This window comes from Georgenia sp. Z1344, assembly GCF_049856295.1.
Classification (GTDB): domain Bacteria; phylum Actinomycetota; class Actinomycetes; order Actinomycetales; family Actinomycetaceae; genus JB111.
This window is the reverse complement of record NZ_JBNDMZ010000002.1, coordinates 32,636-86,806: the sequence shown is the minus strand read 5'-3', so window position 1 is coordinate 86,806 and position 54,171 is coordinate 32,636. Positions and strand designations below refer to the sequence as shown.

Genomic DNA, 54,171 nt, shown 5'->3' with positions numbered 1-54,171 from the left:
GACGCGGAGCCACGGCGGCGGGCCCGGCGCACCGGTCCTCACGGGCGCGGCGACATCGGCGGCGTACGGACTCGCGGCCGCTCAGGACCACCGGCAGCCGGCCCCGCTCCCGAGCACACCCCGGTTCACGCCCTCATCCCACGGAGCCGTGGGCGCGCAGTACGGGCCGTCGGCCGGCTCGGCGGGATCGAGCACCTCGGCCGCCGGGTCGCCACCCACCGCGGCCTCCTCTCCCCCGGCACCGGCACCCCCGCCGGAGCCCGTGCCGTCGTCCCCCTGGTACACGCGCGCCGGCCCCGCCGCGGTGGCGGCCTCGACCTGCGTCGCGCTCGTCGCGGTGGCGATCTGGGCGTTCGTGCTCCGTGAGCCCGCGGCCCGCGAGGAGGAGGCACCGGGAAAGTTCGACGTCGAGCCGCCGTCCGTCCCCGGCGGGGACCCCGAGGGCGGTGGCCAGGCGGGCGCGGAGCAGGAGAACGAGACGCCCGACCCGTCCGACGTCCCCGACGAGACCGGGACGGACGCACCCGAGGACGACGACGGCCTGGCCGGGCTGATTCCCGCCGACACGTTCCCGCCCGGCCAGGACGAGGCCGCCCACACCGGGCCCGACGGCATCCCGACGAACACCGAGCCGATCGCGATGCTCGACGACCTCGCGCTGGCGAACGTCGACCCGTTCGGCCGGATCTCGGTCCTGTCGTGGACGATCGACCTCACCCAGGAGCAGATCACCGCGCAGCTCGTGGGCCCCACGGACTGGGACGCCACCGAGGACGTGCTCGCGCACGACGCCGGGAACCCGCCGCCACCTGAGGGGCACGTCTACGTCACCCAGCGCGTACGCGTGACGGCGGAGACCAGCAGTGCTTTCACGCCGTTCGCCTCGCTGCTCGTGTACTGGGTTCGCCGGACCGGCGAGGTCTACGGGGCCACGTCGGCGGTCGCGCCGGACGACCTCTTCTACGCCGAGCCCATCGCCGACGGCGGGGAGGTCGAAGGAAACCTCGTCCTGTGCCTGCCCGAGCACCTCGTCGAGGAGGGCAACTGGGTGATCGCGGTCAACCACTCGTCCAACGGGTACGTGCTCGAGCCCTGAGGGGCGGAGGAGTCGGCCTGTACGCCGGGTTCTGTCCCGGCGGGCGAACCCGCCGGTGGCGACCATCCATCTACGACGCGCGTTGCCGCGCGCCTCCAGCGACCTACCCGCAGGCATCGGACGGGCCGCCCTCGAACGCCTGCTGTCTGGTCTTGCTCCGGGTGGGGTTTGCCGAGCCGCCACGGTCGCCCGTGGCGCTGGTGGGCTCTTACCCCACCGTTTCACCCTTACCCCTTGCGGGGCGGTCTGCTTTCTGTGGCACTGTCCCGCGGGTCACCCCGGGTGGGCGTTACCCACCACCCTGCCCTTCGGAGCCCGGACGTTCCTCGGTGCCCTGGGGCAACGCGGCCGCCCGGCCGACTCCTCCGCAACGCGGGAGTCTACCCGTCGGACCGCGCGGTGACGCGGCGATGTGCCCGAGTACGCTCCCGTGGTGCTCGTGCTCCTTCCGCCCTCCGAGGGCAAGACCGCCCCCGACGACGGACCTCCGCTCGATCTCGCCGCCCTCTCGCTCCCGGGACTCACCGGTGCGCGCACGGAGGTGCTCACCACCCTCGCGCAGGTCAGCGGCCGCCCCGACGCCCTCGAGGTGCTGCGCGCGCCCGCAGGCGCCCGGGACGAGGTCGCGGCCCAGCAGCGGCTGTCGGAGCTCCCGACTGCGCGCGCCGACCGGGTCTTCACCGGCGTCCTGTTCGACCGCGCGGGCATCGCGGACCTGACTGGCGAGGCCCGCGCGCGGGCGGACCGCGACGTGCTGGTGATGTCCGGCGCGTTCGGTGCGCTCTCCCCCGCCGACCCGATCCCCGCCTACCGCCTCGGGATGACCGCGACGCTGCCCGGCCTCGACGGCCTCGGGGCGTTCTGGCGCGGGCCGATGGCGGCGGAGCTCGACGCCCGCGCCGAGGGCGAGCTCGTCGTCGACTGCCGCTCCGGCGGCTACCGGGCGATGTGGAAGGTGCCGCCCGCCGCCGACGACGTCGAGGTCGGCGCCGTCACCGTGCGCGACGGCCGGCGCTCCGTGGTCTCCCACGACGCCAAGTGGTTCCGGGGCCTGCTGGTCGGGCACCTCCTGCGGCGGGAGGCCCCCGAGCCGGCGAGCGCGGAGGAGCTGGCCGGCGCCGCCCGCGAGCTCGTCGGGACCGTCCGCGAGGCGGCGGCCGCGCCGCGCAAGGGAGTCGAACGCACCACCTGGACGCTCACCGACGTCGAGCTCGAGCCGCCCGCCCGCAATGGGGGCGCCGCCGAGCTCACGCTCGTGCTCACCCAGCGGCCGTGAGGCTCAGGCGACGGACTCCGAGGGCGCGCCTACGTAGGTGACCTGACCGGTCAGGCGGCCGTTCGCGTCGAGGCCGTCGACCTCGAGGAGCGTGACCGAGCCCGGCCGGACGCGGACGCGGCCCCAGCCGTCGTTCGCGATGCTCGCGACGAGAGCGACCGACGCGCGCGTGACGACCGAGTGGGTGACGACGACGACGGCCCGCGAGCCGGTGCCCGCGACCTCCGACAGGACGCGGGCCGCCCGAGCGCCGACCTGGCGGTGGGACTCCCCGCCCGGCGGGGTCGCGTCGGCGTCGGAGCGCCAGCGGGCGAGCTCGCCGGGCCACCGTTCGTCGATCTCCGACTCCGTCAGGCCGTGCCATTCACCGAAGGCCACCTCGCGCAGGCGGTCGTCGACCGTCGGCTCCGGGAGCCCGGCGGCGCGGACGACCTCCTCTGCGGTCTGCCGGGTCCGCACGATCGGCGAGACCCGCACCTCGGCGGTGGACAGGTCGACGCCGTCGTTCGCGGCGAGCCGCGCGAGCAGGGCGCCGGCGTTGCGGGCCTGCTCGCGGCCGAGGTCCGTGAGGTCCGGGCCGGGCGTGTCGGAGCCGCTCTGCCGCCCCGCCACGGTCCATTCGGTGACGCCGTGCCGGATGAGGTACACGCGCGTCGCCCCGCCGGTCGGCGCCGACGCCGGGGCGACTGCTGCGGCCGAGGCGGTTGCCCGGCTCGCGCCGTCGGCCCCGGGGTCCGTGAGCCCGACGTCGAACAGTGCCTGTGGTTCGTCGTCGGGCATGTGGCCGTCGTCGGTTGTCGACTCGTCCGCGTCGGGCGTTCCCGGCCAGGCGTCGTCGGACTCGGAGCCGAGCTCCGCCGTCGGGGCGAGGCTCGTCAGCCACTCGTCGGTCGAGGCGTCGGCGCGGTCGTCCATCGCCTTGTTCGCCAGGGCGTCGGCCGCGGAGTTCTGCGCCCGCGGGATCCACGTGTAGCGCACGCGGTGGGCGGGGAACGCGTCGCGGGCCTCGAGGGCGAGCCGGCGCATGTCCTCGTGCTTGATCTTCCACCGGCCGGACATCTGCTCGACCACGAGCTTGGAGTCGGCGCGCACCTCGACCTCGGCGTCGGCGTCGATCCGGGCCGCGGCCCGCAGCCCCTCGACGAGCGCGGTGTACTCGGCCACGTTGTTCGTCGTCTCGCCGAGCCAGCCGCTGCGCGTGGCGAGGAGCTCACCGGACTCCGCGTCCGTCACGACCGAGCCGTAGCCGGCGGGACCGGGGTTGCCGCGCGCGCCGCCGTCGGTGTGGATGAGGAGCCTGCGGGTCATCGCCGGTCCCCCACGCGCACGAGGAGGAACCCGTGGTCCTCGCTGATCAGGATCTCGTCCTCGGCGGCGGCGTCGATGAGCGACTGCTCGGCGAGGGTGAAGTCGACGTTGACGCCTTCGGCCCGGTGCCCGCGGACGGCGACCGCACCGAGCCCACCGGTCTGGCGGCGCGCGGCCTCGTACTCGTCCATCAGCACCGTCGGCAGGGAGGCGGCGACGGCGTCGCGCTCGGCCTGGCGGGCGGTGACGTCGGCGTCGATCCGGGCGAAGGCGGCGTCCCGCTCGGCGCCGAGGGACTCGAGGTCGGTGGCCACGGAGGCAGACTGCTCCTGGAGAGCCGCGACCCGGGCGTCGGCCGCCTCGGAGGTCTCCATCGCCTCGAGCTCGGCCTCCTCCAGGACGGCCTGGCGCCCGGCGAGGTGCGCGATCTCCTCCTGGAGGGCGACGAGCTCGCGGGACAGGCCCTCGCCGGAGTCGAGGCGGGTCTGGTTGCGCGCGGCCCTGCTGCGGACCTGCTCGACGTCGGCCTCGGCCTTGGTCAGCGCCCGGCGCGCGTCGCCGGCGGCGGAGGTGGCGAGGACGAGCTCGTCGTGCAGGTCGCCGGCGCGGCCGGTGAGCTGGGTGATGTGCTCGAGCACGGGCAGCGAGCGGCGCTCGTGGCCGAGCTTGGCGATCGCGGTGTCGATGTCCTGGAGGTCGAGCAGCTTGAGCTGGTCGACGAGCGGTGCGGTGGGCACGTCAGTTCCCTTCGGGGCTGGGGGCGGGGTGGCGCGCGGTCCACGGGTCGGTGACGAGGTCGGAGACGGTGACCTCGAGGCCCTCCGCGCGCAGGAGTCCGGCGGCCACGTCGAGCCAGGGGCGTTCCGTGGCCCAGTGCGTGGCGGAGACGAGGTAGGGCCGGCCGCCCGCGAGGTGCTCGGAGGACGGGTGGTGGCGCAGGTCGGCGGTGAGGTAGACGTCGGCTCCCGCGCGGCGTGCGTCCGCGAGGAACGCGTCCCCGGACCCGCCGGAGACGGCGACCGTGCGGACCTCGGCGTCGAGGTCGCCGCCCACGGTGAGCCCCGCGGGCGTGGCCGGCAGGCGGTCGGCGGCGAGCGCGGCGAACGCGTCGAGGCTCGTCGGCGCGGGAAGCTCACCGACGCGGCCGTGGCCGGTCGTCGCCCCGACCGGACCGCCCGCGTGTCGCAGGAGGGCGAAGGAGGGCTCCTCGTAGGGGTGGGCGGCGCGCAGCGCGGCGAGGACAGCTCCCTCGGCACCGGCGGGGACGAGGATCTCGAGCCGGTCCTCCTCGACCACCTCGGTCTCGCCGACGGCGCCGATCGCGGGCGTCGCGCCGTCGAGCGGGCGGAACGTGCCGGTGCCGGGCGAGGTGAAGGCCGCGCGCTCGTAGTTGCCCTGCCGGCCCGCCCCGGCGCCGGCGAGCGCGTCGAGCAGCTCGCTCGTGTGCGTACGCGGGACGTGGACCACGAGGGTCGCGGGCGCCCCGCCGGACGGGACGAGCGGGCGCTGGCCGGTGAGGCCGAGCAGGTCGGCGAGCGCGTGGGACACGCCGTCGACCGCGACGTCCGCGTTCGTGTGCGAGGTGAGCAGCGCGCACCCGCCCGAGACGAGCCGGTGGACGAGGCGACCCTTGTCGCTCGAGGTGGCGACCGTCGTCGTGCCCTTGAGGAAGAGCGGGTGGTGCACCCACAGGAGGTCCGCGCGGAGCCCGAGCGCCTCCTCGACGACCTCCTCGGTGGGGTCGACGGCGAGGTGGACGCGCGTCACCGGGGCGGCCGTGTCGCCGACGACGAGCCCGACGGCGTCCCACTCCTCCGCGGTACCCGGCGGGTAGTGCCGGTGGACGGCGTCGACGACGTCGGCGAGCGGGGTGGGCATGGGCCGAGGGTACTCGGGACGGCCGGTCGGACCGGGCCGCGGTCTCAGGGCTCGTGGTGGCGCCGGCAGCGCGCCGCGTAGGTCTCGGTCCCGCCGACGTGCGCCGCGGTGCCGTCGAGCGGGTCCCCGCCCGAGCCGGCCCGGATCCGCTGGTGGAACACCGCGTCGGCGCCGCATACCCCGCACACCGCGGTCAGCCGGGTGACGTCCTCGGCGATCGCCATGAGGGTGGGCAGCGGCTCGAACGGGCGACCGTCGAACGTCACGGACAGCCCGGCGACGACGACGGTGGTCCCGCGCCGCAGCACCGCCTCGAGGGCGGGGACGACGTCGGGGCCGAAGAACTGGGCCTCGTCGACGGCGAGCAGGTCGGGGGCGCGGTCCCCGACGGCCGCGAGCAGGCCGGGCACGTCGGTGGCCGACGTCGATCCGAGCGAGAGCCCCGTGTGCGAGCTGACCTCGCCCGTGCCGTACCGCTCGTCCCACGCGTGGTTGACGAGGACGACCTCCAGGCCGGCGAGCCGCGCGCGCCGGACCCGGCGGAGCAGCTCCTCGGACTTGCCGGAGAACATCGGGCCGGCGACGACCTGGAGGCGGCCGTACCCGTTCGTGCGCATGTCCGTGAGCCTAGGACCGCTCGGTCACCGGAGCGGTCGGGGCGGCACCCGGCGCCGACGGGCCGAGGTGCCGCACGAAGTCCGTCCGACGTGTGCGCACGGTGAAGCCACGTCGCTCGAGCGTGGCTCGGACGGGGGTGTTGCCGACAGCGACGCTCGCGGTCGCCAGCGGGACCTCGGCGCGTGCCGTCTGGGAGAGCATCGCCGCGGTCAGCGCGGCCCCGACGCCGCGGCGGCGGGCGGGCGGGACGACGCCGAGGTACCCGAGGCACCAGTCGGTGTCGAAGCCCTCGAGCGCGGCCACGCCCTTCAGGTCGGACCCGGCGACGTGGCCGAGCCACGGCGCCGTGCCGTTGCCGGACGAGACGAGCATGTCGCGGTAGGCGCGGGCCGCCGCGGCCGGGCCGAGCTCGGCGACCTGGTCGCGGTCGTAGTCGTCGAGGCTGTCCGCCATCGCGGCGGCGAGCACGTCGAGCACGGCATTGTCCGTCGGGTCGACCTCGACCACGCCGGGCGGCAGGTCGCCCGGTGCCGGCAGGGCGGAGAGCTCGAGCCGGTCGCCGTCGGGCAGCCAGCCGGCGGCCGCCAGCGCCGCCCGCCGCGCTGCCGGTGCGGGCTCGTCGTCGGTGACGACGGCGTGCACACGGTCGGCGCCGCCCGCTGCGGCCCGCGCGGCGACCGCGTCGAGGAGGAGTCGGACGACCTCGATGGATTCGGGGTGGGTGTCGACGAGGCGGAACGCCTGCGCGACACGCGTGCCGTCCTCGAGCGTCATGAGGAACGCCCGGCCCACGTCGCCGGAGTCGTCCGCGACCACGACCAGGTCGTCCGGAGCGACCCGTCCCGCCGCGATCACCCGCCGGACGCGCGCAAGATCCTCGTCGGGGTCCCGGTCGAGGCGGGCGAACCGTTCGGGCGACGCCGTCGTCGCGTGCAGTGGCATGCGGGAACCGTATGGCCGGGCCGTCGCCGCCTCCACGAGATTTCCCGTCCGACCCGGCACGGGCGACCATGTCCCCGTGTCGCACTCCCACTCCACCGACCCGCCGGAGCTGCCCGCGGGTCGCGTCCGGCGGGTCCGGACGCTGCTCTCCGCCCTCGTCCTGCCCCTGCTCGTGGCGACGGTCGTCGGGCTCGTCGCCCTGTGGCCGAGCGGCGACTCGCCGATGGGCTCGATCCCGCTGACCGGGGACGGCACCGAGGTCGTCACGGGCACCGTGCTCGCGCCGCCCGCGAGCCCGGAGGCCGCCGAGTTCCGCGTCGAGGTCACGGGCGGCGGCCACGACGGCTACGAGGCGACCGTCGCCTCCCCGCACCCGTCGGTCGCCGAGGAGATCGACGCCGGGGACGACGTCCTGCTGCTGTACATGCCACAGAACATCGGGACCGGGACCCTGTACTCGTTCTGGGACTTCGACCGCGAGGCGCCGGTCGGCTGGCTCGCCGTCCTCTACCTCGCGGCCGTACTCGCCGTGGCCCGCTGGCGGGGCCTCGCCGCGGTGCTCGGGCTGCTCGCCTCGCTCGGCGTCGTCGCGGTGTTCATGCTGCCGGCGCTCATGGCCGGCTCCTCGCCGATCCTCGTGGCGCTCGTGGGCTCCTCGGCGATGATGTTCATCGCCGTCTACCTCGCCCACGGGATATCGATCCGCACGACGACGGCGCTGCTCGGCACCTACGTGGGCCTCGCCATCACTGTGGTCCTCGCCGTGTGGGCGACGGGGGCCGCGAACCTCACCGGATCGAGCGAGGACGCGATCATGCTCCACCAGCAGTTCGCGGGCCTCACGCTCAGCGATCTCCTGCTGTGCGGCATCGTCGTGGCCGGCCTCGGCGCGCTCAACGACGTGACGATCACCCAGGCCTCCGCGGTGTGGGAGCTGGCCGCGGCGAGCCCCGGTGCGCCGAGGCGGCGACTCTTCGTCCAGGGCATGCGCATCGGCCGTGACCACATCGCCTCGACCGTCTACACGCTCGCGTTCGCCTACGTCGGAACCGCGCTTCCGCTCATCATGCTCGCGTCACTGGTCGAGCGCCCCGTGGTCGACACCCTCATGGCCGGGGAGATCGCCGAGGAGGTCGTCCGCACGCTCGTCTCCTCGATCGGGCTCGTCCTCGCGATCCCGGTGACGACGGGGATCGCGGCGCTCCTCGCGCGCTCCGGCGGGGATCCGTCGGCCGCACCTCGGCACGACACCTAGGCGGCGGTCGAGCTCCAGCCGGACGCGTGCAGGCGCTCGATCCCGTCGACCAGGAGGTCGAGGGCGAGCTCGAACTCGGCCTGGTCGTCGCAACCGATCGCGGTGACGGAGTCGTGGGACGCGGCCGCCGAGATCGTCATGATGTGCGGGTACCGCTCGCCCGCCGCGGCAAGGAACGCGTCGCGCTCGCCGGGGTCGTCGGGTACCCGAGGGGTCGGGAACACCTCCTGCGTGAAGCCCCACATGCGGCTGCCGAGCACGTGCATCGCGTGGTGGGTGAGGTCGGCGGTGAGCCCGCCCCCGAGCAGGTCGCCCATGAGCGCGTTCATGTGGTCGAGCACCACCGGCGAGGCGGTCGTGCGCGACTCGATGACCTGCGGAGCCCAGGGGTGGTCGAGCAGCGCGGCTCGGGCGGCGAGCACGCGGGCGCGCACGCGGGCGCGCCAGTCGTCGTCGGCCGGTCCCGGGTGCGGCGCGGCCGCGAAGGTGGCGACGACGTCGTCGATCATCGCGTCCAGGAGGTCGTCCTTGTTCGCGACGTGCTTGTAGAGGGCCATCGGGGTGACGCCGAGCTCGGCGGCGAGCGTGCGCATGCTCAGTGCGTCGACGCCCTCCGCGTCGGCCCGCTCGACGGCTCGCGCGAGCACCCTCTCCCTGGTCAGTGCTGTCCGCACGGCCACCTCCTGCTTGACGGGTCTACACCGTACACCCTAGATTTCGCATGAGCGGTGTACGCCGTACACCACCGTCCGCCCCCGGAGGCCCCCATGCCCACGCACCGTCGCACCGCGATCGTCGCCGGCGCGCTCTACCTGCTCACCTTCGTCACCTCGATCCCGGCCGTCGCACTCAAGGCGCCGGCCCTCGACGCGGCATTCGTCCTCGGCGACGCGTCGAGCCCCCTGCCGGTGTGGGGCGCGCTGAGCGAGATCCTGCTCGCCGCCGCCTGCATCGGCACCGCCGTCGCGCTCTACCCGGTGGTCCGGCGGCGCAACGAAGGCCTCGCGCTCGGGTTCGTCGCTGCCCGCACGATGGAGGCCGCCCTCATCGCGGTGGGCGTCCTCACGATCCTCTCGATCATCACGCTGCGTGACGTCTCCGGGCTCGACGACGACGCGCTGACCTCCGTCCACGCCGCGCTCGTGGCCGTGCACGACTGGACCTTCCTCGTGGGCCCCGGGATCATCCCCGCGATCAGCGGACTCTGCCTGGGGTCGATCCTCTACGCCACCGGGCTCGTGCCGCGGATCATCCCGGCGATGGGCCTCATCGGCGCACCGCTGCTGCTCGCGTCGGCGACCGCCACGATCTTCGGGCTCTCCGACCAGATCTCCTGGCTCGCCGCGGCAGCCGCGCTGCCGATCGCGGCGTGGGAGGGCTCGCTCGGGGTGTGGCTCGTGGTCAAGGGATTCCGCCCGGACGCACTCGCGCGGCTCGGGCTGGCGGGCGAGCTGCCGGTCGAGGCGCCGGAGCCGGTCGCCGCCTGAGACGGCCGGTCGGCCGGGGTCGACCCGTTCGTCGGGTCGACCCGGCTGCCCCGGGTCAGCTCAGTCGTCGGAGACGGCCGTGGGCGCGTTCGTCAGCTCGTCGGCCAGCGCCTCGAGGACGAGGGCGACGCCGTGCTCGGCGTTCGTGGCGGTCACGTCGATCGCCACCTCCTTGACCTCGGCGCGCGCGTTGCCCATGGCGATCGGAACACCGATGCGGCCCAGCCACTCGACGTCGTTCCCGCCGTCGCCCATTCCGAGGCAGTGCTCGGCTCCCATCTCGTGCCGGGCGAGCATCTCCGTCAGCGCGTTCCACTTGGTCGCGGCCGAGTCGACGAACTCGAAGAACGTGTCCATCGACCGCGTGGTGTCGGGGAACCGGGAGCGGACGGCCCCGTCCACGGCGTCGAGCTGCTCGCGGGTCCCGAAGAACATCACCTTGGTGACCGCGTCGGGGAGGTCGGCCGTGTCGCCGACCTGCACGAGATCGCCGTTGAGCTGCCGGAGCAGGTCCGCGGCGGCCCCCTCGCGCTCGACGTAGATCGCCGCGGTCGTCCACCACGTGATGTCGAGGGCCAGCTCCGCGGCGAGCTCGACGAGCGCGCGCACGTGGGCGGGATCCATCGGCCGCACCGCGACGTCCTCGCCGGTCACCGGGTCGAGGAGGACCGCGCCGTTGTCGCTCGTGACGATGTTGGTCAGGCCGAGGTCGCGGGCGAGGCCGAGCGTGTTCGCTCGTGCCCGATCGGTGAGCAGGAAGACCGGCACGCCGAGCTCGACGATCCGTCCGACGGCCTCGATCGTGCGGGGGGCGACCTGGTGGTCGTCGCCGGAGATGGTGCCGTCGACGTCGAGGCTGACCGCTCGGACGGTGCGCAGGAGATCGGGCGCGACCATGACAACTCCTCGGGGTGGGCGAGCCGCCAGTGTAGGAGGCCAGGTCCCGACGCCCGCCCGGCCGTTCACGGCGAAACCCCCACATTCGCACCGCCCACCATGGGGAGCACATCCCGCCCCCACGCGCCCCCGCCGGCCCCTGGGTGCGGCACCCTGGGCGCTCCGTCCTCCCGACCGTCCTGGAGCCCGCATGTCGCGCACGCCCCGCCGATCCCTCGCCACCGCCTGCGCGGGGATCCTCCTCGCGGCCACGGCGGCCGCGTGCGGCTCGGACGACTCCGACGACGGCGCGACTGCCGATGGCGCGGCGGAGGGAGAGGCGCCGTGCCGAGTCGCGACGGGCGAGAGCTCCTCCGGGTCGGCGTCGGAGAGCGGGTCGGAGAGCGGGTCCGACGAAGGCGCCCGCCCGGCGGTCGTCGCGGCCGAGGCGCTGTGCGACATCCCGGGCATCGCCGCGGTGGCGCCGGACTCCTCCGCGGGCCCGGACTCGACGCAGATGATCGTCGCGATGTCGGGCTTCGGCGTCGACCCGGTCCTTGCCTCGCTCGAGACCTGGCACGCGCACGACGACGTCGGCGAGGGGTCCATCCTCGTGCTCACCAGCGATGACCCGGCCGCCCAGGTGTACGTCAGCGGGTTTCCCGAGCCGCTCGGGCGCGCGACCGTGGAGCGGCTCGTCGAGCTCGCCGGCGCCGCCGACGGGGTCGTCGCCGACATCGTCGAGGATCGCGGTTCGGTGGCCACGCAGCTGCGCGTCGAACCCGGCGCCGACTGGCACGGCGATCTCCTCGAGGTCCTTCCGCCGACGGCCGCGCTCGACGCCGAGGTCGACCCCGAAGGGGAGGACGCGGGCGGCAACGTCCTCGTCCGCTACCCCGACGAGATCGCCGTCCTTGTGCCGACGACGCTCGACGGGGCGATGGACGACCCGGCCTGGGCCGAGGTCGTCGACCAGACCCACGCGGTCGAGGCGGCCCTCGTCGACGCCGGGGCGGAGGTGGGCTCGGGGTGCCGGTTCGACGCATCACCGGCGGGCACGCCGGCGGTGACGTGCCGGTGGTTCGACGAGCCCGAGGGACAGCTGCGCACCGAGCTCGACACGCTCGCGGACCTGGTGGAGTCGGCCGGCGGAAGCTACGTCGAGGACCCGATCTAGGTCTTGACAGATTTTCCTGTCAAGGCGACCCTGGGTCCATGCACGACGTCGAGATCATCGATGACCCGGCAGCAGCCGCGGTCTCGCTCGACCCTGTCCGCACCCGGCTCCTCGCCGCGCTCGCGGAGCCGGGCTCGGCGACGACCCTGGCCACCCGGCTCGGTCTCCCGCGACAGAAGGTCAACTACCACCTCAAGGTGCTCGAGCAGCACGGGCTCGTCGAGCTCGTCGAGGAGCGCCGGCGGGGCAACTTCACCGAGCGGGTGCTGCGCGCGCGGTCCGCGTCCTTCGTCATCTCGCCGGCCGCCCTCGCCGCCGTCGAGCCCGACCCGACCCGCTCCCCCGACCGCGTCTCGGCCGCCTGGCTGATCGCCCTCGCCGCCCGTCTCGTGCGCGACGTCGGGGCGCTCGTCACCGGTGCCCGCCGGACCGGGACGCAGGTGGCGACCTGGGCCGTCGACGGCGAGGTCCGGTTCGCGTCCGCAGCCGACCGGGCGGCGTTCGCCCGCGAGCTCGAGGGTGCCGTCACCGACCTGGTGCGGCGCTACCACTCCCCCGACGCCGACGGGGCGCGCACCCACCGCCTCGTCGTCGCCGTCCATCCCCACGTCCCCACCACCTGAGGAGCACGCCATGTCCGACCGTTTCGAGATCCGCAAGGAGGTCGTGCTGCCGGCGACCCCGGAGCAGGTGTGGCACGCCGTGGCCACCCGCGAGGGCCAGCGGGCATGGTCGCCCGACCCCGATGCCGTGGAGGCACCGGGGACCCAGGTCGAGCGGCAGGAGGGCGAGCGCCTGTACGTCCGGACCCCGGAGGGTCCCGACGGCGCCTTCCACGCCTTCGAGTACCTGGTCGAGGGTCGCGACGACTCGACGACGGTGCTGACGTTCGTCCACAGCGGCTTCCTCGGCGAGGACTGGGGCGGCGAGTACGACTTCGAGACGATGACCGGCTACGGCTGGGACCTCTACATGGTCAACCTCACCCAGTACCTCACGCACTTCGCCGACCGGCAGGGCGTGTTCGTCACGGGGCAGGGCCCACAGTCGGAGACGTCGGCCGAGTCCTGGGCGCCCGTCGCCGCCGCGCTCGGCGTGACGGGTCCGCTCGCCGTCGGGGACCGCGTGACGCTGACCCCCGCGGGCTTCGACCCGATCGAGGGCGTCGTGGACTGGGTGGTCCCGACCGACGACTTCGTCGGGGTGCGGGCGAATGACGGGCTCTACCGCTTCCACAACAACACGGTGATGGGCATGCCGGTCGCATTCGGCCACTACCTGTTCGCCGACGTCGACGCCGCGGCAGAGTCGGCGCGGTGGGAGAGCTGGCTCGCCGGCGTGTACCGGTGAGCGGCCCCCATTCCGCGCACCTGCTCGCGGCACTTCTCGCCGCAGCGGGCACCACGCACCTGGTCGCGCCCGGCCCGTTCGACCAGATCGTGCCGAGGCAGCTACCGGGCTCTGCCCGGGCGTACACCTACACCTCCGGCGTCGCCGAGCTCGCGGTCGCCGCCCTTCTTGCCGCGCCGCGCACGCGGCAGCTCGGTGGCACCGCCGCCGCGGCACTGTTCGTCGCGGTGTTCCCCGCGAACCTGCAGATGGCATGGGACTGGCGGCACCGGTCGGCCCCCGCGCGCGCGATCGCCTACGGACGGCTCCCCCTGCAGGCCGTGCTCATCCGGCAGGCGCTGCGCGTGGCGACCGGGCCGGCCGGCGGCCCGTCACTCACCCGCCACGCAGGAGGCGGTGCCCGAGGGGAGTGACGACGTGGCCGGACGCGCCGAGGGCGCCGGCTCGGACCGTGACGAGCCCTGCGTCGCGCAGCACACGCAGATGGGTGCTGGCCGTGGCCGGCGCGAGGTCGAGCGCCCGTGCGAGGGCGCGCACACCCCGGATCGGGCCGTTGGCCACCTCGGCGAGGACGACCGCTCGGGTCTCCCCGAGCAGCCGGGCCAGGGCGTCCGACGAGCCACCCGACGCCGGCAGTCCGGGCGACTCCGGGAGCGGGACGAACAGCACGGTCCGCGCCCCGGTGCTGCTGACGGTCACGCTTGCCGAGGAGGCGAGCGTGGGCATGACGAGGATCCCGCCTCCCGTGGAGTCGGCGTCGACCTCCGAGCCGGAGACGAGGTCGACCTCGAGCACCCCGTCCCGGAGCCTCACCCACGGCCCGAGGCGCTCGACGGCGGACGCCGGGCCCTCCTCGTCGATCACCGCCCCCAGCCCCGCGGCCCACCGAGGTGCGCGCGACGCCGCGGCCGCGGCGAGGTGCTCGTCGAACGTCCGAAGGACCCGCGTGAGGAAGTGCCCCAGTCGACGACGCATGCGCGTGCCCGCGGGGCCACGCCCGCCCAGCTCCGCGAGCCACGGCGGCGGCGGGAAGCCCGCCGCGACGTTGTCGGCGAGGTCGCGGGCGACCTGCTCGCGCGGGACGGAGCAGATCTCGTCGACCGCCTCCGCGGGGTCCGTGGCGGTCGGCTGGAGGAATGCTGGTGTGCACGGATCGGCGAGAAGCGCGGTCAGCAGCGCGGCGTCCTCCGGTCGTACGGGACCAGCGTCGCGACCCGGGTCGCGACGCCGCGGCGCACGGACCGCGTCGGCGAGCTCGGGCAGGACAGCCGGAGCGGCACCGACCTCCATCTGAGCGAGCTCCCCGGGGCGCAGCCGGAGTCGCAGCATCGCGCTCGCCCCCTTGCCGCGCTCGACCGTCCCGTTACCGACGTGTTCGCTCCTGCCCGAACACTCCTGGTCATCCAAGCAGACATGCACCAGGCTCGTGCCTCCGGGGCGACGACGCCGCCCGCGACGATCGGAGGACACGTGCGCAGGTTCATCGTCACGCAGAACGTCACGCTGGACGGCTCGATCGAGATGCTCGGGCCCTGGTTCTCGCCGGAGGCCGAGCAGGACGAGAACGACCTCATCGAGGAGATGGCCCGGCAGGACGCCACGAGCGACGCCGTGGTGTTCGGTCGGCAGACCTTCGAGGACATGCGCGGCTACTGGCCGCAGCAGACCGACGACCGCACCGGGGTGACCGAGACGCTCGACCGGGTGACGAAGTACGTCGTCAGCTCGACGATGACCGACCCCGGCTGGGACCGGTCGGTCGTGCTGGCCGGGGACCCCGTCGAGGAGGTGCGCGCGCTCAAGGAGACCGAGGGGCAGGACATCGTCTGCACCGGCAGCATCAGCCTCGTGCACGCGCTCGTCCCCGCGGGCCTGGTCGACGAGTACCGGCTGTTCACCTACCCCGCGGTGCAGGGCGGCGGGCGGCGCCTGTTCCCCGAGGGCTACGTCGTCCCCCGGCTCGAGCTGCTGGAGACCCGGTCCTTCCGCTCCGGTGTCGTCCTCACCCGCTACCGGCCGGCGTCGTGACAGGCACCCTCAGGGTCGTCAACTTCGTCAGCATCGACGGCGTCATCCAGTCGCCGCTCTCGGCCGACGAGGACCCCTCGGGCGGGTTCGTGCACGGCGGTTGGGTGCCACCGTCCAGCGACGACACCGTCGACGCGTTCATGAGCGCCGCGACGACCGAGGCGGGCGGACTGTTGCTGGGCAGGCGAACATACGAGATCCTGCACGCCGCCTGGTCCGGCGCCGACGAGAGCGTTCCCGCAGTGGCGGCGATGAACGCCATGCCGAAGCACGTCGTCTCGCGCACCGCCGCCCGTACGGAGCTCCGATGGGCCGGCACCGAGCTGATCGACGGCGAGCTCGGGGCTGCCGTCGAGGCGGCGAAAGCGCGGACGGAGGGCCACCTCCTGGTGCTCGGGTCCGGGCAGCTCGTCCGGGCGCTCGCGGAGCTCGACCTGGTCGACGAGTATCACCTCCTCGTCTTCCCGGTCCTTCTCGGGGCCGGCCGACGCATGTTCGGCGACCGCAGCACGCTCGCTCACTTCCGCCTCGCAGCGACGACGACCACGGCGAGCGGCGTCGTCATCGCGTCCTACACCCGCGACCACTCACCGCCGCACCGCCCGACCCCGACGGAGTCCGCATGAACGCCGCACGCACCACTCCGGTCATCGGCATGATGTCGATGCTGTCGCCCGACCCACGCCGGCTCGGCACCTTCTGGTCCGAGCTCATGGGGCTCCCCATCGCTGACGGCGCCACGGACGACCTCGTCATGCTCGACCTCGACCACGAGGTCAGCCCGATCACGTGGATCATCGAACGGTCCGACGACGTCGCCACCGGCCCCGCGCCAGTAGCGCTCGACATCGGGAATGAGGACGACGCCGCCTGGCACGAGGTGGCCGACCGCGCCGAGGAGCTCGGTGCCGAGCGGGTCGCCGAGCGCGAGGAGGACGGCGTCCGCTGGATCGAGATGCGCGACCCGGACGGCAACCGGTTCCGCGTCTTCGCGGCTCGGCCCGTCTGACGAGGGACGGACGCGACATGGGGACCCGGGAGCAGGTCGCCGACATCATGGCCGCCCTCGCCCGAGGCGATCGCCGCCCGTTGATCGACGCGATGCGCGACGACGTCACCTGGCGATGGATGGGCGTCGAGCGGTGGTCGCACGAGTTCGTCGGGAAGGACGCCGTCGTCGGTGAGCTCTTCGGCGCGGTCGACGAGACCCTTGACGTCGACTCCGCCACGACCGTGCACCGGATCATGGCGGACGGCGACCATGTCGTCGTCGAGCACACCGGAACGAGCCGGACGCCCGACGGTCGCGCGTACGACAACAACTACTGCTGGGTCCTCGACCTGGACGGCGCAGGCGCGATCCGCACGGTCCGCGAGTACATGGACACCGACCTCGTCACGAGGACGTTCGGCGCCGACGACCACGTGTGACGAGAGGGCGCCCGGTCACGTCGGAAGGAGGTCGATCCTCGCGTGGTGGCCCGGGGCGCGCGCGAGTCGGGCGTCGGACGTCAGAAGCGCAACGTCGAGCAGCTCAGCCAGGGCGACGTACGTCGCGTCGTACGCAGTGAGATTGGAACGAAGCTCCCACACCCGGCGCGCACACAGCAGGTGATCGTGATAGGTCACGTCCAGCATCTCGAGGAAATCGACGGCGTCGGCGACTTCCTCGTGCGTCGACGTACCGGCCGCCTCACGTCGCCGCAGGACCTGCAGCACCTCCACGACGAGGAGGTGCGGCGCGTGCAGCTGGACGCCCGGATCGTCGAGTCGGCGCCGCACCTCGGCCCCGAGCGGAAGGTTGAGCAGCAGCTCCACCGCCGCGGAGGCATCGAGCACGATCACCGTGCGTCCCGCTCCGCACGCACGGACTCTGCGGCACTCTCCCCCCGGTAGTCACTGGGAGCGGCAGTTTCCAGTCGCTCGATGAGCTCCCGTCGCGTCGGACGCTCCACCGAACGGGCCAGCTCGGCGAGAGCGAGGTCGGACAAGGTGACCCCCTCCCGCGCCGCACGTTCCTTGAGACGGCGGTGCAGCTCCTCGGGAACATTGCGCACCTGGATAAGTGACATGCACATACGATGAACGCATCACATGTGCATGTCAATGACGTGCGGCGGCATCCGAATCAACGACGTTGAACGTCCATCGAAGACGGCCGCCCCAGACCGCACCCACCACAAGTCGGAACCTCTCGCGCGTCGCACCCGCGAGCGCTCACGCCGGGATGTCGATCGTCCCGTCCTCGGCGACGGGGAAGAACGGGTTGTGCGCGACCTCCCACAGGTGGCCGTCCGGGTCCGCGAAGTAGCCCGAGTAGCCGCCCCACTCCATCACCTCGGGCTCCTTGACGAGGCGGGCACCGACCCCGACGGCGTGGGCGAGCGCGGAATCGACCTCCTCGCGCGAGTTCACGTTGAGCGCCAGCGTGACGCCCCGGAACACCGGCGGCGGGTCCGGCACCAGGCCGACGTCAGCGGCGAGGTCCGCATGGCCGAACAGTCCGACCCACGTCCCGGACGTGCGGAACCACGTGATCCCCGCGTCGGCATCTCCGCGCTGCTCCCACCCGAGCGCGCGGTAGAAGTCGATGCTCCGCGCGAGGTCGCCGACTCCGAGCGTGACGATGACAAGATTGGCAGGCGTACTCATACCCCCAGTCTTCACGCATGCGGTCCCGGACGGAACGCCGGATGACCATCCGGCGAACAGCAAGAGAACTTGCACAGATTCGCTTCTCAGCAATGTTTCTTGCGGATACGGTGGATCCGTGAGCTTCCAGGACCACGTCGACGCGCATCGGGACGACCTCACCCCGTCGGACCGCATCCTCGTCGACGAGCTGCTCTCGTACCCGGTCGAGGCACCCCTGTGGAGCGGCGAGGAGCTGGCCCGCCGGGCCGGCGTCCACCCCGCCGCCGCCACCCGCCTCGCCCAGCGCCTCGGGTACGACGGCTACCTCCGGCTGCGGGACGACCTCCGGCAGTCGCACGCGTCCGCGAACGCCGGGGCGGGAGACCGCTTCCGGATCGAGCTGCAGGAGACCGGCGAGCAGTCGGTCCTCGAGCAGCTGCTCACCACGGAGCTGGAGACGTTGGCCCAGCTGTGCCGGCACGTGCGGCAGCCCCAGCTGGACGCGCTCGCCGACCGGATCGTCGGCTCGCGCACCACCTACCTCTTCGCCCGCGGCAACGCCTCCGTCCTCGCCGAGCTCATGGAACGGCGCCTGCGCCGGTTCGGCATCCGCACCGTCGTCGTCGAGGGCACCGGCCGCGACGTCGCCGAGCGGGTCCTCACCATGGGCGCCGACGACACCGTCCTGACCTTCGCCTTCCGTCGCCCGCCCCGGCACCTGGTCGAGCTCCTCGCCCACGCCGAGCGGGTCGGTGCCACCACCGCGCTGGTCACCGACACCCTGCACACCCTGACACCGGCCCCATCGACCGTCCTGTCCGCGCCCCGCGGCCACCAGGAGGGCTTCGCCTCCCTCAGCGTGCCGATGGCCATCGCCAACGCGCTCGTCCTCACGATCGCCCGACGCCACGACGCCGCCCTGCTCCCGACCCTCGACGCCCTCGACGGGCTCATGTCCGACTTCGACTGAGCCTCACCCCGCCGTCGTCCCGTCCCCGGCGACGCCCGCGCCGACGCCCTCGACGCCGGCAAAGCCCGGCTCCACGCACCTCCCACCGCACCCGTCCCTGCCCCGCCCTGCCCGAAAACTCCCCGAAGGACTCCTCATGCGCACGAAGAAGCTGGTCCCGATCGCCCTGTCCCTGCCCGTCCTGCTCACCCTGGCCGCCTGCGGCGGGGGCACCACCGAGGCCGCCGAGGACTCCGGCGAGGCCGACACCTCCGCCGCCGACGAGCTCGACTCGCTCAGCCACGACGAGCTCGTCGAGCAGGCGATCGAGGAGGGTGAGGTCACCGTCTACTCGTTCACGTCCCGCATCGCCCAGGTCGAGGAGGCGTTCGAGGCCGAGTACCCCGAGATCGACTTCGTCGGTCACGACATCTCCTCGACCGAGCAGATCACCCGCCTCCAGGCCGAGGCTCAGGCGGGCTCCCCCTCGGCCGACGTCGCCTACATCTCCGACGCGCCCGTCGTCCTCACGGAGCTCCTCGAGGACGGCATCCTCACGAACTACGTCCCCGAGCGCGTGGCGGACTCGGTCCCCGAGGAGTACGCCGCCCCGCTGCTCGCCAACCGGCTGTCCACGAAGGTGCTCATGTACAACGAGGAGGCCTTCCCGGACGGCAGCCCGATCACCAACCTGTGGCAGCTGACCGAGCCGGAGTGGAACGGGCGCGTCGTCATGGTCGACCCGGCCGTGCGCGGCGACTACCTCGACCTCATGACGGAGATCGTCGCGCAGTCCGACGCGATGGCCGAGGCCTACGAGGCCCACACCGGCGAGGCCCTCACCCTCGACGACGGGATCGAGAACGCCGGCCAGCAGTTCATCTCCGACCTCTACGGCAACGGTCTCGTCCTCGTCGACGACACGGACAACGTCAACGCCGCCGTCGGGGCGACCGGCCAGGAGGACCCGCCCGTCGGTTTCACCTCCTACTCGGACCGCCGCGACAACGAGGAGGAGGGCTGGGCGCTCCAGGTCTCCACCGGCACCGAGCCCGCCACCGGCATCACGTTCCCCGCCTACCTCGGCGTCGTCGAGGAAGCGGAGAACCCCGCGGCGGCGCGGCTCGCGATCGACTTCCTCATGGGCGACGACTCCGCGACCGGCGGCCCCGGCTACGAGCCGTTCTACGTGGCCGGCGACTACCCGGTCCGCGAGGACATGGACGCACCCGAGGGCGCGGTCTCGATGGAGGAGCTCGCCGCCTGGGACATCGACCCGGAGGCCACCGCCGAGATCCGTTCCGACGTCGCCGACTTCCTCATCACCCTCGGCTGACGATCGACCTCGAGGGGACCACCATGACGACGGCGAACCCCGTCCCGGACCGGACCGACCCGCGGACGACGCAGGACGGCCGAGGCCGCCGGGCCACCGCCCGGCTCCGGCTCGCGCTGCGCCGCCCCACCGTGGTGCTCGGCCTGGGCACGCTGCTCGTCCTCGTCGTCCTCGTGGTGGCCCCGCTCGTCGGGCTCGTCAACACGACGCTCATGCCCGGCAACCGGGAGGCGTGGACCGACGTCCTCGCCTCCCCGCTCTCGGAGAATCTGCTGTGGCGGCCCCTGGGGCACTCGCTGCTCATGGGGGCCGCCACGGCGGTGCTCTCGACCGTCGTCGGCGGGTTCCTGGCCTGGGTGGTCGTCATGACGCGCCTGCCGGGGCGCTCGATCCTCGGAGTGCTCGCCACGATCCCGTTCGCGCTCCCGAGCTTCGCGCTCGCCCTGGCCTGGGAGTCGGTGTTCCGCAACGACCTCGTCGGCGGCTCGACGGGCCTGCTGTGGAACCTCGGGATCGCCGTGCCCGACTGGCTCGCCTGGGGCCCGGTCCCCGTCGCCCTCACGCTGACCGGCCACTACTTCTCGCTGTCCTTCATGCTCATCGCCGCCGCCCTCGCGTCCGTGGGCGGGGACCTCGTCGAGGCCGCCGAGATGACCGGTGCCTCCACTCTGCGGGTCGCGAAGGACATCGCCCTGCCCGCCGTCGCCCCGGCCATGGTCTCGGGCGCGCTGCTCGCGTTCGCCGAGGGGGTCTCGAACTTCGTCACCCCCGCCCTGCTCGGGCTGCCCGTCCGCTTCCACACGCTGTCGACCCGGCTGTACGGGTCGATCACGACCGGCGAGACCGCGCGCGGCTACGTGCTCGCGCTCGTCCTCATCGTCGTCGCGGCGATGATCATGTACGCCTCCTCGCAGGTGACCCGCCGCCGCAGCTTCGCGACCATCACGGGCAAGGGCGCCCGGCGCCGGGGCGTCGTGCTCGGCCGGTTCGCCGGCCCGGTGGGCGCTCTCGCCTGGCTCGTCGTCGCCTGCACGACCGTGCTTCCGGGACTCGTCCTCGTGCTCAGCTCCCTGACCCGGCGGACCAACGACTTCACGTCCGGCTTCACGCTGCACTACTGGGTCGGTGGGTCGGACCCGTCGATGGCGCAGGGCCAGCCGGGGATCCTCAACAACCCCCAGATCATCGACGCGACGGGCAACACCGTGGCGCTCGGGGTGTGCGTGGCGATCGGCGCGGGCGTCCTCGGCCTGCTGATCAGCTACGTCGTCACGCGCTCGAGCCGGCCGAGATGGCTCGTCGGCTCCCTCGACGTCGTCTCCTTCCTCCCGTTCCTCATCCCCGGCATCGCCCTCGGGGCCGCGTTCATCGCCCAGTTCGGCGCGCCGATCGGGCCGCTGCCGAGCCTGTACGGCACGTTCGCGCTCCTCGTGCTCGCGGGCATCGCGGCGACGATCCCGTTCGCCGTCCGCTCGGGCACCGCGGCGATGAGCCAGGTCTCCACCGACATCGAGGAGTCCGCGACGATGGCGGGAGCCGGCCTGTTCCGTCGGCTCGGCTCCGTCATCGCCCCGCTCACGGCGCGCGGCCTGTTCACCGGCGGCGTGCTGGTGTTCGTCCAGATGGTCCGCGACCTCTCGCTCGTCGTGCTCCTCGCCACCCCCGCACTGCCGGTGCTGGCCGTGCTCACCTACCAGTACTCGTCGGAGAACTTCACCCAGCTCGCGAACGCCGTGACCGTGGTGATCGCCGCCCTCTCCGTCGGGGCCACCCTCCTCGCCCGCCGGCTCGAGGGAACTACCCAGCCCTGGTCCGCCCGGACCACGGACTCATGACACCGCCGCCCGCCCCGGGCCGACCGCTCCCCCGACCGACCGAAGGACCCCGCGTGCCGGACACCGCCACCGACCACTCACCCGCCACCGACGAGGCAGCCTCCACCGAGGGGGCGCCGACGGGCACGACGCCGACCACCGGCACCTCTTCCCGCGAGGGCGCCGCGGGGACACCCGGCTCGGGGACGCTCAGCGTCACCGGGCTGCGCAAGGACTTCGGGCCCACCGCCGCCGTCGACGGCATCTCGTTCGAGGTGCCGGCCGGCTCCTTCCTCGTGCTGCTCGGCCCGTCCGGGTGCGGCAAGACGACGACCCTGCGGATGCTCGCCGGGCTCGAGGACCCCACCGGCGGCGAGATCGCGTTCGGCGGACGGGTGGTCGCCCGCGGCGACGGGACCGTCGACGTCCCGGCCTCGCGCCGCGGGGCCGGGCTCGTCTTCCAGTCCTACGCGCTGTGGCCGCACCGCACGGTCCGCGGCAACGTCGACTGGCCGCTCAAGGTGGCGAAGTGGGGAGCCGACCGGCGCCGCGCCCGGGTCGCCGAGGTCCTCGCCCTGCTCGGCATCACCGAGCTCGCCGACCGGTACCCCGGCGAGATCAGCGGCGGCCAGCAGCAGCGCGTGGCGATCGCGCGGATGATCGCCCCCGAGCCGGAGATCCTCCTCTTCGACGAGCCGCTGTCCAACCTCGACGCCAGGCTGCGCGTCGACACCCGTAGCGAGCTCATGCGGATCCACCGCGCGACCGGCGCCACGAGCGTGTACGTCACCCACGACCAGGTCGAGGCGATGACGATGGCCACCCACGTGGTGCTCATGAAGGACGGCCGGATCGAGCAGTTCGGCACGCCGCTCGAGCTGCTCCGCACCCCGCGCACCGCCTTCACCTCGACCTTCATCGGCACTCCCCCGGCCAACGTCGTCGCCTGCAGCGTCTCCGCCGGGCGGATCGTCCACGGCGCGAGCGGCATCGACCTCGGCCCGGCGCCGGCGGGGCCGGCCGACGGCGAGCGCGTTCACGCGATGTACCGCGCGACCTCGGTGGCGCTGGAGACCCCGGAGCCCGACGACGACGCCCACGCCCGGTCGCTCTCCCTGTCCGGCGTCCTCGCCGACCAGGCGCCGCTGGCCGACCGGTGGGTCGTGGGTGTCGACGTGCCGGGCGCTGGCCGGATGAGCGTCGTCCGCGCGGCGCCCGCACCGATGCTCCCCGGCGACGACGTGCGCCTCGTCCTCCCCGACTCGCCGGACGCCGTGTTCAGCCCCGACGGCGTGGTCGTCGGCGCACCCGCGACGACCGGGAACGCCTGATGCGGCTGCTCCTCGTCCGGCACGGCGAGACGGCCTGGAACCTCGAGCGGCGCCTCCAGGGACAGCGCGACATCGGGCTCTCCCCCACCGGTCGCGAGCAGGCCCGCGCGCTCGCGGGCGCCGTGCGGCGGATGGCACCGGAGCACGTCGTCTCGGCCGCGCTCCTGCGGGCGCGCGAGACCGCCGAGCTGCTGGGGACGACGCCGGACGCCGTCGACGAACGCCTCAACGAGGCGCACCTGGGCGAGTGGGAGGGCTGCCGGTCGGCCGACGTCCGCGAGGCGGACCCCGACCGGTACGCCGGGTGGCGTGCGGGCAGCTACCGGCCTCCGGGGGCCGAGGCCTTCGAGGCGCTCACCGGGCGGGTGGTAGCCGGCGTCGACGACGCCGTACGCGCAGCCCATGCGCGCGGCGCGACCTCGGTCCTCGTCGTCACGCACGGCGGGCCGATGCGTGCCTACCTGCGGGCCGCCGTCGGGCTCGACCCCGACCGGACGGTGCACAGCCTCCCGGCGAGCCTGACGACGATCGACCTGGATCCCGCTGCGGGCTCACCCAGCTGCTGCGGCACCGCGCGGCTGCGGCTGTTCAACTACTCGCCCACGCTGTCACCGCTCGAGCCGCCGGACTGAGCGGCGCCGACGAACGCGGGAGCGACGGTTAGTGTGAAGCGACCGCACATCCACTGAACGGGAGATCGGCAGACCCATGGCATTCAACGCACTCGCGAACATCGCCCTGCGCGCAATCCCCGGCGCCTTCATCCTCAACTCGGGGATCGGGAAGCTCGGGATGGACGAGCAGACCGCCGGGTACGTGCAGGCCGAGGCGGCGAAGGGGATCCCGCCGCTGGGGTCGATGGAGCCCGAGCAGTTCGGCAAGCTCCTCAGCTACGGGGAGATCGGCGTCGGTGGCGCGCTGCTCGCTCCGTTCGTCCCCAACCGGCTCGCCGGGCTCGCGCTCGCCGGCTTCTCGGCCGGCCTGCTCAGCATCTACTTCCGCGACCCGGAGAAGACGGTCGCCGACGGCGTGCGACCCTCCGGCGAGGGCACGTCGCTGGCGAAGGACTCCTGGATGATGGCGATCGCGATCGCGCTCATCGCCGGAGGCTCGCGCAAGCAGTCCTGACCGGCCTCGCGGGTGCGCCGCGTGCCTGCGTCCACTCCGCGGACGGGAGCAACCGGCAAGTGGTGGGCCCGGCCGGGTTCGAACCGGCGACCTACGCGGTGTAAACGCGGCGCTCTGACCAGCTGAGCTACGGGCCCAGGCGAAGCCTAACCGCCCGGGCTCGGCGAACCCGCCGACCGGGCCGTGCCGGACATCCGCGCGTCATCGGCTCCCCGCGTCCTTCCCCGCCGCCGCGATCAGTTCCGAGAAGCTCGCCACCCGCTCCGCGCCGACGACGTCCTCCGGCAGGAGCGGCAGCTCGACGAACGGAAGGTGCGGCAGCGCCTCACGCACGGTGTCGAGGTGCAGCTCCTCCTGCGCGCGCCGCCGCGCGAGCAGTCCCGACGCGTCGCCCGGCGAACGCTTGTTGACCACCAGCCCACCGATGTGGACACCGGATCGCAGGAGCTGGCCGTAGAGCTCGATCGTCTCGAGGACGGGAAGTCGCTCTGCTGCCAGCACGATGACGAACGCGGTCCGGTCGGCGTCGGTGAGCAGGTCGCGCAACCGGGCGAACCGGGTGCGCCGCCGCAGCAGGATGCGCCGCACCTCATGGTCGCGCTCGGCCCGCCGATCACGCCGGGTACCCGTGCCGACGATGCTCTCGGACGCACCGTCGTCGTCGAAGCCGCGCAGGGCCGCACCGAACCGCGCGGACCGATCCTGCCTGCGCAGCAGTCCGTCGGTCCACGCGGTCATCATCTCGGGCAGTGCCATGAGCCGGGAGGTGTGACCGGAGGGCGCGGTGTCGAGGACGACGAGGTCGTGGTCGGTGTCCTCGAGCACCTCGGCGACGCGCTCGAGCACGGCGGCCTCGTGGGTGCCAGGGGCGTCGCGGGCAAGGGCCAGGTGCTTGTCGACCTCGCCGGAGAGGTGCTCCGGCATGAGGCGGCGCATCGTGTGTCCCACCGCCGTCAGGTGCTCGTCGGTCGTGCGGCCGGGATCGATCTCGAGCCCGTCGAGCCCGGGCGCGAGCTCCACGGTCCGGTCGCCCACCGGCACCTGCCAGAGGTGGCCGAGGTTGTGGGCCGGGTCGGTGGACACGACGAGGACACGACGGCCGGCACGCGCCTGTGCCAGTGCGACACCGGAGGCGACAACGGTCTTGCCGACGCCGCCCTTGCCGCCGACGAACAGCACGCGTCGCCCGGCGGCGAGCTCTAGCAGCACGAGAGGTGGTCCAGCGGTGAGCGATCCATGCCCATGCGGCGGTGCCAGTCGTGGAACCGTTCGTACATCACGGGCACCAGCTCGATCGTGTAGTAGCTCGCCGGGTTGGGCACGCCGAGCATCTCGCCCAGCACGATCATCATGAACAGGTCGTCCTCGTCGCGCTGCGCGCGGGCGAAGGTCCGGCGGTAGGGCGCCACGTAGAACTCGCGCAGGCCCGCTGCGAGCCGGGACCGCGCGGCGCCGCGTCCCGAGGAGGCGTCGGTCATCGGCCGGCGTCACTCCCCGCGGCGACCGACGGCTCGTCCTCGTCGACCTCGGCGGGACTCCGGCGGGCACTGCTCATCGCGAGCGTGGCCTCGAGGATCACCCAGAGCGCGGCGACGATGATGATGAGGTCGAGGACCAGCAGCAGCCAGTTGCCGGAGCTGTAGAACGTGCCCACCTGCACGATCGCGGCGTACAGCGACATGACGAACACGAAGACGAGCGGGATGAGGACAGGGAGGACCGGGCGCCGCTTGCGCAGCAGCATGACGGCGATGATGGACAGCGTGAGCCCGGCGAGCAGCTGGTTCGTCGTGCCGAACAGGGGCCAGATGACCATGCCACCGGTGCCGTCCGCGCCCGCGCCGAACGCGAGGCCCATGCCCACGGCGAGCACGACGACCGTCGCGATCGCCTTGCCGAGGCGGAGACCGGCGAGCTCGAGCGACTCCTGGACGACGAATCGCTGCAGCCGGATCCCGGTGTCCATGGTCGTGGCCGCGAACAGCACAGCCATGGTGGCGAGGATCGTCGCGCTGAGTCCCGACGGGATGCCCAGGCCGGCGTTCATGATGCCGCTGCCGCCCTCGACGAACGCGGCCACGCCGCCCTCGTTGAAGGCGGAGTAGACGGCCTCCCAGTCGGCGAGCGTCCGGTAGCCGGCGGTGGTGGCGATGATCGCACCGAGCGCGAGCAGGCCCTCCCCGACGGCACCGAAGTACCCGACGAACCGTCCGTCCGTCTCCTTGTCGAGCTGCTTGGCACTCGTGCCCGACGAGACGATCCCGTGGAAGCCGGAGATGGCACCGCACGCGATCGTGACGAAGAGCAGCGGGACGATGCTCGGGGTGCCGTCGGGGACGTCGTTGTTGAAGGCCGGGGCGACCAGCTCCGGCGAGGCGATGAGCACCGACGTGTAGAGGATGCCGAGGCCGATGAAGAGCTGCAGTCCGTTGATGTAGTCGCGCGGCTGGAGGAGCACCCACACCGGCAGGACCGAGGCCACACCGGCGTAGAGGAAGAGCACGACCACCCAGAAGGCCTCCGGCGAGAGGCCGAGGATGCTGTCGGGCAGGACGATCGGGAAGTTGTCACCGAGGATGATGAGCGAGTAGAGCGCGACGACGCCGATGATCGACACGACGACGAGGTTGAGCTTCCAGCGGTAGATCGCCTGGCCGACGACCAGCGCGACGAGGATCGCCCCCCAGACCGGGATGACCGCCGTCGGCGTGGCGACGAGCAGATCGGAGATGACGACGGCGAAGGCCGCGTTGACCATGAGCAGCAGCAGGAAGATGACGACGAGGAACAGGTTGCGGCCGCGGGCACCGATGTACCTGCCGGACAGCGTCCCGATCGACTGGCCCTTGTTCCGGACCGACGCCCAGAGCGCGCCGAGATCGTGCATGCCCGCGAAGAAGACGGTGCCGAGCGTGACCCAGAGGAAGGCCGGCAGCCAGCCCCAGATCACTGCGACCGCCGGGCCGACGATCGGCGCCGCGCCGGCGACCGAGGTGAAGTGGTGCCCCCACAGCACGAACTTGTTCGTCGGGACGAAGTCGACCCCGTCCTCCATCTCGTGCGCCGGCGTGACGAAGCTGCGCCGGAGCCGGTAGACACGGCTCCCCAGGAACCGGGAGTAGAGGACGTAGCCGGCCAGCACCATGGCGATGCCGATCACCGCAAGGATCACCGAGTTCACGAGTACTCCGATCGTCGCCGTCGACGTCGGGAGGCGGGACCCCCGCTCCCGTCATGCAGTCGGCACACCGTATCGGATCCGGTCCCGGGCGGCGCCGAACCGCACGGGCGCCGCGCGGCGCCGGGCCGTCCTGCGGTCGACCGGCCACGAGCCGCGCCACGCCGACGACGCCCGCCCACCGCGCGCCGGGCGTCGTCGTCGGGCGTTCGACCCCGTTACTTCCCGCGCGAGCGGGAGACGACCTGCGTGCCGGACCACTCGGCGCCGGCGGAGACGGCCGAGGTGGCGTTCATGCCGGCGATCTGCGCGGCCTCGGAGATGTCCGCCGGGCCCACGTGCTCGGGCGAGGTCGGCTTCGGGGTCAGCACCCAGATCGTGCCGCCGTCGTCGAGGTTGGCCTGGGCGTCGACGAGCATGTCGGTGAGGTCGCCCTCCTCCGCGTCTGATTTGCGCCACCAGATGATCGCGCCGTCGCACACGTCGGAGTGGTTCTCGTCGACGAGCTCGGTGCCCGTCTGCTTCTCGACGGCCTGCCTCAGCCCGTCGTCGGCGTCGTCGTCCCACCAGAACTCCTGGACGACCTGGCCGGGCGCGAACGCTCCGGCGACTGCCTCGTACGCACTGGCGTGCACAGCCCGACTGCTCCTCCCCGGGCTCGCGCCCGACCGATGCGCCCCCGGGGTCCCGGGGGCCGCGTCGACGAACCGGCTCGGCGACTCGTCACCCCGCACGGTATCGGGCATCTCACCTCCTCGGGTGCAGGCGAAGCGGTGGGCCGCGACTCACGGGGCGGCCTACGATGGTCGGGCCCATATGCAGGCGCCGGACGTTCTCGGCGCACACACCCGGGAAGTGAGATGACGTGACTGCCACTGATCACGGTCGGCCGCTGATCGACGGCCTGCTGAGCCAGGTACCGGACATCGACAAGGACGAGACCGCCGAATGGCTCGAGTCCCTGGACGGCCTCATCGACGACCGGGGCGGTCCGCGGGCCCGGTACATCCTGCTCAACCTGCTGCGTCACGCGCGGCGCCGGGACATCGCGGTCCCCGGCAACCTCACCACCCCGCACGTCAACACCATCGGCGTCGAGAACGAGCCCTACTTCCCCGGCGACGAGCAGGTCGAACGGACCTACCGCGGCTGGATCCGCTGGAACGCCGCCGTCATGGTGGCGCGGGCCCAGAAGCCGGACGTCGCCGTCGGCGGGCACCTGTCCTCCTACGCGTCGGTCGCCACCCTGTACGAGGTGGGCCTCAACCACTTCTTCCGCGGCAAGGACCACCCGGGCGGCGGTGACCAGATCTTCTGGCAGGGCCACGCCTCGCCGGGCAACTACGCCCGCGCCTACGTCGAGGGCCGCCTGTCCGAGGCCGACATGGACGGCTTCCGCCAGGAGTACAGCCACCGCGAGGACGGGCGGGGCCTGCCCAGCTACCCGCACCCGCACCAGATGCCGGACTTCTGGGAGTTCCCCACCGTGTCGATGGGCCTGGGCCCCTCGGGCGCGATCTACCAGGCGTGGTTCAACAGGTACCTCGCCGAGCGCGGCATCAAGGACACCTCCGACCAGCGCGTGTGGGCCTTCCTCGGCGACGGCGAGATGGACGAGCCCGAGTCGCGCGGCATGCTCCAGCTCGCCGCCCACCAGGGGCTCGACAACCTCACGTTCGTCGTCAACTGCAACCTGCAGCGCCTCGACGGGCCGGTCCGCGGCAACAGCCAGATCATCCGTGAGCTCGAGTCGTTCTTCCGCGGCGCGGGCTGGAACGTCATCAAGGTCGTGTGGGGCCGCGAGTGGGACGCGCTGCTGCAGGCGGACAAGGACCGCGCGCTCGTCAACCTCATGGACTCCACCAACGACGGCGACTACCAGACGTTCAAGGCCAACGACGGCGCCTACGTCCGCGAGCACTTCTTCGGCCGCGACCCGCGCACGAAGGCCCTCGTCAAGGACATGACGGACGACCAGATCTGGGCGCTCAAGCGCGGCGGGCACGACTACCGCAAGATCTTCGCCGCCTACACGGCCGCCACGAAGCACACCGGCCAGCCGACGGTCATCCTCGCGCACACCGTCAAGGGCTACGGCCTGGGCCCGCACTTCGCCGGGCGCAACGCGACGCACCAGATGAAGAAGATGCAGGTCGCGGACCTCAAGATGCTGCGCGACTCGATGCGGATCCCGATCAGCGACGAGCAGCTCGAGGACCCCTACGACGCGCCGTACTACCGGCCCGCCGACGACGACCCGACCCTGCAGTACATGCTCGAGCGCCGCCGCCAGCTCGGCGGCTACCTGCCCGAGCGGCGCGAGCCGAAGCCCTCCCTCGAGATGCCGGGCGACAAGCCGTTCGAGGTCCTCGCCAAGGGCTCGGGCAAGCAGGAGGTCGCCACGACGATGGCGTTCGTCCGCCTGCTCAAGGAGCTCATCAAGGACAAGGGCATGGGCCGGCACGTGGTGCCGATCATCCCGGACGAGGCCCGCACCTTCGGCCTGGACTCCATCTTCCCGACGGCGAAGATCTTCAACACCTACGGCCAGAACTACACGCCGGTCGACGCCGAGCTCATGCTCTCCTACAAGGAGTCCGAGCAGGGGCAGATCATGCACACCGGCATCAACGAGGCCGGCTCGGCGTCGCTGCTGCAGGCCGTCGGAACCTCGCACGCCACCCACGGCGTGCCGATGATCCCCGTCTACATCTTCTACTCGATGTTCGGGTTCCAGCGCACCGGCGACCAGTTCTGGGCCGCCGGCGACCAGCTCGCGCGCGGGTTCGTCATCGGCGCCACCGCGGGCCGCACGACGCTCGCGGGCGAGGGCACCCAGCACATGGACGGCCACTCCCCCGTGCTGGCCTCGACCAACCCGGCGTTCGTCCACTACGACCCGGCGTACGGCTACGAGATCCGGCACATCGTCCGCGACGGCCTGCAGCGCATGTACGGCGAGGACGACCGCGACCCGAACGTGCTGTACTACCTCACGGTGTACAACGAGCCGCTGCAGCAGCCGGCCGAGCCCGAGGACGTCGACGTGGAGGGCATCCTCAAGGGGATCCACCGCATCTCGGCGGCCGAGGGCGACGGCCCGTGGGTGCAGCTGCTCGCCTCCGGCGTCGGTGTGCCGTGGGCCGAGCACGCCAAGGAGATCCTCGCGCAGGACTGGGGCGTGCGGGCCGGAGTCTGGTCCGTCACCAGCTGGTACGAGCTGCGCCGCGAGGCCCTCGAGGTCGAGAAGCACAACTTCCTCAACCCCGAGGACCAGCGCGTCCCGTACGTGACGACGAAGCTCGACGGCGCCGGTGGCCCGTTCATCGCGACGTCCGACTACGAGCACCAGGTGCAGGACTCGATCCGCCAGTGGGTGCCGGGCGACTACCACACGCTCGGCGCGGACGGCTTCGGCTACTCCGACACCCGCCCGGCGGCCCGCCGGCAGTTCCTCATCGACTCCCACTCGATGGTGGTCAAGGCGCTGCAGGCCCTCGTCAAGCAGGGCTCGATGGACGCCTCGGTCGTCCGCGAGGCGATCGAGAAGTACGACCTGCTCAACCCGAAGGCCGGCCAGTCCGGCACCGCGGGCGGCGACGCCTGACCCAGATCCTTCGACGTGAAGGGGCGCTCGGCTTCGGCCGGGCGCCCCTTCGCCGTCGCGTCGTCGAGATTGCGGTTCGTCGTCGTCGAGATTGCGGTTGGTGCGCGCCCCAAGTTGGTCGAGAGTGCGGTTCAGCGCCACCCGCGTCATCGAAACTGCGGTTCGTGCACGCCGAGACTGCGGTTGGTGCACGCCGCGCGTCGGTCGAGAGTGCGGCTGAGGCGCGCCTCCTGGCACGGTCGCTCGAGAGCGCAGGCGGGGTTCGTCGTCGTCGGCCGGGTGAGGCAGCCTCAGATCTGGACGCCCGATTCCCAGACCCACCCCTGTCCGTCCCACCGCATCCCGATGGCGAGCATGGACGAGTAGGGCCTCACAGTCTCCACGAAGCCACCGACGCTGTCCACGATCGTCCGCTCGGGCTCGGTCAGCTCAAGGATGACGCCCCACTCCGAGTCGGTGTCCCCAGGTTCGGGCACGATGGAGTGCACCTCGGCCTCGAAGTCCTCGTCATAGGTTCCGCGGATCGACCAGGTCGTCCATGCGTCGATGCGGCCCGAGCAGTAGGTGCAGTCGGGGCCGGAGAGGGCGGCCAGCGTGTCGGGGACGAGCGTCTCGTACCCGTGCTCGAGGACCTCCATGAAGTACTCGGCGGCGGCGATCGCTCCCGCCTCGGAGTTTTCGTCGTACGCGGCGGGAGGCGTCGGGGCGGGGCGGCCACGGCGCTCGAGCTCCCAGGCCGTCCACTCGACCTCGTCGACGGACACGGAGGCGGGGTCGTCGGACCGGGGCTCGGAATCGGTGGGCGTGTCCTCGGTCGGGGGTGATTCGGTCGTCGGGGACTCGGTCGTGGGCGTGTCGGTCGTCGGCGTGTCCGTGGCCGGCGCCTCGGCGGTCGGGGGCGCCTCGACCCCCTCGACGGGTGGGACGACTTCTCCTCCCTCGCAGGCGGCGAGCGCGGCGGATCCGAGGAGCAGTACGGGGACGATGGCGAGCAGGCGTGGGGCGGGCGTGCGGGGGGACAGCGTGCGGGACATGGCGACCTCGTGGTGTGTGCATGCGGGTGCAGGGAGCGTCGACGGGTGCGACGGAGGTCGGTGCGGCCGGCGGGGGCGGGTCGCAACGGCGGACGAACGAGCGCGACGCCGAACGTCCCGGGCAGTCGTTGATCAGGAGGCTCGGCAGCACGCAATCAACCAGATGTCGCGCGTCCGCGGAAGGGGCAGTCGTGCCCACTCGGACCGCGACCGGACGAGACCTGCCCGACGACGACGATCCTCCGGCGCACCTGTCAGGGCTGCTCCGACCGCGCTTGTGGAGAACCGGTACGGCGCGTCGCCGTCATTCATACGCTGAACGCGCCGGCGACCCCCGACCGGTCCGGACGTCCCCCCGACGCCGAACGATCGAGGAGACCGACGTGACCGTCGAGCAGCACCCGTCTGTCCCAACCGCGCCACGGCCGTCCCGGCGACGGCGCCGTGCTGCCACGTCCGCAGTTGTGCCGGCGGTCGCGCTTCTGCTCGGTGCCTGCGGCGGTGCGCCGGGAGGCGACGACGATTCCGGGTCCGGTGTCGTGATGGGTGTCGACGCGTCGACGACAATCGGTGCCGAGGCAGACTCCATCGTGAGGTTCGAAGGGCAGACCGCCGCAGTCGAGGTCGGTCGGGAGTGGACACAACCGAAGGACACCCTCAGCCGCACCCAGCGGCAGGCCGCACAACTACGGCTTCCCGACGGTCACACGTCAGAGCTGGGTCCGAGCTTTGCTCGCGGGCCGGTCGACGAGGACGACGTTGGCCCCTACGTCTCGATCGAGATCGCGGAGGACTCGCCACTCATGCACGTGCCCGACGGACTCACTGTTGAGGGAGCCGACACAGACGAGTTGCTCGCCCTGGCCGACGGCGCCGTGGCTCACGCATCGCAGTTCGTCGTCGAGGAAGCGGTCGACTCCGAGGTGAGACGTAGTGATCGGCCTCGCGACCTGCGTGACTGGATCAGCCGGAACAGATGGCGCTTCTCCCCAGGATTCTCCGACCAGGTCGCAGACGGCCTCGAGGCCTACGGTCTGCTGCCGATCCACCATTACATTTCGCCGAGCATGGAGGGCATCGATCATCCGCATTTGATACCCGATCTCGACGAGGTTGTGGGCTTTCCTGACGAGCCCCGGGTCACCGACCTCAGGGTCGAAGTCACCGACGTGTCCGTCTATACGGAACCGGGATTCGAACCGACCTTCATGGTCGAGCACGAGATCACCTACGGGACCCCGCGGTGTGCGACGCCAACCTGCACCGCACTCGCCATCACGTCCTGGGCCGACACGCGCAGGACCCAGCTTCTATCGGACGGGGACACGTGGCACATCACGGGGTACAACACAGCAATCAACTGGTCAGTACAGGACGTAGCCGAGCAACCTGAGCTCGAACCATTCGCCTGGGTCAGCTGACCGGTCCGACCCACACCGGGCGTTCTCCTCGCGAGGAATTCCTGTCGCCCCTGACGGTTGACCCTGAGGGAGCGCGATCCGCGCCCGCCCGCCCGTCGACGAGGAGCACGACATCGCATGAGCACGCCACCGGCCGGGACGACCGTCCTCACCGCCGAGCTGCTCGGCATCCGCGGACGGCTCGGGACGCGCGCCACGCTCCTGCAGTTCTCGTCGAACTTCTGCGCTCCGTGCCGGTCGACGCGGGGCCTGCTCTCCTGGGTGGCCGACAGGGAGCCCGGCGTGCGGCACGTCGAGCTCGAGGTCACGCAGCACCTCGACCTCGGTGAGGCTCTCGGCGTCACGCAGACGCCGACGTTCTTCCTTCTCGGGCCCGACGGCGCCGTGCTTGCCCGTGAGGACGACGTTCCGCGGCTCGCAAAGGTACGCGACCTCCTCGAGCGGCTCGTTCCTGCGAGCACGTAGCGCGGGCAGCGGGCAGCGGGCAGCGGGCAGCGGGCAGCAGGCAGCAGGCCGACCCCACCGGCGGAACCGAGCGCGAGACACTGGAACGGCTGCCCGACTGCAGGGCGGCCGACCCCATCGCCAGAGGGACGGAGACCGGATTGAACGACGTCGTCGTGGGTGCGCTCGCCCTCGTCATCGGCCTGCTGCTGTGCTTCCGCGGGCGCGGAGCCATGCGGATCCTGCTTGCGCTGTGGGGTGCGCTGATCGGATTCGGGCTCGGCACGGTCGTGGTGGCCGAGATGTCCGGCGACGGGTACCTCGCGACCACAACGGCCTGGGTGGTCGCCGTCGTCCTCGCACTGGTCTTCTCCTGGCTCACGTTCGCCTTCTTCTCGATCGCCGTCGTCCTCGGGTTCGCCTCGATGGGATTCGTGGTCGGGCGGAGCGTCGCGGGCGCCCTGGGCGTCGACGAGCCGTGGATGGTCATGGCCGTGGGCGTGGCCGGCGGCATCGTCCTCGGGCTCATCGCCGTCGTCACCGACATGCCCGATCTTGTGCTCGTCGTCGTCAGCGCGCTCGCCGGCTCGAGCGCCGCGGTCGGCGGGCTCATGCTGCTGCTCGGCACGGTCGACCTCGACCGGTACGGCGACACCCAGTTCGCGGTCGTCGACCAACCGCTCTGGTACGTCGGTCAGCTGGCCCTGGCCGTTGTCGGCATCATCGTCCAGGTCCGCCGCACGCGTCGCGCGCGCTCGATGCGCCAGGCCTGGGGATAGGGCCGAGACACGTTGTGCGTGTGGCGTCATGTCGCCCTGGCATGACGACGCGGCTCGCCGCCGACGTCACAATCCTTCCGGGGCGCAGCCCGGACCACCACCGCCGGCCGGCGCAGCCCCACCCCCGGCCCCCGACAGAGCCGCGACTAGCTACGTAGACGTGAGCACGAGGAACCGTTCGACCGCACTCTCGGCCGTCGCCCCGATCTGCGCAGGAGTCGGCCGGTCCTCCCCGAGGAGCACACGGATCTGGGTGTCCTGGACCGCGAGTCCGTACAGGAGCCGGAACGCGTCCGCCGGGTCGCTCACCCGGAGGACGCCCGCTGCGCCCAGCCGCGCGAGGTACGACTCGACGATCGGGCCGACCCGGTGGCGACCACCGGCGAGCAAGACCTCGGCCAACGACGACGACGCCATGGCCGCCCGGTTGAGCGCCACCGACTCCGCCCCGGTCAGGAGCGTGAGCTGCGCACGCACGTACCCGGTGAGCGTGGCACGAGCGGACGTAGGCGTGGGGGCGGCGTCCGCGGCGAGGACGTCGGACACGGCTGCCGCCGCGGCGTCGGCATTGGCCTCGACGACTCGGGCGAGCAGCTGCTCGACGCCGCCGAACCACGAGTAGATCGTCTCTTTCGACGCACCCGCACGCGTGGCGATCGCCTGGACCGTCAGTCGTTCGTAGCCGATCTCGACGAGGACCGCGCGTGCGGCGTCGAGGATCTCCACCTCGCGGCCCGCGCGGGCGGCGGCGGGTAATCGGCCCACGCGTCGGTTCGTCGTCGTCGGCATGTTGACAACCGTACTACCCGGTTCCATTATTGGAACCGAACTCGTGCGTTCCGATCTTGGAGTCGACATGTCTGCTCAGGTCCCGTCCGACGCCCGTACCGACCACGTCTCCCTCATGTCCCACGACTCAGGTGCCGGGGCGGTGCCACCAGGTCGCATGCGCACCGCGATGATCTGCGCCGTCGCCGCGGTCGTCCTCGGCGCCGCGATCTTCGGATTCTTCTTCGCCTGGGTGTGCTCGACGATGTGGGGCCTCGACGCCGCAGATCCTCGCGTGGCGATCGCCGCGATGCAGGCGATGAACGACTCGGTCCAGAACGCGGTCTTCTTCCCGGCGTTCTTCCTCACCCCGGTGGTCATGGCGGCGGCCGCCCTCCTCGCGCGCCGATCCCGACGTCCGCGGGCCGCGGCGTACCTCCTCGCCGCCGGGCTCGTCTACCTGGCCGGCGGACTGCTCCTCACGATGCTGGTCAACGTGCCGATGAACGAGGAGCTGGCGGGGGTATCGGTCCCGCAGGACATCGCGGAGGCCGCGCGAGTCTGGTCGGACTACTCCGGCAGCTGGCAGTCGTGGAACGTCACGCGCACCGTGTTCAGCGGGATCGCCGTCGCACTGGCGACGATCGGCGTGCATGCACTCGGTCGCGGTCCGCGGGCAGCGTCGGGGGTCGCTGCCACGCAGTAGTTCCCGCGACCTCAGCAGCGGTCGTGGACCGCACACTCCGGCACGAGTCGGACCTGGCGTTCCCGCACCTCGAAGGCCTGCGTCCGGGTGGTGATCGGGATGGTCCCGTCAATCGCTTCCCAGTCGCCGCCACCCACTCGGAACTCCGCCTCCCACAGCGTCGTCAGCTCGACGTGAATGGACTCGTGCCCGTCGGGATACGGGTAGGAGACCGTGTGCTCGGGGTACGGGGCGCCCGGGTCCGAGGTGACGAACGGGTGCGATCCGTCCGTCGGGTCCCACTCGAACTCGAGAGGGCTGAACCGCACGTCCACCTGCTGGCCGAGGAGGTCGGCGCTCACCGTGTGCTCAGACGCGGTCGTCCACAGCAGGACCGGCATGTTCGCCAGCTGCCACCGGCCGTCCATCATCGCCTCCCCGGTGTTGACCAGCAGGCTCGCCGCCTCCGAGCGCGTGAGAGTGACCTCGACGGGGTCCGCGCCGGCCGGGACTTCCTGTGGGACTGCCGCCGGGCTGTTCGCCCCCAAGGGCAACCTGTACGGGCACGTGCTACCCGTTTCAGCCTCGATGATCACGCATTGCCCGAGGAACCGCCCTGTTTGCCCGACCTGCGTCTTTCCGTCACCTGTCCTCACATGTCGGCGCACAGCTTCTCGCAAGGGCCCACGGGCCGCGATACTGCCGACATCTTCTTCGATGTTCTGACCTCGCTCCGCCACCGGAGTAGACGACCGCAGCTGCTCAAGGGCAGCAAGATCGACTCCGTCATCGGAGGTACCTGCACTGATACCTCGATCATCGCCATCGACAGCACTTGCGGAGCCCACTCCCAACGTCAGCATGACCACCATTCCAACGAACCCAAGCCTCGTGGATTTCCTCATCACGACGCGGACTCTTCGGATCCTGGCGTGTATGCACCGGCTTGCAGCACCCATTTACCGTCGGTGTGGCTGAGAATGATGTGCATGGTGAATGATTCCGGTTCCACATGCTCGATCTCATCACCATTGAAATCTACGACCGAATAAGCCTCTTCTTCGCCTCGAAACTCGACGATCCAATCAGGGTGGTCCTCGGTCGGCGCACCAACCTGCGACTCATCAACCCGAATAACGTACTGGTCGACATAACTACCCTCGATAGCGTTTTGTATGCTCGAGTCCACGAGCGAGGAGCAGTATCCGCAGTCCGCACCAGAAACAGCTTCGAACGATTCAGAAACTCCCGTCTCGACCATGTGCTCGATGAGTTCCACGAAGTAGTGGGCCGCCGCGAGCGCACCGGCCTCGCCGTCGTCGTCCATCTCAGGTGGTGGCTCCGGCTCCGGACGCTCACGCCGCTCGAGCTCCCACTCGGTCCACTCGATGTCGTCGGTGCTCGCCTCGGCGCCGTCGGTCCCGGACTCACGTCCACTCGCGGACTCGGACGGGGTCTCGTCGTCGGACGCGGTCTCCCCCGACTCGGACTCGTCATCGGGCCCCACGTACACCGGTGGTCGCTGGGTCTCGCTCGCGTTGTCGTCGTCGCCGCCGCATCCGGTCAGCCCGAGCGCACCGACGAGCAGCAGCGCAGCGAACCGACACGGATGGCGCCCCCCTGGTCGCGTCATGTCGCCGAGGCTAGCGTCCGCCGTCACCGGTCGGGCGGCTACCGCTCCTCCTGTGCATAGCTCGGACTGTCCACCCCGGTCAGTACTCGCAGCCCCATCCGCGCGTCGCTCGCGGTTCCACTACGCCGAGCCATCGATGTGCTTGCACCGCACTCTCGACATCAGCAGGGCGAGCAACGGGCGCGCCTACACCGCACTCTCGACCAGATGGTCGGTCGTGCGAGATCTCCCAACCGCAATCTCGACGTGCACCAACCGCAATCTCGACGAACGGGGTGCTACCTCTGAGGGCGGGCGTCGCCGAGCACCGACCGGAGCTCGGTCACCGCGGCGGCGCTCTCCTCGTCCTCGCGCGCGCCGATGAGCTCGAGGTACCGCTCGGCGTCCTCGTACCGCTCGGACTCGATGGCGGCCAGCACGATCTGCCGGCCCGCGGCGGGCACGTGCCGCTCGGCGTCCCAGTGGGCGGTCGCCAGGGCGTGCGCGTGCGTCGGGTGACCGGACTCCCGGAGCACCCACAGCGACTCGGCCAGCGCGAGCCCCGTCTCCTCGCGGGCGCACGCCGCACCGAGCCGGCGGTTGGCCCCGTCGAGGTCGTCCTCGACCGAGAGTCGGGCGAGCTCGATGAGCGGGTACCACGCGTTCGGGCGACCGGCGAGCTCCTCGGCCAGCGCCCACACGGCGAGGTCGGCGGACCGCGGGTCGGACTGGGGCACGTCCGCGGTCAGCGGGTCGGCGGCCCGCACCTGGGAGCCGTGGCGGCGCACGATCTCGGCGAGCTCGTTGAAGGCGACGGTGTCGTTCGGGTCCTCCTCGAGCCGCGCGCGCAGCTCCTCCTCACGGGGGTCGGAGTCCTGGTCGGCGGCGTGCCGGTGGGATCCGTGGTCGGTCGTGGCGAGCAGGAGTGCAAGCAGGAGAGCAGGGCGGCGCACGAGGGACATGTCCGCCAGGATAGCGGCCGGGCCCGATCCCGCCCGCTGGGAGCCGGACCGCGCACGACGACGCGCAGCCGGTCTCGTCTGCCGGGACGCACGCACGCGCATCCTCCCCCGACGACGACGGACCCGCGCTCCCGTCCGACACGCAGCCGCCGCTCCGGCCGCCCGGTGGCGCGGCGGTAGATTGGCCGAATGATTGCTGTGCTAGCCCCGGGACAGGGGGCCCAGACGCCGGGCATGCTCGCGCCCTGGCTCGACGACCGGGCCTCCGCCGCCCTGCTCTCCGACCTCTCGGCCGCGGCCGACCTCGACCTCGCCGACCTCGGGACGAACGCGGACGCCGAGACCATCAAGGACACGGCCCTCGCGCAGCCGCTCATCGTCGCCTCGTCGATCCTCGCCTTCCGGGCTCTCGAGGCCCGCTCCCCCGGCCTCGCCCCGTCGGTCGCCGCCGGCCACTCCGTCGGCGAGCTCGCCGCCCTCGCCGTCGCCGGGGTCCTGTCCGACGTCGACGCCGTCCGCCTCGTCGCCGCCCGTGGCCGCGCGATGGCCGACGCCTCCGCCGTCACGCCGACGGGCATGTCCGCCGTCGTGGGCGGGGACGCCGCCGAGGTGACCGCGGCGATCGAGGCGGCCGGTCTGACCGCCGCCAACGTCAACGGGGGTGGCCAGATCGTCGCCGCCGGCACGCTCGAGCAGCTCGCCGCGTTCGCCGAGCAGCCCCCCGCCAAGGCACGGGTCGTGCCGCTCGCCGTCGCCGGCGCGTTCCACACCGAGCACATGCGGCCGGCGCTCGACGCCGTGGCCGCCGCCGCGTCCGGGCTGACCACGGCGGACCCGCGCACGGCGCTGCTCTCCAACCGGGACGGCGCCGAGGTCTCCGCCGGCACCGAGGCGCTCGCCCGCGTCGTCGCGCAGGTCGCCAACCCCGTGCGCTGGGACCTGTGCTGCGAGACGATCCTCGCGCGCGGGGTGACAGCCGCCGTCGAGCTCGCCCCCGCCGGCGTGCTCACGCGCCTCGCCAAGCGCACGCTCCCGGGCGTGACCGTCCGCCCCCTGTCCACCCCGGACGACCTCCTGGCGGCCGCCGAGCTCGCCGATTCGGACACCGAAGGAGCCTCATGAGCCGCCCCGTCCTCACCACCGCTGCGCCGAACGCCCACGCGCGGATCCTCGGCGTCGGCGGGTTCCGCGGCGAGAGAACGGTGCCCAACGACGACATCGTCGAGCCCATCAACTCCTCCGACGAGTGGATCCAGCAGCGCACCGGGATCGTCACCCGCCGGTACGCGAACGCCGGGACCACGGTGGTGGACATGGCCAGCGCCGCAGCCGAGGCTGCGCTGACCGCCGCCGGGGTCGAGGCGGCACAGGTCGACGCCGTCATCGTCGGCACCGTCACCTGGTTCACCCAGACACCGTCGCTGGCCGGCATCGTCGCGGACCGTATCGGTGCCAACCCGGCGGCGAGCTTCGACATCTCCGCGGCCTGCGCCGGCTACGCCTACGGGATCGCCCAGGCGGACGCCCTCGTACGCTCGGGGACCGCCGACCACGTGCTGGTCGTCGGCGTGGAGAAGATGAGCGAGTACATCGACCCCACGGACCGCTCCATCAGCTTCATCCTCGGCGACGGTGCCGGCGCCGCCCTCGTGGGCCCCTCCGAGACCCCCGGCATCGGCCCGACCGTGTGGGGCTCGGACGGCTCCAAGGCGGACGTCATCTCCCAGACCCACCCGTGGTCGACCTTCCGCTCGGACGACCCGGAGGCCGACCGGTCCTGGCCCACCCTGCGCCAGGAGGGCCCCACCGTCTTCAAGTGGGCGAGCTTCGAGATGACCAAGGTCGCCGCACGGGCGATCGAGGCCGCCGGACTCACCCCCGACCAGATCGACGTCTTCGTCCCGCACCAGGCGAACATGCGGATCATCGACCACATGGTGAAGTACCTGGGGCTGCGCGAGGACGTGGTGGTGGGCCGGGACATCGCCGACACGGGCAACACCTCGGCCGCCTCGATCCCGCTCGCGCTCGAGCGCCTCATCCGCGAGGGGCAGGCCACGAGCGGGGACATCGCGCTCCAGATCGGCTTCGGCGCGGGCCTCGCCTACGCCGCGCAGGTGGTCGTCGTACCGTGACCCCCGCGCGGGGCCTGACACACTGACCCCCGTCCAGTTTCAACCACACCAGGAGAAGCACATGGCACACACGGAGGAGGAGGTCCTCACGGGCCTCGCCGAGATCGTCAACGAGGAGACCGGCCTGCCGGTCGAGGACGTCAAGCCGGAGGCGTCGTTCACCGACGACCTCGACGTCGACTCCCTGTCGATGATGACGATCGCGACCCTCGCCGAGGAGCGCTTCAGCGTCACCATCCCGGACGACGAGGTCGCGAACCTCAAGACCGTCCAGGACGCCGTGAAGTACATCGTCGGGGCCCAGGCCTGACACCCCGGTCGGGGGCTCCGGTCCGGTGCCCCCGACCTCCCCGCTGCACTCGGCACGCCGCAGCGGGGAAAGATCCGCCGCGCCGCACCGGCGCGCACCCGAGGAGGAACCCGTGTCCGAGCAGTCCACCCAGCGCCGCCGGGTCGTCGTCACCGGCATGGGGACGACGAACCCCATCGGCGGGGACGTCGCCAGCACCTGGACGGCCGCGCTCGCCGGAACCTCCGGTATCGCGACGCTCGACAACGACTGGGCCGAGCAGTACGGGATCACCGTGGACTTCGCCGGCGAGGCCGCCGTCGACCCGGAGACCGTGCTCACCCGCCAGGAGGCCCGCCGCCTCGATCCGTCCGGGAAGCTCGCCGTCGTCGCCGCGCTCGAGGCCTGGGCGGATGCTGGAGAGCCCGAGGTCGTGCCCGAGCGCCTCGGCGCCGTCGTCTCGACGGGCATCGGCGGCATCCACACCCTGCTCGACGCCTGGGACACCGTCCGCGAGAAGGGCGCCCGCCGCGTCCTCCCGCTCACCGTGCCGATGCTCATGGCCAACTCGCCGGTCGCCAACATCTCCGTCCGGTTCGGCGCGCGCGCCGGCGCGCACGCACCCGTCTCCGCCTGCGCGTCGGGCGCCGAGGCGATCGCCCAGGGCGTCCAGATGATCCGCACCGGCGTCGCCGACGTGGTCGTCGCCGGCGGTACCGAGTCCGCGATCCACCCGGTGACCATGGCGTCGTTCGGCAAGATGCAGGCCCTCTCGAGGCGGACCGACGACCCGCAGCGCGCCTCGCGCCCCTACGACGTCGACCGCGACGGCTTCGTCATGGGCGAGGGCGCCGGCATCGTCGTCCTCGAGTCTGCCGAGCACGCCGCCGCCCGCGGAGCCACCGTCCACGCCGAGGTCCTCGGCACCGGCATGACGGCCGACGCCTTCGACGTCGCTCCCCCCGACCCCTCCGGCCAGGGCCAGGAGCGCGCGATGCGCATCGCGCTGGAGGACTCGGGGCTCGCCGCCGCCGACGTCGTGCACGTCAACGCCCACGCGACGTCGACCCCGGTCGGCGACACGATCGAGGCCGAGGCGATCCGCCGCCTGTTCGGCGAGCAGGTCACGGTCTCGGGGACGAAGTCGATGACCGGTCACCTGCTCGGCGGTGCGGGCGCGCTCGAGACGATCTTCGCCGTGCTGGCCGTCCGCGAGCGCACCGCTCCCCCGACGATCAACATCGAGAACCTCGACCCGGCCGTCCAGGTCGACGTCGTCCGCGACACCCCTCGCGAGCTGAGCGCCACCGGGCAGGTCGCCGCGCTCAACAACGCCTTCGGGTTCGGCGGCCACAACGCCGCCATCCTCGTCGGCAGCGTCTGACCGACGCCCTCGGACGTCCGTCCGTACGGACGCACCCCGCACCCCGTGCACGACGGCGGGTGGGCCGGACTCGCTACCGGTCCACCCGCCGTCGTGACCTCGTCCCCGACTCCCGGGCGGCTGCTCAGCCCTGGCGCGCCCCGGCGTCGAGAACGTGCTCGATGCCGGTGACGTAGCGGCCGCTGTCCGAGACGAGGTAGAGGATCGCCTCGGAGGTGTCGTCCGGCTCGAGCGCCGCCGTCGGCATGAGGTTCATCTGCCGCGCCGCCTCCTCGAAGTCCTCGCGCGTGGGGCTCTCGAGGTCCGGCCGGAACAGCTTGTACGTGGGGTCGTTGAGGATCATCGGGCTGGCGAGCGTGGTCGGGTGGATGGTGTTGACGCGGATGCTCTGGGGGGCGAGCTCCTTCGCGAGGACCCGCATGAGCCCGACGACGCCGGACTTCGCCGCCGTGTAGTGCGCGATGTTGGCGTTCGTCTTCATGGAGGCGAGCGAGGAGGTGATGACGATCGCTCCGCCGTTGCCGCCGGCCACGATGTGCGGGGCCGCGGCGCGCACGGTCTTCCACACGCCGGTGAGGTTGACGTCGATCATCGTCTGCCACATCTCCTCGTCCATCTCGAGGGTGGGCGACATCGTGTTGATGCCTGCGTTGGCGAGGATGATGTCGAGCCGGCCGAGCTCGGCCACGCCCTCGTCGGCCACGGCGGTCAGCGCGGCGAGGTCCCGGACGTCCGCCTCGCGGGCGACGATGCGGCGGTCGAGCGCCTCGACCTGACGCACGGTCTCGGCGAGGTCCTCGGCGCGTGCCGTGTCGTAGGGGACGGTCGCGACCTGGTCGGACACGTCGACCGCGATGATGTCCGCGCCCTCCTGGGCGAGGCGGATCGCGTGGTTACGACCCTGCCCGCGTGCGGCTCCGGTGATGAAGGCGACCTTGCCCTCGAGACGGCCTGCCATGGCGTGCTCCCTTCGTCGGGTACCCCGGGCGCCGGTGCCCGGGGACGGTCCGACCAGGCTATGGCACCGAGTGCCGGAACCGAAGGGTGCCGTCGCCGGCCCTCGACGACGGGCCGGGAGGACCCGGAGGGCCGTCATCCCCCGACGAAGGAGGTCCCGCGACGAACCGCCTCAGCCCACGCGGTGCAGCCAGCGCACGGGCGCCCCGGCGCCCGCGTAGCGGAAGGGCTCGAGCTCGTCGTCCCAGGCCTGACCGAGCGCGAGATCGAGCTCGTGCCGCATCCGGACGGGGTCGCCGGCGTGCTCGAGGGCCGCCCGCAGTCGGTTCTCCGGCACCACGACGTTGCCGTGCGCATCCGTCTGGGCGTGGAAGATCCCGAGCTCGGGCGTGTGCGACCAGCGGCCGCCGTCGGAGCCGGGTGCGGCTTCCTCGGTGATCTCGTAGCGCAGGTGCTGCCAGCCGCGCAGCGCGGAGGCGAGGCGGGCGCCGCTGCCGACGGGACCGACCCAGGAGCGCTCGGCGCGCAGCAGTCCGGGCGCGGCCGGCTGATCGGTCCACTCGAGCGAGAGCCGCGCGTCGAGGACCTGGCCGGCGGCCCACTCGACGTGGGGGCACAGCGCACGGGTCGCGGAGTGCACGAAGACAACGCCGCGGGTGTAGGCACCACTCATGTCGAGCCTCCTGGTTCGGTTGCGAGGGACGTCTTCCCCAACGGCCTCGCGAGAACCGGGCTGAGCATGATCCACGGCGGAACGGCACCAGGATGCCTGAATGTCGGCGATCGCGCCAGGAACGGGACGTGTGCCTGTGGCGGGTGGGACGGGTGGTGCCGGTGTGAACGATTCGGGTCGCCGGCGACCGGGGATCGTCGTCGTCGGTCCCGTCGGTCAGCCTGCGGGGCGCCCGGTTCCGAGTGCGATGATCCGCTCGACCGCCCGCTCTCGCACGGCGGCCGGCAGCGCGTTGCCCGTCAGCGCCTCGAACACCCACAGGCCGTCGGCCGCGAGGCGCGCGACGAAGGCATCGAGCTCGGCCGCCCCGTCCGCACCATCGCCTCCGGCATCTCCCGACGGTTCCCCGTCCGGGTCGACCTCGGCAGGCACGGGCGGCGCCCAGTCCTCGATGACCCGGTTCCACGCCCCGACGAGGCCGGGGACGTCGACGGACTCGAGCAGGAGGAGCAGCTCGGCACGGGTCGGCGTGCTGGCGGTGCTGCGGACGTAGGCGGCCAGGCGCGCCTCCGCGTCCGCCTCGGCCGGGTCACCGTCGACGAACGAGGCGATGTCCGCGTCCCACCGCGCGGCGAGGTGGTCGTGCATCGCGACGACCAGGGCGTCGCGGGAGGGGAAGTGGTAGAGAAGTCCGCCCTTGGTCAGCCCGGTCTCGGCGGCCAGCGACTCATAGGTCAATGCCCGCAGTCCGTCGCGCCCGACGATCGTGGCGGCGGCGTCGAGGGCACGGATGCGGCTGCTCGGGCGTGCCATCACTCGTTCCCCTCGAAGCTGCTGGCTGCGGTTCCAGGGCCGTGGTGCCGCAGCAGCAGTGCCGCTGCCGTGGCCGCCACGACGAGGGCGAAGGCCACGACGGAGAGGATCACGAGGTACGCCTCGTCGAAGGCGGCGGACGCGGCCTCCATCAGGCCGGGCACGACGTCGGCGACCTCGCGGGCCTCCCCGATGCTCTCGCCGGCGGCCACCGGCGCACCGTCGGGCAGGACCACCCTCGCCGCGTACAGCAAGGACGACAGGCTGCCGAGCACGGCGACGGCGATCAGCCCGCCGAACTCGTAGCTCACCTCCTCGACGGAGGCGGCCATGCCGGCCCGGCGGGGCGGTGCGTTGCCGAGGATCGCCGTCGAGGCGACGGACATCGAGGCGCCGAGCCCGAGGCCGGTGAGAACGAGTCCGACGACGAAGATCGCGAGCCCCATCTCCGTCCCCATGATCGACACGACGATCCCGAGACCGGCGACGGCAAGGCCGCCGGAGACCAGCACCCGGAGGCCGAGGCGATGAAGGAGGAGGCCCCCGAGGAGCCCGCTCGGCAGCGATCCGACGGCGATCGCGGTGACCAGGAGCCCGGCCTCGAGCGGGGTGTACCCGGCGACGAGCTGGAATCGCTGTGTGGTGAGGAGCTGGACGCCCCCGATGGCGAACATCGCGGTGACGGCCGCGAGCACGCCGGCGGAGAAGGCGCGGTTGCGGAAGACCGAGAAGTCGAGCAGCGGGTCGGCGAGGCTGCGCTGCCGGCGGACGAAGAGCACCCCGGCGACGACGGCGACCACGGCCGCCGCCCCGACGGTCCCCCATGCCTGCGGCTGGTGGAAGGCCTCCTTGATCGCGAGCACGGCGCCGCTGAGCATCGCGAGCGCGAGGACCGAGGACAGGACGTCGAAGGACCTCGACGAGTCCCGAGGTGCACGCGGCGCAACGAACGGGGTGACGACGAGGGCGAGGACGACGATCGGCACATTGACGAGGAAGACCGACCCCCACCAGAAGTGCTCGAGCAGCAGACCGCCGATGATCGGGCCGATCGCGAAGCCGATGAGCGAGATGCTCCCCCACACGGCGATGGCGAAGTTGCGTTCGCGGACGTCGTCAAAACCGAGGCGCACGAGCGCGAGCGTCGCCGGCATCATCGCCGCTGCGCCGACCGCGAGGAAGGCCCGGGCAGCGATGAGGGCGCCCGCCGTCGGGGCGAAGGCCGCCGCGAGCGAGGCGAGGCCGAAGACGACGAGCCCGCCGAGGAACATGGTCCGGTGGCCGATCCGGTCCCCCAGTGCGCCGGAGCCGAGGAGCAGGCCCGCGATGACGAGCGGGTAGGCGTTGATGATCCACAGCGACTGGGACGCGGAGGCGTCGAGCTCGGCCGTGAGGGTCGGCAGCGCGGTGTAGAGCACCGAGTTGTCGAGCGTGATGAGGAGCAGGCCAAAGCCGACCGTGGCGAGCAGGAGCCAGCGGCGGGAGCCGGTGGCGGGTCTCGAATTGTCGGTGGGGCGTGGATCGGTCGCGGTCACGCCGAGTTACTATACCGTACGTACGGTATAGTAACTAGCGTCAGGCCATCATCTCGCGCACGGCCTTCATGGCCTTCTTCTTCACGGAACGCTCGAGTCGGTCGAGGTAGAGCATGCCGTCGAGGTGGTCGAGCTCGTGGAGGATGCAGCGGGCCATCAGCTCCTCCCCCTCGACGACGACCTTCTTGCCGTCGAGGTCGGTCCCCTCGGCGCGTGCGTACCAGGCGCGCTCGGTGGGGAACCAGAGCTCGGGGACCGAGAGGCAGCCCTCGTCGCCGTCCTGGTAGTGCTCCTCGTCGACCGCGACCAGGGTGGGATTGAGGATGTAGCCGATCTCGTCGTCGATGTTCCAGGAGAACGCGCGCAGGGAGACGCCGATCTGGTTGGCGGCCAGCCCGGCCCGCCCGTCGTGGTCGACCGTCTCGAGCAGGTCCTCGACGAGCTGCTTGACGGTGTGGTCGACGTCCGTCACCGGGTCGCACACGGTGCGCAGCACGGGGTCACCGACGGTCCTGATCTCACGCATGGCCATGGCGCTCATTGTTCCACCGGGTCGGGGCGCCTCCGGCTCGCGTCGCAGCGGTGCCGGGCACCCGTCGGTGAGTCTGCCCACAGGTCGCGTCCCGGGCCGGATTCGGGGCCCGGAGCGCCGCGGCTGTTTGTTAGAGTCGGTCGTCGCACGATCCCGCGTAGCTCAATGGCAGAGCATTCGACTGTTAATCGAACGGTTGTTGGTTCGAGTCCAACCGCGGGAGCACCCGGGCCCGGGATCCGATCGGATCCCGGGCCCTTCTCGTCCCTCGGGCACGCGTCCGGAATGTTCTCGCGCCCGTCTCGGTTCGGTCGTAGGGTCGCTCGCGGCCCACCGGATCCGTGCCGGCCGCCAGCCGGACTCCTCCGGCCGCCATTACCGGCTGACGCACCGCGTCGGCCCCGGACGACCCGCCGCCCGGCACCACCGCGGCCCGTCGCCACCCGCACCACCCGCACTCCGACCGGAGACCTCATGTCATCCCGCACCACCACCTCCACCCGCGCGGAGGAGTTCGTCGATCCCCGCGCCATGAAGGTCATCTGGCTGCTCCTCGTCGCCGCCTTCGTCGCGATCCTCAACGAGACGACGATGGGCATCGCGGTCCCCGACCTCAACCGGGACCTCGGCCTCGACCCCGAGCTCGGGCAGTGGCTGACCAGCGCGTTCATGCTGACCATGGCCGTCGTCATCCCCACCACCGGGTTCGTGCTCCAGCGCTTTACCACCCGCCAGGTGTTCCTCGCCGCGTCGAGCCTGTTCACGTTCGGCACACTGGTCTGCCTCGTGGCGCCCGGCTTCCCTCTCCTGCTCACCGGGCGCGTCGTGCAGGCCACGGGAACCGGCATCATGCTGCCGCTGCTGATGACGACGATCATGAACGTCGTCCCGCCCGGCTCCCGGGGCCGGATGATGGGCCTGGTCGGCATGGTCATCTCGCTGGCCCCCGCGATCGGCCCCACCCTCTCCGGCGCCGTGCTCGAGACGCTGAGCTGGCGCTGGCTCTTCGCCATCGTCCTGCCGATCGCCGTCGTCTCCCTGCTCCTGGGCGCCCGCTGGATGACGAACCTCGGCGAGACCACCCGCCCCTCCTTCGACCCCGTGTCGGTCGTCCTCACGGCGCTCGGCTTCGGCGGCACCGTGTTCGCGCTCAGCCAGTTCGCGGCGGAGGGCGAGGGCGGGCTCGCCGGGCAGCTCGGCATGTCGACCGTCGCGTTCGCGTCCTCGGTCCTCGGTGTCGCGCTCGTCATGCTCGGCCTGTTCGTGTGGCGCCAGCTCGTGCTCCAGCGCACCGACCGGGCGCTGCTCGACCTCCGCGTCTTCACCTCGCGCAACTTCACGATCGCCGTAGGCATCATGGCGATCGTCGCGCTCGCGATGTTCGGCACGCTCAACCTGCTGCCACTGTTCCTCCGGGACGTCGCCGAGCTCGACGCCCTCCAGTCCGGCCTCATCCTCCTGCCCGGTTCGCTGGTCATGGGTCTGCTCGCCCCGGTCATCGGCCGGATCTACGACGCGCGCGGCCCCCGGGCGCTCCTCGTCCCGGGCACCACCCTGCTGACGGGCGGGCTGCTGTTCTACGGGACGATCGGCCAGGGCACGCCCATCTGGCTCATCGTCGTGGTCCAGACCGGCATCTCGCTCGGGCTCGCGATGTCATTCACGCCGCTGTTCTCGGCGTCCCTCGGGTCGCTCCCCCGCCCGCTGTACTCGCACGGGTCGGCGGTCCTCAACACCCTGCAGCAGGTGGCCGGCGCCGCGGGCGTGGCGGTGCTCGTCGGGCTGTACTCCGCCGTGCTCGGCGCCAACCTCGACGACGGTCTGCCCAGGGCCGCCGCCGGCGAGCCGGGCGCCCGCACGGGCTTCCTCGTGGCCGCGGGCTTCGCGCTCGTCGCCGCGGTCCTCGCGTGGTTCATCCGCACGCCGGAGGACCAGGAGGAGCACGACGACGCCGAACCCCCGTTGGGATCCGCGCTCCCGGACGAGGCCCATGCCCCGACGACGGACCCCGGCGGTCGGCCCACCGTCTCCCGGGACCCGGCCGGTCAGGGTCGCGCCGACGATCGCGAGGTGCCGGTCGACGTCGTCGGCTGACCGCCTGGCGCCACGACACGTGAACGGCCCTCGGCCACCCGGGTACCGCCGGGCGGCCGAGGGCCGTCGTCGTTGTCCGCAGCGTCCTATGCGAGGGCGTCGAGCCGCTCGCGGATGTCGGCCTTGACAGCCGGCGGGGCCCAGCTGATGTCGACCGCGTTGCGCTCGAGCCGGATCAGCTCCTCCGCGGTGAACCCGGACTCGTTCGCGAGGACCGCGAGGTTCTCCTGGACGTACCCGCCGAAGTAGGCCGGGTCGTCGGAGTTGATGGTGATCCGGATGCCGGCCTCGAGGCAGCGGCGGATCTCGTCGGCCTTCGTGCCGTCGCCGCAGAACGTGTTGGAGATCGGGCAGGAGGTGAGCCCGATGCCACGCGTGACGAGCTCGGCCGTGAGAGCCTCGTCCTCGAGGACGTTGGTGCCGTGGTCGATGCGCTCGACCCCGATCTCGTGCAGCACCTGGCGGATGTGCTCGATCGAGTTCTCCTGGTCCACGTCGCAGTGCATCGTCAGCCGGTAGCCCTCGCGGCGGGCCCGGGCGAACACGTCGGTGAACTTGCTCGGCGGGTTCCCCTTCTCGTCGGAGTCGAGCCCGACGCCGACGATCCACTCCTTGTACGGGAGCGACTCGAGCAGCGTGGCCATGGCGTAGCCGGCCTCGAAGTCGCGCAGGAAGCACATGATGAGGGCGCTGCGGACACCGAGGCGGTTCTCGGCGTCCTGCTGGGCGCGGCGCAGGCCGCGGACGACGACGTCGAACGGCACCCCGCGCGAGGTGTGCGCCTGCGGGTCGAAGAACATCTCGACGTAGGCGACGTTCTGGGCCGCCGCGCGCTCGAGGTACTCCCGGGCGAGGTCGTAGAAGTCCTCCTCGGTGAGCAGGACGTTCATGCCTGCGTAGTAGATCGCGAGGAACGACGGCAGGTCGTCGAAGTCGTAGGAGGCGCGCAGCTCCTCGACCGTGTCGTACGGCTTGTCGAGGTTGTTGCGCTCGGCGAGCCGGAAGCGCAGCTCGGGCTCGAGCGTGCCCTCGATGTGCAGGTGGAGCTCCACCTTGGGCAGGGCGGTGAGGAAGTCGTCGTCGACGGTCATGACGCTACTGTCGCCGGTGCCGGGCCGCGGTGTCGAGTCGGGCGAGCCTCTTACTCCCCCAGCCCGACGGCGCCGCGCGCCTCGGCCTCCGCTGCGAGGATGACCTGGGCCTCCTCGGTGTCGCCCGCGAGCGGCCCGGTGGTCGTCGTCTGGGAGAGCAGCTCCCCGTCCTCGCCGCGGCGGATGTGGACGTGCACCTCGGACCCGTTCGGCAGCTCCCGGCGCAGGGTGTGGACGAGCGAGGAGGTCACTCGCTCACGGACGACGTCGGCGAGCGCCTGGACGTCGTCGTCCTTGGTGCGCAGCTCGAGGACCGGTTCGCTCGTGTCGACGTAGGTGACGGAGAAGAGCCGCGACTCGCCGTCCCAGCGCGCGTGGAGGATCTCGTGCCAGGGCCGGCGCAGGCGCTGCTCGCCCGCGGTCGCGATGACGAGCGCGACGGGCGAGGCGAGGGCCCAGGACCCGTCCGCGAGCTCGGAGGCGGCGAGGAGCGGGTCCTTGGCGAGGTGGGCGCGGACATCGGCGGGCGGGAGGGGGCGACGACGACGCATGGTCTCACGCTATCCGGGGACGGCACCGGACATGGGGCCGGTCCGAGGTGCACCCCTGGTCCGGCGGTGGCGTCAGTCCCCCGGCGCGGCCTCGGCTGCGGCCGCGATGTCGGCGAGGTCCTGCGTCATCATCTTCTTCGACATCGCCATGCCGATGCGCTCGGTGACGGCGCCCAGCAGCTTGCGCAGCCCGCCGGCCGAGGTGTCCTCGCCGCCGAAGGTCATGGTCAACCGGGTGCCCGTGGGGATCGGTTCGAGGACGAAGGTAGTCCCGTAGGTGGCGCCGCGGGCGTTGGCGGCGAGGGTGGTCGAGCGGGGCTCGTCGACGGCCGTCACCCACATCTCCTCGGTCTCGGAGCCGCCCATGAACGTGCGGGTCTCCTTCCAGCGAGTGCCCACGCGGTACGGGCCGTCGGTGAGCATCTCGATCGAGCTGACGCCGCTGAGGACCTGCTCGCTGCCGGCGGGGTCGGTGAGGATCCGCCAGACAGCCTCGGGGGCGCGGCGATCTCGCGGGTGAGCGTGAGCGTGCGAACGGCCATGTCGGTCTCCGTCCGGGTCGCGGGCGCGGTCAGGTGCGCGCCCTGGGGCTCAGGCTAGGGGCTCCGTGGGCGGACGGGACCGGGTCCACGCGGCCGTGCACGCACGTGGGTCCGTGGGTCCAGGGCCGCGCGCCACGGTGGCGACGTGCGCGTCCGCGCGTCCCCCGCCGAACTAGGATGGGACGCCGTGGCCGACGCCCCCGCGCGAGCGGGAGGCGGCGTGGCCGCGCGCCCCTGTAGCTCAGCCGGTCAGAGCAGCGAACTCATAATTCGTCGGTCGCGGGTTCAAGCCCCGCCGGGGGCACCGTTCTCCCATCACCCGGGCTCCGTGACCGTCGCCGCGTCAGCCCGCGAGGATGCGCTCGAGGTCCGCGCCCCGCGCGTAGGAGGCCTGCGTGCCACGACGCGTGACCGAGTCCGACGCAAGCGCGATGCCGAGGCGGGTCGCGTCGGCCGGCGCAGCGCCGCCGGCCAGGGCGAACGCGAACCCGCCGCAGAACGCGTCGCCCGCGCCGGTGGTGTCGACCGCCTCCACGGCGGGCGCCTCGAGGCGGGTGAGGTCGCCGTCGTGCACGAGGAGGGCGCCGCGCTCTCCCAGGGTGACCACGAGCGAGGCCCCGATCCGTTCGCCGAGGGCGACGGCGTCGGCCTCGAGGTCCTCGACGCCACGCCCGAGCTCTGCCTCGAGCAGGATGGCGAACTCGGTCTCGTTGGGGATCACCCAGTCGGTCACCGCGAGCACCCCGGGGTCGACCGCCGCGGCCGGTGCGGGGTTGAGGACGGTGATGCCACCGGCCCCCTTGGCGCGCTCGAACCCACGGCGGATCGTCTCCTGCGGCACCTCGAGCTGGCTGAGCACGAGGTCGGGGCCCCCGGCGTCGTCGAACGCGTCGTCGACGTGCTGCGGGGTCAGCCGCTCGTTCGCGCCGGGGGCCAGGACGATCCGGTTGTCGCCGTCGGGGTCCACGAGGATCATCGCGATCCCGCTGTGCGCGTCGTCGATCTCCACGACGTGGGTCGCGTCGATGCCGAGACCGCGGAGGTTCTCCACCGTGTCGCGCCCGAACGAGTCCCCGCCGACGGCGCCGACCATCGACACCTCGGCCCCGAGGAGCGCGGCCATGGCGGCCTGGTTGGCACCCTTGCCACCGAAGCCCTGGGCGAAGTCCTTCCCGAAGACGGTCTCGCCCCGCTCTGGCATGCGCCCGAGGTAGGAGACGAGGTCGGTCATCGAGCTGCCGACGATCATAATTCTGGGTCCGGTCACGGTGGTCTCCTCGTCGTCGATCGGTGTCCTCGCACGGTATCCGCGCCCGGGGCACATGCAGGTCAGGCGACCGACGCGGCGGTCTGTGGCACTCGCGCGTCCGTGCGCGCTCGTGGCGACCTGCGCATATCGTGGCCCGGTACCCGTTGCCGACGAACGCCGACCGAAGGCGTGGTCTCGGGTGCCGGACACGACCGAGGACGATCGAGGAGGGCACGATGTCGAACGACGGGACGTGGGGACAGCCCGGCGGCACCCCGCAGCAGGGCGGCTGGGACCAGAGCCAGGGCGCCGGCAATCCGGCGCAGGGCGGCTGGGACCAGTCGCAGGGTGCGGGAACGCCGGCGCAGGCCGGCTGGGACCAGGGTCAGGGCGCGGGTGCTCCCGCGGCGGGCGGCTACGGGCAGGGGGCGGCCGGCGGCCAGCCACCCGCCTACGGGGCTGCGGGCGCCTACCCGGCCCAGGGCGGGTACGGCCAGGGAGCCGGCTACGGGCAGGCCGGCTACGGCCAGCCCGGTTACGGCCAGGGCGCCGGTGGCCCGAACGATCCCGGGAACGGCGACGGCGGTGGCTCGGGCGGCGGCAAGGGCTGGCTGTGGGCGATCATCGGCGTCCTCGTCGCCGCAGCCCTGGCGGTCGGCGCCTACTTCCTGTTCTTCACGGGTGATGACGACGAGTCGTCCGGCGACGCCACCGACGAGGCAACGACGAGCGCGCCGCCGGAGGAGGACACGACAGAGGAGTCCGAGGAGCCCACGAGCGAGGACTCGGAGGAACCCACCACCGAGGAGTCCGAGGAGCCGACCACCGAGGAGTCCGAGGAACCCACCACGGAGGAGTCCGAGGAACCGACGACCGAGGACTCCGAGGAACCCACCACGGAGGAGTCGAGCCCGCCGTCCGGCGGCACGGCCACCGTCCAGCAGTTCACGGTCGGCGAGTGCCTCGACATGGAGGGGGCCACCGGTCAGGTCTCCGAGCTGCCCGTGATCGACTGCGCGGAGGAGCACGACGGTGAGGTCTACGTCGTCCACACGTTCGAGGGCGACGAGTACCCGGGCGACGAGCAGGTCTCCAGCGAGCTCGAGTCCGTCTGCGCTGACGCGTTCGAGGGGTACGTCGGCACGGACTACGCCTCGAGCGTGTACTTCGTCCAGCTCCTCACGCCGACCCAGAGCACCTGGGACCAGGCGAACGACCGCGAGGGCATCTGCATCCTCACCACCCCGGCGGACACGACCGGTTCGGCCGAGGGAAGCGGCAACTGACCTGACGCGTCGGGGCCCCGCAGGTCCCGCGCGGCGCCAACGCAGTCACGGCGCCCCAGTCGGGGAA

At 72.2% G+C, this 54,171-nt stretch carries 58 protein-coding genes, 3 tRNA genes and 1 other RNA gene (1 of these 62 running past the window's edge); 31 read left to right on the top strand and 31 right to left on the bottom strand.

The window, feature by feature from the left end; translation table 11 throughout:
• A protein-coding gene (locus ACPYO6_RS02305) for a hypothetical protein (RefSeq protein WP_425713276.1) crosses the window boundary here: on the top strand, positions 1-1,096 show its 3' portion. Its footprint begins 272 nt before the window's first position; only the last 1,096 of its 1,368 coding nucleotides appear in the window; its start codon lies off the left edge, out of view; it ends in the stop codon at positions 1,094-1,096.
• 4 nt (positions 1,097-1,100) lie between these two features.
• Here the strand turns inward: ACPYO6_RS02305 and rnpB are convergent.
• Positions 1,101-1,460: RNase P RNA component class A (gene rnpB, locus ACPYO6_RS02300), an RNA gene on the bottom strand.
• 69 nt (positions 1,461-1,529) lie between these two features.
• Here rnpB and ACPYO6_RS02295 point away from each other — a divergent pair.
• A complete protein-coding gene (locus ACPYO6_RS02295; RefSeq protein ID WP_425713275.1) occupies positions 1,530-2,372 on the top strand; it encodes a YaaA family protein in 843 nt (280 codons plus the stop codon).
• 3 nt (positions 2,373-2,375) lie between these two features.
• On the opposite strand, the gene ACPYO6_RS02290 is transcribed toward ACPYO6_RS02295, so the two are convergent.
• Genes ACPYO6_RS02290 through ACPYO6_RS02270 form a run of 5 tightly spaced genes read right to left on the bottom strand, consistent with a single transcriptional unit; the run spans position 2,376 to position 7,118 of the window.
• Positions 2,376-3,680 carry a bifunctional RNase H/acid phosphatase gene (locus ACPYO6_RS02290; RefSeq protein ID WP_425713274.1) on the bottom strand — a complete coding sequence of 435 codons (1,305 nt, stop codon included), beginning with the start codon at positions 3,678-3,680 and terminating at the stop codon, positions 2,376-2,378.
• Positions 3,677-4,417 (bottom strand): zinc ribbon domain-containing protein, encoded by a 741-nt coding sequence (locus tag ACPYO6_RS02285; RefSeq protein WP_425713273.1) that lies wholly within the window; start codon positions 4,415-4,417, stop codon positions 3,677-3,679. The genes ACPYO6_RS02290 and ACPYO6_RS02285 overlap by 4 nt, the downstream gene beginning before the upstream one ends.
• 1 nt (position 4,418) lies before the next feature.
• Positions 4,419-5,558 carry a Nif3-like dinuclear metal center hexameric protein gene (locus ACPYO6_RS02280; RefSeq protein ID WP_425713272.1) on the bottom strand — a complete coding sequence of 380 codons (1,140 nt, stop codon included), beginning with the start codon at positions 5,556-5,558 and terminating at the stop codon, positions 4,419-4,421.
• A 44-nt stretch (positions 5,559-5,602) separates the two neighbouring features.
• Positions 5,603-6,175 carry a thymidine kinase gene (locus ACPYO6_RS02275; protein WP_425713271.1) on the bottom strand — a complete coding sequence of 191 codons (573 nt, stop codon included), beginning with the start codon at positions 6,173-6,175 and terminating at the stop codon, positions 5,603-5,605.
• Between the two features lie 10 nt (positions 6,176-6,185).
• A complete protein-coding gene (locus ACPYO6_RS02270) occupies positions 6,186-7,118 on the bottom strand; it encodes a GNAT family N-acetyltransferase (protein WP_425713270.1) in 933 nt (310 codons plus the stop codon).
• A gap of 76 nt (positions 7,119-7,194) precedes the next feature.
• On the opposite strand from ACPYO6_RS02270, the gene ACPYO6_RS02265 reads away from it, so the two are divergent.
• Positions 7,195-8,373 (top strand): YibE/F family protein, encoded by a 1,179-nt coding sequence (locus ACPYO6_RS02265; protein WP_425713269.1) that lies wholly within the window; start codon positions 7,195-7,197, stop codon positions 8,371-8,373.
• On the opposite strand, the gene ACPYO6_RS02260 is transcribed toward ACPYO6_RS02265, so the two are convergent.
• The gene (locus tag ACPYO6_RS02260) at positions 8,370-9,047 is read right to left on the bottom strand and encodes a TetR/AcrR family transcriptional regulator (protein ID WP_425713268.1); all 678 of its coding nucleotides are present in this window, start codon (positions 9,045-9,047) and stop codon (positions 8,370-8,372) included. The genes ACPYO6_RS02265 and ACPYO6_RS02260 overlap by 4 nt on opposite strands.
• Positions 9,048-9,140: 93 nt before the next feature.
• Here ACPYO6_RS02260 and ACPYO6_RS02255 point away from each other — a divergent pair, with 93 nt between their 5' ends.
• Entirely contained in the window at positions 9,141-9,860 is a 720-nt protein-coding gene (locus ACPYO6_RS02255) for a DUF4386 domain-containing protein (protein WP_425713267.1), read from the top strand.
• A 60-nt stretch (positions 9,861-9,920) separates the two neighbouring features.
• Here ACPYO6_RS02255 and ACPYO6_RS02250 read toward each other — a convergent pair whose 3' ends face one another.
• A complete protein-coding gene (locus ACPYO6_RS02250) occupies positions 9,921-10,757 on the bottom strand; it encodes an HAD hydrolase family protein (protein WP_425713266.1) in 837 nt (278 codons plus the stop codon).
• Between the two features lie 190 nt (positions 10,758-10,947).
• Here ACPYO6_RS02250 and ACPYO6_RS02245 point away from each other — a divergent pair, with 190 nt between their 5' ends.
• Genes ACPYO6_RS02245 through ACPYO6_RS02230 form a run of 4 tightly spaced genes read left to right on the top strand, consistent with a single transcriptional unit; the run spans position 10,948 to position 13,676 of the window.
• Complete coding sequence (locus ACPYO6_RS02245; RefSeq protein WP_425713265.1) at positions 10,948-11,913, top strand: hypothetical protein; 966 nt, start codon at positions 10,948-10,950, stop codon at positions 11,911-11,913.
• Between the two features lie 38 nt (positions 11,914-11,951).
• Positions 11,952-12,536 carry an ArsR/SmtB family transcription factor gene (locus ACPYO6_RS02240; RefSeq protein WP_425713264.1) on the top strand — a complete coding sequence of 195 codons (585 nt, stop codon included), beginning with the start codon at positions 11,952-11,954 and terminating at the stop codon, positions 12,534-12,536.
• A gap of 10 nt (positions 12,537-12,546) precedes the next feature.
• A complete protein-coding gene (locus tag ACPYO6_RS02235; protein ID WP_425713263.1) occupies positions 12,547-13,263 on the top strand; it encodes an SRPBCC family protein in 717 nt (238 codons plus the stop codon).
• The gene (locus tag ACPYO6_RS02230) at positions 13,260-13,676 is read left to right on the top strand and encodes a MauE/DoxX family redox-associated membrane protein (protein WP_425713262.1); all 417 of its coding nucleotides are present in this window, start codon (positions 13,260-13,262) and stop codon (positions 13,674-13,676) included. Before ACPYO6_RS02235 ends, ACPYO6_RS02230 begins: the two co-directional genes overlap by 4 nt.
• Here the strand turns inward: ACPYO6_RS02230 and ACPYO6_RS02225 are convergent.
• The gene (locus ACPYO6_RS02225) at positions 13,639-14,670 is read right to left on the bottom strand and encodes an ArsR/SmtB family transcription factor (protein WP_425713261.1); all 1,032 of its coding nucleotides are present in this window, start codon (positions 14,668-14,670) and stop codon (positions 13,639-13,641) included. The two genes, ACPYO6_RS02230 and ACPYO6_RS02225, sit on opposite strands and share 38 nt — an antisense overlap.
• Positions 14,671-14,733: 63 nt before the next feature.
• Here ACPYO6_RS02225 and ACPYO6_RS02220 point away from each other — a divergent pair, with 63 nt between their 5' ends.
• From ACPYO6_RS02220 to ACPYO6_RS02205, 4 genes are read left to right on the top strand one after another with little or no spacing between them, the layout of a single operon-like run.
• Entirely contained in the window at positions 14,734-15,291 is a 558-nt protein-coding gene (locus ACPYO6_RS02220) for a dihydrofolate reductase family protein (protein ID WP_425713260.1), read from the top strand.
• On the top strand, positions 15,288-15,917 hold the full coding sequence (locus tag ACPYO6_RS02215; RefSeq protein WP_425713259.1) for a dihydrofolate reductase family protein: 630 nt from the start codon (positions 15,288-15,290) through the stop codon (positions 15,915-15,917). Before ACPYO6_RS02220 ends, ACPYO6_RS02215 begins: the two co-directional genes overlap by 4 nt.
• Positions 15,914-16,300, top strand: coding sequence for a VOC family protein (locus ACPYO6_RS02210; RefSeq protein WP_425713258.1), 387 nt, complete (start codon positions 15,914-15,916; stop codon positions 16,298-16,300). Before ACPYO6_RS02215 ends, ACPYO6_RS02210 begins: the two co-directional genes overlap by 4 nt.
• Before the next feature lie 17 nt (positions 16,301-16,317).
• Positions 16,318-16,722 carry a nuclear transport factor 2 family protein gene (locus ACPYO6_RS02205; protein WP_425713257.1) on the top strand — a complete coding sequence of 135 codons (405 nt, stop codon included), beginning with the start codon at positions 16,318-16,320 and terminating at the stop codon, positions 16,720-16,722.
• A gap of 15 nt (positions 16,723-16,737) precedes the next feature.
• On the opposite strand, the gene ACPYO6_RS02200 is transcribed toward ACPYO6_RS02205, so the two are convergent.
• From ACPYO6_RS02200 to ACPYO6_RS02190, 3 genes are all read right to left on the bottom strand, one after another.
• Positions 16,738-17,136, bottom strand: a complete 399-nt coding sequence (locus ACPYO6_RS02200; RefSeq protein WP_425713256.1) for a type II toxin-antitoxin system VapC family toxin — start codon at positions 17,134-17,136, stop codon at positions 16,738-16,740.
• The gene (locus tag ACPYO6_RS02195) at positions 17,133-17,363 is read right to left on the bottom strand and encodes a FitA-like ribbon-helix-helix domain-containing protein (RefSeq protein ID WP_425713255.1); all 231 of its coding nucleotides are present in this window, start codon (positions 17,361-17,363) and stop codon (positions 17,133-17,135) included. The genes ACPYO6_RS02200 and ACPYO6_RS02195 overlap by 4 nt, the downstream gene beginning before the upstream one ends.
• Positions 17,364-17,508: 145 nt before the next feature.
• Positions 17,509-17,943, bottom strand: a complete 435-nt coding sequence (locus ACPYO6_RS02190) for a VOC family protein (RefSeq protein ID WP_425713254.1) — start codon at positions 17,941-17,943, stop codon at positions 17,509-17,511.
• 118 nt (positions 17,944-18,061) lie between these two features.
• Between ACPYO6_RS02190 and ACPYO6_RS02185 the strand changes: the two genes are divergently transcribed.
• The 6 genes from ACPYO6_RS02185 (at position 18,062) to ACPYO6_RS02160 (ending at position 24,483) form a co-directional block, all read left to right on the top strand.
• The gene (locus ACPYO6_RS02185) at positions 18,062-18,895 is read left to right on the top strand and encodes a MurR/RpiR family transcriptional regulator (protein ID WP_425713253.1); all 834 of its coding nucleotides are present in this window, start codon (positions 18,062-18,064) and stop codon (positions 18,893-18,895) included.
• 136 nt (positions 18,896-19,031) lie between these two features.
• A complete protein-coding gene (locus ACPYO6_RS02180; protein ID WP_425713252.1) occupies positions 19,032-20,210 on the top strand; it encodes an ABC transporter substrate-binding protein in 1,179 nt (392 codons plus the stop codon).
• 23 nt (positions 20,211-20,233) lie between these two features.
• Complete coding sequence (locus ACPYO6_RS02175; RefSeq protein ID WP_425713251.1) at positions 20,234-22,045, top strand: ABC transporter permease; 1,812 nt, start codon at positions 20,234-20,236, stop codon at positions 22,043-22,045.
• A gap of 53 nt (positions 22,046-22,098) precedes the next feature.
• Positions 22,099-23,355, top strand: a complete 1,257-nt coding sequence (locus ACPYO6_RS02170) for an ABC transporter ATP-binding protein (protein WP_425713250.1) — start codon at positions 22,099-22,101, stop codon at positions 23,353-23,355.
• Positions 23,355-23,987 carry a histidine phosphatase family protein gene (locus ACPYO6_RS02165; RefSeq protein ID WP_425713249.1) on the top strand — a complete coding sequence of 211 codons (633 nt, stop codon included), beginning with the start codon at positions 23,355-23,357 and terminating at the stop codon, positions 23,985-23,987. The genes ACPYO6_RS02170 and ACPYO6_RS02165 overlap by 1 nt, the downstream gene beginning before the upstream one ends.
• A gap of 76 nt (positions 23,988-24,063) precedes the next feature.
• On the top strand, positions 24,064-24,483 hold the full coding sequence (locus ACPYO6_RS02160; RefSeq protein WP_425713248.1) for a hypothetical protein: 420 nt from the start codon (positions 24,064-24,066) through the stop codon (positions 24,481-24,483).
• A gap of 60 nt (positions 24,484-24,543) precedes the next feature.
• Here ACPYO6_RS02160 and ACPYO6_RS02155 read toward each other — a convergent pair.
• The 5 genes from ACPYO6_RS02155 to ACPYO6_RS02135 all read right to left on the bottom strand — a co-directional run bounded on the left by ACPYO6_RS02155 (position 24,544) and on the right by ACPYO6_RS02135 (position 28,296).
• Positions 24,544-24,620: transfer RNA gene (locus ACPYO6_RS02155), tRNA-Val, on the bottom strand.
• A gap of 64 nt (positions 24,621-24,684) precedes the next feature.
• Entirely contained in the window at positions 24,685-25,692 is a 1,008-nt protein-coding gene (locus tag ACPYO6_RS02150; protein WP_425713247.1) for an ArsA family ATPase, read from the bottom strand.
• The gene (locus ACPYO6_RS02145) at positions 25,683-25,961 is read right to left on the bottom strand and encodes a cory-CC-star protein (RefSeq protein WP_425713246.1); all 279 of its coding nucleotides are present in this window, start codon (positions 25,959-25,961) and stop codon (positions 25,683-25,685) included. The genes ACPYO6_RS02150 and ACPYO6_RS02145 overlap by 10 nt, the downstream gene beginning before the upstream one ends.
• A complete protein-coding gene (locus ACPYO6_RS02140) occupies positions 25,958-27,664 on the bottom strand; it encodes a carbon starvation CstA family protein (RefSeq protein WP_425713245.1) in 1,707 nt (568 codons plus the stop codon). The genes ACPYO6_RS02145 and ACPYO6_RS02140 overlap by 4 nt, the downstream gene beginning before the upstream one ends.
• Positions 27,665-27,879: 215 nt before the next feature.
• Positions 27,880-28,296 (bottom strand): DUF3052 domain-containing protein, encoded by a 417-nt coding sequence (locus ACPYO6_RS02135; protein ID WP_425713244.1) that lies wholly within the window; start codon positions 28,294-28,296, stop codon positions 27,880-27,882.
• Between the two features lie 230 nt (positions 28,297-28,526).
• On the opposite strand from ACPYO6_RS02135, the gene aceE reads away from it, so the two are divergent.
• Complete coding sequence (gene aceE / locus ACPYO6_RS02130) at positions 28,527-31,268, top strand: pyruvate dehydrogenase (acetyl-transferring), homodimeric type (RefSeq protein ID WP_425713243.1); 2,742 nt, start codon at positions 28,527-28,529, stop codon at positions 31,266-31,268.
• Positions 31,269-31,558: 290 nt separating this feature from the next.
• On the opposite strand, the gene ACPYO6_RS02125 is transcribed toward aceE, so the two are convergent.
• Complete coding sequence (locus ACPYO6_RS02125) at positions 31,559-32,302, bottom strand: DUF6318 family protein (protein ID WP_425713242.1); 744 nt, start codon at positions 32,300-32,302, stop codon at positions 31,559-31,561.
• A gap of 383 nt (positions 32,303-32,685) precedes the next feature.
• On the opposite strand from ACPYO6_RS02125, the gene ACPYO6_RS02120 reads away from it, so the two are divergent.
• The 3 genes from ACPYO6_RS02120 (at position 32,686) to ACPYO6_RS02110 (ending at position 34,946) form a co-directional block, all read left to right on the top strand.
• Positions 32,686-33,723: a hypothetical protein gene (locus ACPYO6_RS02120; RefSeq protein WP_425713241.1), complete on the top strand. Its 1,038-nt coding sequence runs from the start codon at positions 32,686-32,688 to the stop codon at positions 33,721-33,723.
• A 117-nt stretch (positions 33,724-33,840) separates the two neighbouring features.
• Positions 33,841-34,188, top strand: a complete 348-nt coding sequence (locus ACPYO6_RS02115) for a TlpA family protein disulfide reductase (protein WP_425713240.1) — start codon at positions 33,841-33,843, stop codon at positions 34,186-34,188.
• Between the two features lie 140 nt (positions 34,189-34,328).
• Positions 34,329-34,946, top strand: coding sequence for a hypothetical protein (locus ACPYO6_RS02110; protein WP_425713239.1), 618 nt, complete (start codon positions 34,329-34,331; stop codon positions 34,944-34,946).
• A gap of 150 nt (positions 34,947-35,096) precedes the next feature.
• Here the strand turns inward: ACPYO6_RS02110 and ACPYO6_RS02105 are convergent, their stop codons facing one another.
• Positions 35,097-35,735, bottom strand: a complete 639-nt coding sequence (locus tag ACPYO6_RS02105) for a TetR/AcrR family transcriptional regulator (RefSeq protein ID WP_425713238.1) — start codon at positions 35,733-35,735, stop codon at positions 35,097-35,099.
• A 67-nt stretch (positions 35,736-35,802) separates the two neighbouring features.
• Between ACPYO6_RS02105 and ACPYO6_RS02100 the strand changes: the two genes are divergently transcribed.
• Positions 35,803-36,420, top strand: coding sequence for a DUF1772 domain-containing protein (locus ACPYO6_RS02100; protein WP_425713237.1), 618 nt, complete (start codon positions 35,803-35,805; stop codon positions 36,418-36,420).
• Between the two features lie 11 nt (positions 36,421-36,431).
• Here ACPYO6_RS02100 and ACPYO6_RS02095 read toward each other — a convergent pair whose 3' ends face one another.
• From ACPYO6_RS02095 to ACPYO6_RS02085, 3 genes are all read right to left on the bottom strand, one after another.
• The gene (locus tag ACPYO6_RS02095; RefSeq protein WP_425713236.1) at positions 36,432-37,307 is read right to left on the bottom strand and encodes a hypothetical protein; all 876 of its coding nucleotides are present in this window, start codon (positions 37,305-37,307) and stop codon (positions 36,432-36,434) included.
• Positions 37,304-38,032, bottom strand: a complete 729-nt coding sequence (locus ACPYO6_RS02090; RefSeq protein WP_425713235.1) for a DUF6318 family protein — start codon at positions 38,030-38,032, stop codon at positions 37,304-37,306. The genes ACPYO6_RS02095 and ACPYO6_RS02090 overlap by 4 nt, the downstream gene beginning before the upstream one ends.
• A 278-nt stretch (positions 38,033-38,310) precedes the next feature.
• The gene (locus ACPYO6_RS02085; protein WP_425713234.1) at positions 38,311-38,973 is read right to left on the bottom strand and encodes a hypothetical protein; all 663 of its coding nucleotides are present in this window, start codon (positions 38,971-38,973) and stop codon (positions 38,311-38,313) included.
• A gap of 189 nt (positions 38,974-39,162) precedes the next feature.
• Between ACPYO6_RS02085 and ACPYO6_RS02080 the strand changes: the two genes are divergently transcribed.
• From ACPYO6_RS02080 to ACPYO6_RS02065, 4 genes are all read left to right on the top strand, one after another.
• On the top strand, positions 39,163-40,095 hold the full coding sequence (locus ACPYO6_RS02080; protein WP_425713233.1) for an ACP S-malonyltransferase: 933 nt from the start codon (positions 39,163-39,165) through the stop codon (positions 40,093-40,095).
• The gene (locus ACPYO6_RS02075) at positions 40,092-41,108 is read left to right on the top strand and encodes a beta-ketoacyl-ACP synthase III (protein WP_425713232.1); all 1,017 of its coding nucleotides are present in this window, start codon (positions 40,092-40,094) and stop codon (positions 41,106-41,108) included. The genes ACPYO6_RS02080 and ACPYO6_RS02075 overlap by 4 nt, the downstream gene beginning before the upstream one ends.
• 61 nt (positions 41,109-41,169) lie before the next feature.
• Complete coding sequence (locus tag ACPYO6_RS02070) at positions 41,170-41,418, top strand: acyl carrier protein (RefSeq protein WP_425713231.1); 249 nt, start codon at positions 41,170-41,172, stop codon at positions 41,416-41,418.
• 157 nt (positions 41,419-41,575) lie between these two features.
• Positions 41,576-42,781, top strand: coding sequence for a beta-ketoacyl-[acyl-carrier-protein] synthase family protein (locus ACPYO6_RS02065; RefSeq protein WP_425713491.1), 1,206 nt, complete (start codon positions 41,576-41,578; stop codon positions 42,779-42,781).
• Between the two features lie 124 nt (positions 42,782-42,905).
• Here the strand turns inward: ACPYO6_RS02065 and ACPYO6_RS02060 are convergent, their stop codons facing one another.
• The 5 genes from ACPYO6_RS02060 to def all read right to left on the bottom strand — a co-directional run bounded on the left by ACPYO6_RS02060 (position 42,906) and on the right by def (position 47,291).
• On the bottom strand, positions 42,906-43,739 hold the full coding sequence (locus ACPYO6_RS02060) for a mycofactocin-coupled SDR family oxidoreductase (protein WP_425713230.1): 834 nt from the start codon (positions 43,737-43,739) through the stop codon (positions 42,906-42,908).
• A gap of 171 nt (positions 43,740-43,910) precedes the next feature.
• Positions 43,911-44,411: a DUF3145 domain-containing protein gene (locus ACPYO6_RS02055; RefSeq protein ID WP_425713229.1), complete on the bottom strand. Its 501-nt coding sequence runs from the start codon at positions 44,409-44,411 to the stop codon at positions 43,911-43,913.
• Positions 44,412-44,627: 216 nt separating this feature from the next.
• A complete protein-coding gene (locus ACPYO6_RS02050; protein WP_425713228.1) occupies positions 44,628-45,224 on the bottom strand; it encodes a TetR/AcrR family transcriptional regulator in 597 nt (198 codons plus the stop codon).
• Positions 45,224-46,759, bottom strand: a complete 1,536-nt coding sequence (locus ACPYO6_RS02045) for an MFS transporter (protein WP_425713227.1) — start codon at positions 46,757-46,759, stop codon at positions 45,224-45,226. The genes ACPYO6_RS02050 and ACPYO6_RS02045 overlap by 1 nt, the downstream gene beginning before the upstream one ends.
• 40 nt (positions 46,760-46,799) lie before the next feature.
• Entirely contained in the window at positions 46,800-47,291 is a 492-nt protein-coding gene (def, locus tag ACPYO6_RS02040; RefSeq protein WP_425713226.1) for a peptide deformylase, read from the bottom strand.
• 151 nt (positions 47,292-47,442) lie between these two features.
• Between def and ACPYO6_RS02035 the strand changes: the two genes are divergently transcribed.
• Together ACPYO6_RS02035 and ACPYO6_RS02030 are read left to right on the top strand one after the other, a co-directional pair.
• Positions 47,443-47,514 (top strand) — tRNA-Asn (locus ACPYO6_RS02035).
• A gap of 251 nt (positions 47,515-47,765) precedes the next feature.
• Positions 47,766-49,385: an MDR family MFS transporter gene (locus tag ACPYO6_RS02030; protein WP_425713225.1), complete on the top strand. Its 1,620-nt coding sequence runs from the start codon at positions 47,766-47,768 to the stop codon at positions 49,383-49,385.
• An 86-nt stretch (positions 49,386-49,471) separates the two neighbouring features.
• Here the strand turns inward: ACPYO6_RS02030 and add are convergent, their stop codons facing one another.
• The 3 genes from add to ACPYO6_RS02015 form a co-directional block, all read right to left on the bottom strand.
• Positions 49,472-50,476: an adenosine deaminase gene (add, locus tag ACPYO6_RS02025; protein WP_425713224.1), complete on the bottom strand. Its 1,005-nt coding sequence runs from the start codon at positions 50,474-50,476 to the stop codon at positions 49,472-49,474.
• A 50-nt stretch (positions 50,477-50,526) separates the two neighbouring features.
• Positions 50,527-51,027: a hypothetical protein gene (locus ACPYO6_RS02020; RefSeq protein ID WP_425713223.1), complete on the bottom strand. Its 501-nt coding sequence runs from the start codon at positions 51,025-51,027 to the stop codon at positions 50,527-50,529.
• A gap of 72 nt (positions 51,028-51,099) precedes the next feature.
• A complete protein-coding gene (locus ACPYO6_RS02015; RefSeq protein ID WP_425713490.1) occupies positions 51,100-51,507 on the bottom strand; it encodes an SRPBCC family protein in 408 nt (135 codons plus the stop codon).
• A 292-nt stretch (positions 51,508-51,799) separates the two neighbouring features.
• Between ACPYO6_RS02015 and ACPYO6_RS02010 the strand changes: the two genes are divergently transcribed.
• Positions 51,800-51,873, top strand: a tRNA-Ile gene (locus tag ACPYO6_RS02010).
• 39 nt (positions 51,874-51,912) lie between these two features.
• On the opposite strand, the gene ACPYO6_RS02005 is transcribed toward ACPYO6_RS02010, so the two are convergent.
• Positions 51,913-52,836, bottom strand: coding sequence for a ribokinase (locus ACPYO6_RS02005; protein ID WP_425713222.1), 924 nt, complete (start codon positions 52,834-52,836; stop codon positions 51,913-51,915).
• 218 nt (positions 52,837-53,054) lie between these two features.
• Between ACPYO6_RS02005 and ACPYO6_RS02000 the strand changes: the two genes are divergently transcribed.
• Positions 53,055-54,104, top strand: a complete 1,050-nt coding sequence (locus tag ACPYO6_RS02000) for a septum formation family protein (RefSeq protein ID WP_425713221.1) — start codon at positions 53,055-53,057, stop codon at positions 54,102-54,104.
• Positions 54,105-54,171 lie beyond the last annotated feature (67 nt).

Bases quoted from the DNA above. Each gene is read 5' to 3' on its own strand.
- ACPYO6_RS02290 (WP_425713274.1), bottom strand. From the start codon at position 3,680: ATGACCCGCAGGCTCCTCATCCACACCGACGGCGGCGCGCGCGGCAAC.
- ACPYO6_RS02280 (WP_425713272.1), bottom strand. From the start codon at position 5,558: ATGCCCACCCCGCTCGCCGACGTCGTCGACGCCGTCCACCGGCACTAC.
- ACPYO6_RS02275 (WP_425713271.1), bottom strand. From the start codon at position 6,175: ATGCGCACGAACGGGTACGGCCGCCTCCAGGTCGTCGCCGGCCCGATG.
- ACPYO6_RS02270 (WP_425713270.1), bottom strand. From the start codon at position 7,118: ATGCCACTGCACGCGACGACGGCGTCGCCCGAACGGTTCGCCCGCCTC.
- ACPYO6_RS02255 (WP_425713267.1), top strand. From the start codon at position 9,141: ATGCCCACGCACCGTCGCACCGCGATCGTCGCCGGCGCGCTCTACCTG.
- ACPYO6_RS02250 (WP_425713266.1), bottom strand. From the start codon at position 10,757: ATGGTCGCGCCCGATCTCCTGCGCACCGTCCGAGCGGTCAGCCTCGAC.
- ACPYO6_RS02245 (WP_425713265.1), top strand. From the start codon at position 10,948: ATGTCGCGCACGCCCCGCCGATCCCTCGCCACCGCCTGCGCGGGGATC.
- ACPYO6_RS02240 (WP_425713264.1), top strand. From the start codon at position 11,952: ATGCACGACGTCGAGATCATCGATGACCCGGCAGCAGCCGCGGTCTCG.
- ACPYO6_RS02235 (WP_425713263.1), top strand. From the start codon at position 12,547: ATGTCCGACCGTTTCGAGATCCGCAAGGAGGTCGTGCTGCCGGCGACC.
- ACPYO6_RS02210 (WP_425713258.1), top strand. From the start codon at position 15,914: ATGAACGCCGCACGCACCACTCCGGTCATCGGCATGATGTCGATGCTG.
- ACPYO6_RS02205 (WP_425713257.1), top strand. From the start codon at position 16,318: ATGGGGACCCGGGAGCAGGTCGCCGACATCATGGCCGCCCTCGCCCGA.
- ACPYO6_RS02195 (WP_425713255.1), bottom strand. From the start codon at position 17,363: ATGTCACTTATCCAGGTGCGCAATGTTCCCGAGGAGCTGCACCGCCGT.
- ACPYO6_RS02190 (WP_425713254.1), bottom strand. From the start codon at position 17,943: ATGAGTACGCCTGCCAATCTTGTCATCGTCACGCTCGGAGTCGGCGAC.
- ACPYO6_RS02180 (WP_425713252.1), top strand. From the start codon at position 19,032: ATGCGCACGAAGAAGCTGGTCCCGATCGCCCTGTCCCTGCCCGTCCTG.
- ACPYO6_RS02175 (WP_425713251.1), top strand. From the start codon at position 20,234: ATGACGACGGCGAACCCCGTCCCGGACCGGACCGACCCGCGGACGACG.
- ACPYO6_RS02165 (WP_425713249.1), top strand. From the start codon at position 23,355: ATGCGGCTGCTCCTCGTCCGGCACGGCGAGACGGCCTGGAACCTCGAG.
- ACPYO6_RS02160 (WP_425713248.1), top strand. From the start codon at position 24,064: ATGGCATTCAACGCACTCGCGAACATCGCCCTGCGCGCAATCCCCGGC.
- ACPYO6_RS02145 (WP_425713246.1), bottom strand. From the start codon at position 25,961: ATGACCGACGCCTCCTCGGGACGCGGCGCCGCGCGGTCCCGGCTCGCA.
- ACPYO6_RS02125 (WP_425713242.1), bottom strand. From the start codon at position 32,302: ATGTCCCGCACGCTGTCCCCCCGCACGCCCGCCCCACGCCTGCTCGCC.
- ACPYO6_RS02115 (WP_425713240.1), top strand. From the start codon at position 33,841: ATGAGCACGCCACCGGCCGGGACGACCGTCCTCACCGCCGAGCTGCTC.
- ACPYO6_RS02105 (WP_425713238.1), bottom strand. From the start codon at position 35,735: ATGCCGACGACGACGAACCGACGCGTGGGCCGATTACCCGCCGCCGCC.
- ACPYO6_RS02100 (WP_425713237.1), top strand. From the start codon at position 35,803: ATGTCTGCTCAGGTCCCGTCCGACGCCCGTACCGACCACGTCTCCCTC.
- ACPYO6_RS02090 (WP_425713235.1), bottom strand. From the start codon at position 38,032: ATGACGCGACCAGGGGGGCGCCATCCGTGTCGGTTCGCTGCGCTGCTG.
- ACPYO6_RS02085 (WP_425713234.1), bottom strand. From the start codon at position 38,973: ATGTCCCTCGTGCGCCGCCCTGCTCTCCTGCTTGCACTCCTGCTCGCC.
- ACPYO6_RS02080 (WP_425713233.1), top strand. From the start codon at position 39,163: ATGATTGCTGTGCTAGCCCCGGGACAGGGGGCCCAGACGCCGGGCATG.
- ACPYO6_RS02075 (WP_425713232.1), top strand. From the start codon at position 40,092: ATGAGCCGCCCCGTCCTCACCACCGCTGCGCCGAACGCCCACGCGCGG.
- ACPYO6_RS02070 (WP_425713231.1), top strand. From the start codon at position 41,170: ATGGCACACACGGAGGAGGAGGTCCTCACGGGCCTCGCCGAGATCGTC.
- ACPYO6_RS02065 (WP_425713491.1), top strand. From the start codon at position 41,576: ATGGGGACGACGAACCCCATCGGCGGGGACGTCGCCAGCACCTGGACG.
- ACPYO6_RS02060 (WP_425713230.1), bottom strand. From the start codon at position 43,739: ATGGCAGGCCGTCTCGAGGGCAAGGTCGCCTTCATCACCGGAGCCGCA.
- ACPYO6_RS02055 (WP_425713229.1), bottom strand. From the start codon at position 44,411: ATGAGTGGTGCCTACACCCGCGGCGTTGTCTTCGTGCACTCCGCGACC.
- ACPYO6_RS02050 (WP_425713228.1), bottom strand. From the start codon at position 45,224: ATGGCACGCCCGAGCAGCCGCATCCGTGCCCTCGACGCCGCCGCCACG.
- def (WP_425713226.1), bottom strand. From the start codon at position 47,291: ATGGCCATGCGTGAGATCAGGACCGTCGGTGACCCCGTGCTGCGCACC.
- ACPYO6_RS02030 (WP_425713225.1), top strand. From the start codon at position 47,766: ATGTCATCCCGCACCACCACCTCCACCCGCGCGGAGGAGTTCGTCGAT.
- add (WP_425713224.1), bottom strand. From the start codon at position 50,476: ATGACCGTCGACGACGACTTCCTCACCGCCCTGCCCAAGGTGGAGCTC.
- ACPYO6_RS02020 (WP_425713223.1), bottom strand. From the start codon at position 51,027: ATGCGTCGTCGTCGCCCCCTCCCGCCCGCCGATGTCCGCGCCCACCTC.
- ACPYO6_RS02000 (WP_425713221.1), top strand. From the start codon at position 53,055: ATGTCGAACGACGGGACGTGGGGACAGCCCGGCGGCACCCCGCAGCAG.